This is a genomic window from Ancylomarina sp. YFZ004 (assembly GCF_054254355.1).
The window spans coordinates 115,343-173,013 of sequence record NZ_JBTCHQ010000010.1 but is presented as its reverse complement, the minus strand read 5'-3'; the positions used below and the strand labels follow the sequence as shown (position 1 = coordinate 173,013).

General features: G+C 35.4%; 57 protein-coding genes and 2 riboswitches (2 of these 59 running past the window's edge). Of the genes, 34 read left to right on the top strand and 23 right to left on the bottom strand.

What is annotated here, in order from left to right:
* The 3 genes in view from ACXR6G_RS15710 to ACXR6G_RS15700 are tightly spaced (at most 45 nt apart) and all read right to left on the bottom strand, a layout consistent with a single transcriptional unit that may run on beyond the window.
* Positions 1–191 carry the beginning of a hypothetical protein gene (locus ACXR6G_RS15710; protein ID WP_458362393.1) on the bottom strand. 1,084 nt of this gene lie to the left of the window's left edge, so 191 of the gene's 1,275 nt are visible here — the first part of the coding sequence; its start codon is at positions 189–191; its stop codon lies beyond the left edge, outside the window.
* Between the two features lie 45 nt (positions 192–236).
* Positions 237–686 (bottom strand): zf-HC2 domain-containing protein, encoded by a 450-nt coding sequence (locus tag ACXR6G_RS15705; RefSeq protein WP_458362392.1) that lies wholly within the window; start codon positions 684–686, stop codon positions 237–239.
* On the bottom strand, positions 670–1,158 hold the full coding sequence (locus tag ACXR6G_RS15700) for an RNA polymerase sigma factor (protein WP_458362391.1): 489 nt from the start codon (positions 1,156–1,158) through the stop codon (positions 670–672). Before ACXR6G_RS15700 ends, ACXR6G_RS15705 begins: the two co-directional genes overlap by 17 nt.
* Before the next feature lie 219 nt (positions 1,159–1,377).
* On the opposite strand from ACXR6G_RS15700, the gene ACXR6G_RS15695 reads away from it, so the two are divergent.
* Positions 1,378–2,100, top strand: coding sequence for a head GIN domain-containing protein (locus tag ACXR6G_RS15695; protein ID WP_458362390.1), 723 nt, complete (start codon positions 1,378–1,380; stop codon positions 2,098–2,100).
* A 91-nt stretch (positions 2,101–2,191) separates the two neighbouring features.
* On the opposite strand, the gene ACXR6G_RS15690 is transcribed toward ACXR6G_RS15695, so the two are convergent.
* The 8 genes from ACXR6G_RS15690 to ACXR6G_RS15655 form a co-directional block, all read right to left on the bottom strand.
* Positions 2,192–2,425, bottom strand: coding sequence for a hypothetical protein (locus ACXR6G_RS15690; RefSeq protein WP_458362389.1), 234 nt, complete (start codon positions 2,423–2,425; stop codon positions 2,192–2,194).
* Positions 2,426–2,469: 44 nt separating this feature from the next.
* Positions 2,470–4,596: a Tex family protein gene (locus ACXR6G_RS15685; protein WP_458362388.1), complete on the bottom strand. Its 2,127-nt coding sequence runs from the start codon at positions 4,594–4,596 to the stop codon at positions 2,470–2,472.
* A gap of 74 nt (positions 4,597–4,670) precedes the next feature.
* Positions 4,671–5,864, bottom strand: coding sequence for a protoporphyrinogen/coproporphyrinogen oxidase (locus ACXR6G_RS15680; RefSeq protein ID WP_458362387.1), 1,194 nt, complete (start codon positions 5,862–5,864; stop codon positions 4,671–4,673).
* A gap of 222 nt (positions 5,865–6,086) precedes the next feature.
* Positions 6,087–7,364 carry a DEAD/DEAH box helicase gene (locus tag ACXR6G_RS15675; protein ID WP_458362386.1) on the bottom strand — a complete coding sequence of 426 codons (1,278 nt, stop codon included), beginning with the start codon at positions 7,362–7,364 and terminating at the stop codon, positions 6,087–6,089.
* A 204-nt stretch (positions 7,365–7,568) separates the two neighbouring features.
* Complete coding sequence (locus ACXR6G_RS15670) at positions 7,569–8,756, bottom strand: class I SAM-dependent rRNA methyltransferase (RefSeq protein WP_458362385.1); 1,188 nt, start codon at positions 8,754–8,756, stop codon at positions 7,569–7,571.
* Positions 8,757–8,837: 81 nt separating this feature from the next.
* The gene (locus ACXR6G_RS15665) at positions 8,838–9,425 is read right to left on the bottom strand and encodes a 3'-5' exonuclease (protein ID WP_458362384.1); all 588 of its coding nucleotides are present in this window, start codon (positions 9,423–9,425) and stop codon (positions 8,838–8,840) included.
* Positions 9,426–9,489: 64 nt separating this feature from the next.
* On the bottom strand, positions 9,490–10,119 hold the full coding sequence (locus ACXR6G_RS15660; protein WP_458362383.1) for a DUF5063 domain-containing protein: 630 nt from the start codon (positions 10,117–10,119) through the stop codon (positions 9,490–9,492).
* Between the two features lie 79 nt (positions 10,120–10,198).
* The gene (locus ACXR6G_RS15655) at positions 10,199–12,097 is read right to left on the bottom strand and encodes a RecQ family ATP-dependent DNA helicase (RefSeq protein ID WP_458362382.1); all 1,899 of its coding nucleotides are present in this window, start codon (positions 12,095–12,097) and stop codon (positions 10,199–10,201) included.
* 358 nt (positions 12,098–12,455) lie between these two features.
* On the opposite strand from ACXR6G_RS15655, the gene ACXR6G_RS15650 reads away from it, so the two are divergent.
* From ACXR6G_RS15650 to ACXR6G_RS15635, 4 genes are all read left to right on the top strand, one after another.
* Positions 12,456–13,298 (top strand): hypothetical protein, encoded by an 843-nt coding sequence (locus ACXR6G_RS15650; protein ID WP_458362381.1) that lies wholly within the window; start codon positions 12,456–12,458, stop codon positions 13,296–13,298.
* A 10-nt stretch (positions 13,299–13,308) separates the two neighbouring features.
* Complete coding sequence (locus tag ACXR6G_RS15645) at positions 13,309–14,661, top strand: foldase protein PrsA (RefSeq protein ID WP_458362380.1); 1,353 nt, start codon at positions 13,309–13,311, stop codon at positions 14,659–14,661.
* Between the two features lie 84 nt (positions 14,662–14,745).
* Positions 14,746–15,711: an AAA family ATPase gene (locus ACXR6G_RS15640; protein WP_458362379.1), complete on the top strand. Its 966-nt coding sequence runs from the start codon at positions 14,746–14,748 to the stop codon at positions 15,709–15,711.
* 55 nt (positions 15,712–15,766) lie between these two features.
* Positions 15,767–17,356, top strand: a complete 1,590-nt coding sequence (locus tag ACXR6G_RS15635; protein ID WP_458362378.1) for an OstA-like protein — start codon at positions 15,767–15,769, stop codon at positions 17,354–17,356.
* A gap of 61 nt (positions 17,357–17,417) precedes the next feature.
* Here the strand turns inward: ACXR6G_RS15635 and ACXR6G_RS15630 are convergent, their stop codons facing one another.
* From ACXR6G_RS15630 to ACXR6G_RS15620, 3 genes are all read right to left on the bottom strand, one after another.
* Positions 17,418–17,639 carry a DUF2795 domain-containing protein gene (locus tag ACXR6G_RS15630; protein ID WP_154200557.1) on the bottom strand — a complete coding sequence of 74 codons (222 nt, stop codon included), beginning with the start codon at positions 17,637–17,639 and terminating at the stop codon, positions 17,418–17,420.
* A 53-nt stretch (positions 17,640–17,692) separates the two neighbouring features.
* Entirely contained in the window at positions 17,693–18,253 is a 561-nt protein-coding gene (locus ACXR6G_RS15625; RefSeq protein WP_458362377.1) for a cob(I)yrinic acid a,c-diamide adenosyltransferase, read from the bottom strand.
* A gap of 133 nt (positions 18,254–18,386) precedes the next feature.
* Positions 18,387–19,043, bottom strand: coding sequence for a hypothetical protein (locus ACXR6G_RS15620; RefSeq protein WP_458362376.1), 657 nt, complete (start codon positions 19,041–19,043; stop codon positions 18,387–18,389).
* A 326-nt stretch (positions 19,044–19,369) separates the two neighbouring features.
* Here ACXR6G_RS15620 and recG point away from each other — a divergent pair, with 326 nt between their 5' ends.
* The 21 genes from recG (at position 19,370) to ACXR6G_RS15515 (ending at position 41,623) form a co-directional block, all read left to right on the top strand.
* Positions 19,370–21,475: an ATP-dependent DNA helicase RecG gene (gene recG / locus ACXR6G_RS15615; protein WP_458362375.1), complete on the top strand. Its 2,106-nt coding sequence runs from the start codon at positions 19,370–19,372 to the stop codon at positions 21,473–21,475.
* 98 nt (positions 21,476–21,573) lie between these two features.
* Complete coding sequence (locus tag ACXR6G_RS15610; protein WP_458362374.1) at positions 21,574–22,959, top strand: hypothetical protein; 1,386 nt, start codon at positions 21,574–21,576, stop codon at positions 22,957–22,959.
* Between the two features lie 525 nt (positions 22,960–23,484).
* The gene (locus ACXR6G_RS15605) at positions 23,485–23,910 is read left to right on the top strand and encodes a SoxR reducing system RseC family protein (RefSeq protein ID WP_458362373.1); all 426 of its coding nucleotides are present in this window, start codon (positions 23,485–23,487) and stop codon (positions 23,908–23,910) included.
* 4 nt (positions 23,911–23,914) lie between these two features.
* Positions 23,915–24,862, top strand: a complete 948-nt coding sequence (locus ACXR6G_RS15600; protein WP_458362372.1) for a Fe-S cluster domain-containing protein — start codon at positions 23,915–23,917, stop codon at positions 24,860–24,862.
* A 15-nt stretch (positions 24,863–24,877) separates the two neighbouring features.
* On the top strand, positions 24,878–26,206 hold the full coding sequence (rsxC, locus tag ACXR6G_RS15595) for an electron transport complex subunit RsxC (RefSeq protein WP_458362371.1): 1,329 nt from the start codon (positions 24,878–24,880) through the stop codon (positions 26,204–26,206).
* Between the two features lie 77 nt (positions 26,207–26,283).
* Positions 26,284–27,279 (top strand): RnfABCDGE type electron transport complex subunit D, encoded by a 996-nt coding sequence (locus tag ACXR6G_RS15590; protein ID WP_458362370.1) that lies wholly within the window; start codon positions 26,284–26,286, stop codon positions 27,277–27,279.
* Between the two features lie 2 nt (positions 27,280–27,281).
* Positions 27,282–27,896 carry an RnfABCDGE type electron transport complex subunit G gene (locus tag ACXR6G_RS15585; RefSeq protein WP_458362369.1) on the top strand — a complete coding sequence of 205 codons (615 nt, stop codon included), beginning with the start codon at positions 27,282–27,284 and terminating at the stop codon, positions 27,894–27,896.
* Positions 27,889–28,473, top strand: coding sequence for an RnfABCDGE type electron transport complex subunit E (locus ACXR6G_RS15580; RefSeq protein ID WP_458362368.1), 585 nt, complete (start codon positions 27,889–27,891; stop codon positions 28,471–28,473). Before ACXR6G_RS15585 ends, ACXR6G_RS15580 begins: the two co-directional genes overlap by 8 nt.
* 12 nt (positions 28,474–28,485) lie before the next feature.
* Positions 28,486–29,058, top strand: coding sequence for an electron transport complex subunit RsxA (gene rsxA, locus ACXR6G_RS15575; RefSeq protein WP_458362367.1), 573 nt, complete (start codon positions 28,486–28,488; stop codon positions 29,056–29,058).
* A gap of 343 nt (positions 29,059–29,401) precedes the next feature.
* Complete coding sequence (locus tag ACXR6G_RS15570; protein WP_458362366.1) at positions 29,402–32,284, top strand: hybrid sensor histidine kinase/response regulator transcription factor; 2,883 nt, start codon at positions 29,402–29,404, stop codon at positions 32,282–32,284.
* 70 nt (positions 32,285–32,354) lie between these two features.
* Complete coding sequence (locus ACXR6G_RS15565) at positions 32,355–32,720, top strand: helix-turn-helix domain-containing protein (protein ID WP_458362365.1); 366 nt, start codon at positions 32,355–32,357, stop codon at positions 32,718–32,720.
* A gap of 235 nt (positions 32,721–32,955) precedes the next feature.
* Positions 32,956–34,641, top strand: a complete 1,686-nt coding sequence (locus tag ACXR6G_RS15560; protein ID WP_458362364.1) for an OmpA family protein — start codon at positions 32,956–32,958, stop codon at positions 34,639–34,641.
* 94 nt (positions 34,642–34,735) lie between these two features.
* Positions 34,736–35,413, top strand: coding sequence for a hypothetical protein (locus ACXR6G_RS15555; RefSeq protein ID WP_458362363.1), 678 nt, complete (start codon positions 34,736–34,738; stop codon positions 35,411–35,413).
* A gap of 33 nt (positions 35,414–35,446) precedes the next feature.
* Positions 35,447–35,977: a hypothetical protein gene (locus tag ACXR6G_RS15550; RefSeq protein ID WP_458362362.1), complete on the top strand. Its 531-nt coding sequence runs from the start codon at positions 35,447–35,449 to the stop codon at positions 35,975–35,977.
* A 61-nt stretch (positions 35,978–36,038) separates the two neighbouring features.
* Positions 36,039–36,542 (top strand): outer membrane beta-barrel protein, encoded by a 504-nt coding sequence (locus tag ACXR6G_RS15545; protein ID WP_458362361.1) that lies wholly within the window; start codon positions 36,039–36,041, stop codon positions 36,540–36,542.
* A gap of 96 nt (positions 36,543–36,638) precedes the next feature.
* Positions 36,639–37,256 carry a hypothetical protein gene (locus ACXR6G_RS15540; RefSeq protein ID WP_458362360.1) on the top strand — a complete coding sequence of 206 codons (618 nt, stop codon included), beginning with the start codon at positions 36,639–36,641 and terminating at the stop codon, positions 37,254–37,256.
* 11 nt (positions 37,257–37,267) lie between these two features.
* Entirely contained in the window at positions 37,268–38,479 is a 1,212-nt protein-coding gene (locus ACXR6G_RS15535) for a hypothetical protein (protein WP_458362359.1), read from the top strand.
* A 35-nt stretch (positions 38,480–38,514) separates the two neighbouring features.
* Positions 38,515–39,615, top strand: coding sequence for a hypothetical protein (locus tag ACXR6G_RS15530; RefSeq protein ID WP_458362358.1), 1,101 nt, complete (start codon positions 38,515–38,517; stop codon positions 39,613–39,615).
* Between the two features lie 61 nt (positions 39,616–39,676).
* Positions 39,677–40,201, top strand: coding sequence for a DUF3592 domain-containing protein (locus ACXR6G_RS15525; RefSeq protein ID WP_458362357.1), 525 nt, complete (start codon positions 39,677–39,679; stop codon positions 40,199–40,201).
* Between the two features lie 39 nt (positions 40,202–40,240).
* Positions 40,241–41,011: a TIGR00266 family protein gene (locus tag ACXR6G_RS15520; RefSeq protein ID WP_458362356.1), complete on the top strand. Its 771-nt coding sequence runs from the start codon at positions 40,241–40,243 to the stop codon at positions 41,009–41,011.
* A 21-nt stretch (positions 41,012–41,032) separates the two neighbouring features.
* On the top strand, positions 41,033–41,623 hold the full coding sequence (locus ACXR6G_RS15515; protein WP_458362355.1) for a Yip1 family protein: 591 nt from the start codon (positions 41,033–41,035) through the stop codon (positions 41,621–41,623).
* 423 nt (positions 41,624–42,046) lie between these two features.
* On the opposite strand, the gene ACXR6G_RS15510 is transcribed toward ACXR6G_RS15515, so the two are convergent.
* A complete protein-coding gene (locus tag ACXR6G_RS15510; protein WP_458362354.1) occupies positions 42,047–42,592 on the bottom strand; it encodes a PepSY-associated TM helix domain-containing protein in 546 nt (181 codons plus the stop codon).
* Positions 42,576–43,112 (bottom strand): hypothetical protein, encoded by a 537-nt coding sequence (locus tag ACXR6G_RS15505; RefSeq protein ID WP_458362353.1) that lies wholly within the window; start codon positions 43,110–43,112, stop codon positions 42,576–42,578. Before ACXR6G_RS15505 ends, ACXR6G_RS15510 begins: the two co-directional genes overlap by 17 nt.
* A gap of 274 nt (positions 43,113–43,386) precedes the next feature.
* On the opposite strand from ACXR6G_RS15505, the gene ACXR6G_RS15500 reads away from it, so the two are divergent.
* The 7 genes from ACXR6G_RS15500 to thiC all read left to right on the top strand — a co-directional run bounded on the left by ACXR6G_RS15500 (position 43,387) and on the right by thiC (position 50,222).
* Entirely contained in the window at positions 43,387–43,602 is a 216-nt protein-coding gene (locus ACXR6G_RS15500; protein WP_458362352.1) for a hypothetical protein, read from the top strand.
* Positions 43,603–43,660: 58 nt separating this feature from the next.
* Positions 43,661–43,757, top strand: a riboswitch (TPP riboswitch).
* A gap of 47 nt (positions 43,758–43,804) precedes the next feature.
* A riboswitch (TPP riboswitch) is annotated at positions 43,805–43,895 on the top strand.
* Positions 43,896–43,928: 33 nt separating this feature from the next.
* Positions 43,929–44,129 (top strand): sulfur carrier protein ThiS, encoded by a 201-nt coding sequence (thiS, locus tag ACXR6G_RS15495; protein WP_458362351.1) that lies wholly within the window; start codon positions 43,929–43,931, stop codon positions 44,127–44,129.
* A 34-nt stretch (positions 44,130–44,163) separates the two neighbouring features.
* On the top strand, positions 44,164–45,426 hold the full coding sequence (locus tag ACXR6G_RS15490; protein WP_458362350.1) for a thiamine phosphate synthase: 1,263 nt from the start codon (positions 44,164–44,166) through the stop codon (positions 45,424–45,426).
* Positions 45,414–46,184, top strand: a complete 771-nt coding sequence (locus tag ACXR6G_RS15485) for a HisA/HisF-related TIM barrel protein (protein ID WP_458362349.1) — start codon at positions 45,414–45,416, stop codon at positions 46,182–46,184. The genes ACXR6G_RS15490 and ACXR6G_RS15485 overlap by 13 nt, the downstream gene beginning before the upstream one ends.
* A 2-nt stretch (positions 46,185–46,186) precedes the next feature.
* On the top strand, positions 46,187–47,293 hold the full coding sequence (thiH, locus tag ACXR6G_RS15480) for a 2-iminoacetate synthase ThiH (protein WP_458362348.1): 1,107 nt from the start codon (positions 46,187–46,189) through the stop codon (positions 47,291–47,293).
* Positions 47,294–47,612: 319 nt separating this feature from the next.
* Positions 47,613–48,344: a HesA/MoeB/ThiF family protein gene (locus ACXR6G_RS15475; protein WP_458362347.1), complete on the top strand. Its 732-nt coding sequence runs from the start codon at positions 47,613–47,615 to the stop codon at positions 48,342–48,344.
* A gap of 213 nt (positions 48,345–48,557) precedes the next feature.
* Complete coding sequence (gene thiC, locus ACXR6G_RS15470) at positions 48,558–50,222, top strand: phosphomethylpyrimidine synthase ThiC (RefSeq protein WP_458362346.1); 1,665 nt, start codon at positions 48,558–48,560, stop codon at positions 50,220–50,222.
* Between the two features lie 73 nt (positions 50,223–50,295).
* Here the strand turns inward: thiC and ACXR6G_RS15465 are convergent, their stop codons facing one another.
* The 7 genes from ACXR6G_RS15465 to ACXR6G_RS15435 all read right to left on the bottom strand — a co-directional run bounded on the left by ACXR6G_RS15465 (position 50,296) and on the right by ACXR6G_RS15435 (position 55,836).
* Positions 50,296–51,639, bottom strand: coding sequence for a S41 family peptidase (locus ACXR6G_RS15465; protein WP_458362345.1), 1,344 nt, complete (start codon positions 51,637–51,639; stop codon positions 50,296–50,298).
* 128 nt (positions 51,640–51,767) lie between these two features.
* The gene (locus tag ACXR6G_RS15460; protein WP_458362344.1) at positions 51,768–52,793 is read right to left on the bottom strand and encodes a hypothetical protein; all 1,026 of its coding nucleotides are present in this window, start codon (positions 52,791–52,793) and stop codon (positions 51,768–51,770) included.
* Positions 52,794–52,824: 31 nt separating this feature from the next.
* The gene (locus tag ACXR6G_RS15455) at positions 52,825–53,547 is read right to left on the bottom strand and encodes a hypothetical protein (RefSeq protein ID WP_458362343.1); all 723 of its coding nucleotides are present in this window, start codon (positions 53,545–53,547) and stop codon (positions 52,825–52,827) included.
* Positions 53,531–54,073 (bottom strand): RNA polymerase sigma factor, encoded by a 543-nt coding sequence (locus ACXR6G_RS15450; RefSeq protein WP_458362342.1) that lies wholly within the window; start codon positions 54,071–54,073, stop codon positions 53,531–53,533. Before ACXR6G_RS15450 ends, ACXR6G_RS15455 begins: the two co-directional genes overlap by 17 nt.
* 140 nt (positions 54,074–54,213) lie before the next feature.
* The gene (locus tag ACXR6G_RS15445) at positions 54,214–54,459 is read right to left on the bottom strand and encodes a hypothetical protein (protein WP_458362341.1); all 246 of its coding nucleotides are present in this window, start codon (positions 54,457–54,459) and stop codon (positions 54,214–54,216) included.
* 46 nt (positions 54,460–54,505) lie between these two features.
* A complete protein-coding gene (locus ACXR6G_RS15440) occupies positions 54,506–55,318 on the bottom strand; it encodes an FKBP-type peptidyl-prolyl cis-trans isomerase (RefSeq protein WP_458362340.1) in 813 nt (270 codons plus the stop codon).
* 71 nt (positions 55,319–55,389) lie between these two features.
* Positions 55,390–55,836, bottom strand: coding sequence for a hypothetical protein (locus ACXR6G_RS15435; RefSeq protein WP_458362339.1), 447 nt, complete (start codon positions 55,834–55,836; stop codon positions 55,390–55,392).
* Positions 55,837–56,170: 334 nt separating this feature from the next.
* Between ACXR6G_RS15435 and ACXR6G_RS15430 the strand changes: the two genes are divergently transcribed.
* A protein-coding gene (locus ACXR6G_RS15430) for a cache domain-containing protein (RefSeq protein ID WP_458362338.1) crosses the window boundary here: on the top strand, positions 56,171–57,671 show its 5' portion. The gene runs 869 nt beyond the window's last position; 1,501 of the gene's 2,370 nt are visible here — the first part of the coding sequence; it begins with the start codon at positions 56,171–56,173; its stop codon lies off the right edge, out of view.

The following is a 57,671-nucleotide window of genomic DNA, read 5'->3' as shown; positions in this document are numbered from 1 at the left end:
CTATTGCCCATTGGGGTATTATAGATGGTATCGTAAAAGGTCTCAAAAACCTGATTCCAATTGTTCTTCTGAGCGTATTCCGTATCTGGGATTAATTTAACAGTTCCTTTTTTATAAATATCAATAAGGTTCTGTGCTGACACAGACATTATAATTCCAGAAAGTAGTATTGTAAATACAAATCTTCTCATTTTGTTATTTTTAAATTGAACAAATGCTTAGTTTTCTCTTGAATTTCACTCTACATGAAATTCAGTCACTTTACCCGTAGGGTCAACCACATTGATAATCATCTTTTGTTGGCTAAAAGGTAAATTGGCATCGTAATCCTCATCAGAACTCTGCAACATGCTTATTTCATTTTGTTTCAAATCCCTGTTAATCGGGAAAATCATGACAAAAAATAAAAGAATACAAGCAGCTGACATAGCATAAATCAATCTCCTTTTCAAAACAAGACGTCTCTTGTTTACCTGAAGAGGTAGAATCATTGGAGGAATATTGATGGTATTTTCAGTTAATAAATTCAATGTGCTTTTTATGTCAATGGCCAAATTTTGTTGTGCGATCAGCTTACTTTCGCAAAACTCACAATTAGCCAGATGATGCTTTACAAAAATAGATTCCTCTAGATTTGTTTCATCATCAATATACTTTTGAATTAACTCATTAGTTATACAGCTCATCACATTGACATTTTAATTCGATCTCTATTTTCTTTAATATTCTAGATAGTGTTTTACCAACTGATGAAAATTTCATATCTGTAACTTCAGCCATTTCCTTGTAAGTTAAACCCTCGCTATACAAAACGACTAAGAATCTTTCCTGAGGTTTCAACTTATCCAAAACTTGATTAAGAGCTGCTTTAACATCCAAATTATCATCACTTTCATCTTCTAGATTACAAGCTTCAACCAATTCAATATTTTCAAATCGCTTCTTCTCTCTCCAATAGTCAATACACTTATTGTATGTTGCTCTATAAAGCCAACTTTTGGGGTAGCGCACTTTTTCGCCTCGATTTACCTTATCGAAAAAGTAAATAAATACCTCCTGTACAATATCAGATACAACATCGCCATCGTAAACCATTTTTCGTGCGACACGAAACATAGCCTCATAATTATCCGTATATATTTTCTCGAAGGTCTCCAACAATCTGCTTTTAATACTTAGTCGCAATTAGATATTATTTGTGACAATTTTATTTAACTTTTTTGAATTTTATTTTCAGATTCACATTCCAATAATCTCACTTAAAGTTAACATAGTTTTTAAAATTAAGTTTTAAAAGCAACAAATCTGTAACTTTTTGGACCTACTTAGCGTCATATAGACAGATTAACATTTTCACACTACTAACACTTAAATGAAATGAAACAATTTAATAGAATTAGTTTATTCCTAATGGTACTAGTATTAGGAACAACATCATGTATAAATGCGCAATTCTCAGGCGAAAAAGGTAATGGGAATCTGGTAAAGCAAGATAGAGAGGTTGGCCATTTCACAGCGATTTCAGCTGGTACTGGCCTAAATGTTTTCGTTGTACAAGGTGATAAAGAAGCTATTACAGTTGAAACAGACGAGAACCTTCAAGATAATATTATTACCGAAGTTCGTGGAGGTAAATTGGTCGTAAAAGTTGAAGATCGTATTCGCAGAGCTAAGGCCATGTCGGTATATATCACTCTAGTTGATGTGAATGAGATTCATATCTCAAGTGGTTGCGACTTTGAGACAAAATCAACACTTAAAGTTAAAGAGTTAGACGTTGAAGTTAGTTCGGGTGCTGATGCAAAACTAGACATACATGCTGATAAACTTTCATGTTCTGTAAGTTCTGGTGCTAATGCTGACCTATGGGGGACAGCAAATTACTTTTACGCAAAAGCAAGTAGTGGTAGCGATTTAGATGCCCATGAATTAACTGCTAAAGTTTGTAAAGCAAAAGCATCTAGTGGTGCTGATATAACAGTTAATGCTACTGAAGAAATTGACGCCTCAGCAAGTTCTGGAGGCGATATAAGTTATTATGGCAACCCAGCTAAGGTTGACGTAAATACCTCTAGCGGTGGAGATGTTAATCGACGCTAATTCTCAATCGCTAAAAAGAGCCTGTTCCAGTGGAACAGGCTCTTTGTTTATAGTTCTTATTGATGATCAATAAAACAATGATCATCTCTTATTATTTCTTTCTTTTACTCTCAACTTTTTCAATATAATCACCTAAACCTTCAAAAGGTAAATGGGTTTTAGGAATACCTAACTTTGCTGAAGAATCATTAGCCGACAAATCATTTTTTGCGCCACACTCAGGGCAAGCAACAGTATGATGATTTGTAACTTCTAAAATCTTAACTACAATTTCTCCTTGGCATTTTGGACATTCAATAATAACATCCTGATCGTTAAAATCCATAATAAATGTATTTATAAGTTTACACGTCTTTTTAAATCTAGACTCTACTGCTCAACGTCTTTCATTGATAGTTGAATTCTTTTTCGAGCCACATCAACCTCAGTAATTTTCACATTAACGTGCTGATGCAATTGAACCACATCCGCGGGGTTAGATACAAAGCGATTGGCCAATTGGGAAATATGAACCAAACCATCTTGCTTGACTCCCACATCTACGAATGCTCCAAAGTTAGTGATATTGGTCACAATACCTGGCAACTCCATACCCAATTCCAATTGTTCAATTTTATATATTCCATCTTTAAATTGAAAAACTTTAATCACCTGACGTGGATCACGACCGGGTTTTTCAAGCTCCTCCATAATATCCTTCAAAGTAGGTAAGCCAACTTCTGAAGTCGCATAATCATTCAAGTTTATCTTAGAACGAATTTCTTTATCATTAATCAAATCCTCTACAGAGCATTTGTGATCTTTCGCCATGCTTTTAACTATGCCATAAGCTTCGGGATGTACTGCGGAGTTATCTAATGGATTTTTAGCATTCTGAATACGAAGGAAACCAGCACACTGCTCAAAGGCCTTAGCTCCCATTCTTTTAACCTTCATCAACTCTTTACGAGAAGTAAAAGCACCTAAGTCAGAACGATAATCTACAATATTTTGAGCCAACTGAGGTCCTAAGCCTGACACATAAGTCAGTAAATGCTTACTTGCTGTATTCAGATTAACACCAACCTTATTGACACAAGACTCCACAACCTGATCGAGACTTTGTTGCAATAAATTCTGATCTACATCGTGTTGATATTGCCCTACGCCTATCGATTTCGGTTCAATTTTCACCAATTCTGCTAAAGGATCCATCAATCTACGACCAATGGAAACCGCACCACGAACCGTTACATCGTATTCTGGAAATTCTTCTCGTGCAACCTTTGAGGCTGAGTAAATTGAAGCTCCAGCTTCGCTCACCACAAAAACCTGGACTTTTCTATCGTAATGTAAATTGGTTACAAATCGCTCAGTTTCACGACCGGCTGTTCCGTTCCCTACTGCAATGGCTTGAATATTATAAGTTTCAACCATATTGATCAACTTCCTAGCAGCCATTTTGTCTTGGTTTTGTGGCGCATGTGGGTAAATAGTCTCGTTATGCAACAGATTACCTTGAGCATCTAAACAAACAACCTTACACCCCGATCTAAAGCCAGGATCAATAGCCAAAACACGCTTCTGACCTAAAGGAGAGGATAACAACAATTGTCGCAAATTTTCTGCAAATACGCGAATCGCTTCTATATCGGCAGCTTCTTTTGAACTCTTGGCAAACTCTGTTTCAATTGATGGGTTAAGCAGACGTTTGTAAGCATCTTTTCCTGCTAACTCAACTTGCTTTGAAGATGAAGTCTGACCTTTCACAAAAATTCGTGACAGTCTATCCAAAACTTCCTCTTCTTCGGGTGCAATGGCAACTCGAAGAATACCTTCTGCCTCACCACGACGCATAGCTAACAATCGGTGGGATGCTGATTTTTTAAGAGGCTCTTCAGAATCAAAGTAATCTTTAAACTTGACGCCTTCCTCTTCTTTACCTTTTATCAGCTTACAACGAATAGTTGCTTGTCGCTGAAAAATATTTCGAACTGAGCTTCGAGCTGTTTCATTCTCATTAATCCATTCTGCAATAATATCTCTAGCTCCTTGCAAAGCTTCATCCTCATCAGCAACTTCATCGTTTAAAAACTGAGAAGCTCTAGATTCAGGATCATTTTCGTTCTGAGACATTAAAATCTTTGCCAAAGGCTCTAAACCTTTATCTCTAGCTTTTACAGCTCTAGTTTTACGCTTTAGCTTATATGGCAGGTATATATCTTCTAACTGATTAAGTTGCATGCAAGCATTTATCTTAGCTCGTAATTCATCGGTAAGCTTATCTTGTTTTTCAATCGCTTCGATAATGCTTCCTCGGCGCTTATCTAACTCTTTTAATCGAGCAAGTTCATCTTTTATATCCCCAATTTGCACCTCATCTAAACTACCGGTTCGTTCCTTTCTATAACGAGCGATAAAGGGCATGGTTGCTCCTTCATCAAGTAATTCTACGGTGTTTTGAACTTGAGAGGCCTGGATCCCCAGGCTCTTTGCTATACTATTGATATAATTCATTTTGTGACTTAATTTAGTAGGACCATACTGCAACTAAAAAGAATCTAGACGATATTCTTAATAGGCAGATTCAATTATTGATTCCCTAGATATCTTTCAGCCTCTTCATTAGAACGCTCAACACAATCTTCCAATGAGAGTCCATTAAAGAAGTTTCCAGTGATATAAATACCTGTTTTTTGTGCTTGAGAAATTATGGCAGCCATACGTTCCTTATGTCCCACTTTTATCAGCGGCAAAGTGTGATTGGCTTTATGGGGTTGTGGTATTTCATCTACCGACAATAGCTTAGCCATTGTTTCTTTCTGCTCCCCATTGGAGGCATCATCCTGTTGGAAATGACAAGCGAATCCTCTGTATTTCTCATCAGCCAACACATCACGAGTAACCATTGAATAGCAGGCTCCTTGTAGAGGAATTACAAAAGTTACAGGCTCGATACCTGGCTTATCTTTTTCTAATATTAAGGCAGTAGATTCTAGATTCTGAATAGGGAATTCACTCAATAAACCAGCTAATTCAGGATTCAAACCCTTTAGTAGATTTGAAACCTGTTTAGGCGAAGATGCAAATGCAAGATCTTTAGCTTGATATGAATTCCCATCGTCAGTTTTGATTGAGAATCCCTCTGTCTTTTCAAGTGAACTTACTCTTTTATTGTATGCAATATCAATATTATCATGTGCTAAAACAGCTTCAGCTATAGACGACATTCCTTTTTTAAGGATAAAGCTTTTAGGGTGATTTTTACTCTTTGTTTTTCTACGTTTCAAGAAATATTCAGCTGAAAAATCATCTGCGTTCTGAACGATGACTGCTGAAAACATACGAGTAAAAACTTTAGCGTAATTTTTCTTACCAAGTACATTTGAAAAATACTCCTTTACCGTTTTCCCATCACGTTTTGATACAAATAACTTGGGTATATTTCCTAATAACTCAAGTTTTGATAGAGGAGCAAATATTTTCTCATGCTTATCGGTAAAGAGCTTCATGCTTAGTTTCTCACGAGCTACAATATCAGCCTCTAAGCCAACGCTTTTAATTAAACCAATCACATTGGTGTAACTCGAATAAAATGTATGAGCCCCCATCTCTACCCAAAAATCATCATGACCATAGAGAGTATTTAAACACCCTCCAGCCTTCTCTTTAGCTTCTAGCAACAGGACTTTCTTACCCATTTGAGCAATTCGAAATGCCATTGTAAGTCCACTTATACCGGCACCAACAATAGCAATGTCGTAGTTTTCAGAGAGAATCTTCATATGATTAGATTTTGAATTTGGGTTTAAGATTTGAGTCCATCACACACTATTACTCATTTTAACTATTGTCCACAAATTTCTCAAATTAACACAAATTATTTTAGTCTATTTATCTCTTAAAGTAGACTCTTATTTGGTCTCTTTAATTCGAGAAATTCAGTGAAATTTGTGGCATTCATTTTTTGTATCAGTAATACGACATATATAATAACGCACAATTACTTATTTTTTCTTAAACGGACGTTTTTTAAAGATTTTCTTAGGTCCTTTTCGTCTCGATTTCGGGTTATAAACAGGAGCTTCACCCAATTCTGCCGGTACCGGAATTTTATAGACTTCCTTCTCAATCAAATCTTCAATACTCTTAAAGTCCATCTGATCTTTTTCGGTAATAAAGGTCAAAGCAACCCCTTCAGAAGCAGCACGAGCAGTACGTCCAACTCTATGCACGTAATCTTCAGCATCTCTAGGTACATCGAAATTAATTACCAAATCGATTGAATCAATATCAATACCACGTGCAATAATATCAGTAGCTACTAGAATTTGATATTTTTTGTTTCTGAAGCCTCTTAGAACTTCTTCACGTTCGTTTTGTTCTAAATCAGAATGAATACCTTCAACTGCAAATTTCTGACGTTTTAACTCCTTAGTCATCGCCTTAACATTCAACTTAGTTGAAGAAAAGATAATAACAGATTTGACGTCTTTATCTTTAAGTAAGGTTCCAATCAAAGGAATCTTTTGAGTATCGTAAACCATATAAGCCGCCTGCAAAACACCTTCAGCTGGTTTCGATATGGCGATATTAATACTCTCAGGGTTCACCATGATGCTGCTTGCCATTTTTCGCATTTGATCTGGCATGGTAGCTGAGAACATCAAATTTTGGCGCTCCTTTGGTAGGTGATTTACAATTTGCATCAAATCTTCGTAGAATCCCATATCCAACATTCTATCTGCCTCATCAAGAATCAAGTGCTTTACTTGTTTGGTATTCACATAACCCAAATTCAAGTGAGAGATCAAACGACCTGGAGTTGCGATAATCACATCTGCACCAGTCATCAATCCCGTTTTCTGCTGATCCCAAACCGATGAATCGCCACCTCCATAAACTGAAAGTGATGAAATTGAAAGGAAATAAGCGAAACCTTGCATTTGTTGGTCAATTTGCAAAGCTAATTCACGAGTAGGAACCAATATCAAGGTACTGAATCCGTCAATTTTATGTCTTTGGATTTTATCCATGATTGGCAACAAATAGGCCGCAGTTTTACCCGTACCCGTTTGTGCACAAACGATTAAATCCTTATTATCGATAATTTGTGGTATAGCCAACTCCTGAACAGGAGAAGGTGTTTCGAAGCCCATAGCATCAAGGCCATCCATGATGTCGGGACAAAAGTCAAATTCTGAAAATTTCAAGCTTTCTGAAAAATTATAATATGAATACTCTGAAATATGAGACTGAGTTTTCTTCAATTTTCTAGCTTCCATGACTTACAGAACCCATCTCACAATATAAAACCTAATCGATGTCTTAATAGTCGTCTGTCAATTTGCTTTGACCACTTTTTAAGATCTATCCGAAGATACAAAAAAGAATTGAAACGCATCATAAGACAGCTTCATCCAACTCTTCTCCTCATTCTTTGATTGAAGTTTGGCTTAATAAAAAAGCCAAACTCAAATCCCTATTTCTTACTCCACGTACAATACTAATCCTTTCAGGTAATCTCCTTCAGGATGGAAAATATTTACGGGATGATCGGCTGGCTGATTCAATTGATGAAGGATTCGAACACGACGTCCAGCATTAGCTGCTGCAACAAAAACAGCTTTTTTGAATTCTTCTTTACTCACTGCTTGCGAACAAGAAAAAGTAAACATGATTCCCCCTTTTTTAATGGCTTGGAAACCTTTCAAGTTTAATCGCTTGTAACCTTTAAGCGCATTTGACAAAACTTTCTTATGCTTTGCAAATGCAGGAGGATCTAAAACGATTAAGTCATATTTCTGATCAGAATCATCCAAATATTTAAAAGCATCAGTAGCAAATGCCTCATGTCTCTTATCATCTGGAAAATTCAATTCAACATTTTCATTGGTTATCTCAATAGCTCTTGCTGAGCTATCAACCGAGTGAACCAAATTAGCTCCACCTCGCATGGCATAAAATGAGAAACCGCCTGTGTAACAGAACATATTCAATACAGAACGCCCTTTTGAATAACGCTCCAATAAAGATCTGTTTTCACGTTGATCGATAAAGAAACCTGTCTTCTGTCCTTCTAACCAATCAACTTTAAATTTCAAGCCATTTTCCAGAGCTGTAAAATCCTTAGTTTCTCCCAATAAGTATTCATTAGTTGGTTCTATTCCTGATTTGAAAGGAATAGTACCTTCTGATTTATCGTAAACGGCAATCAACTCATCTCCTAAAACTTCTTTTAAGGCTTCAGCTATTTCAGCACGATGCAAATACATACCCACCGAGTGAGCTTGAATGACAGCAGTACCTGCATAAAAGTCAACAATTAAACCTGGTAAATTGTCACCTTCACCATGTACCAAACGACACACATTATTATTCTCAATACCTAACAAACCAATTTCACGACGAACACGACAAGCAGAAGCTAATCTTTCAACCCAAAAGTCTTTATTTATCTCAACAGGCTCGAAACTTAAAATACGAACAACAATAGAACCAATAGCAATATGTCCTAGTGCTAAAAATTCATCATCATCACTGTAAACCGATACCAAATCCCCTTCTTCTAAACCTTCGTCAACACGAGCAACAGCCCCTGAAAAAATCCACGGATGAAAACGTTTAATCGCGTTTTCTTTATCTTTCTTTAATACAACTTTGGGATAACTAATCATGAAAATTCTTATTTGTAATTGACTGAAGCAAAAGCTTAAGTCCGTTTTATTTTAATTCTTAATGTGGAAAGCCAAATTAAATTATCTAGCAATACTCTCTTTTAGAGCATTGTAGATCTCTAATGAAACCCATGCGTCGGTTGCAGCATATCGCAATTGTCCTACGCTCAATTCGACAGCTTCCCAATTTGAAACCTGCTGCCGTTTCGAAATTCTAATTTTTAAAACGATAGCAGCTAGCTTTTTAAGCGAAAAATTCTCTATTCCAAAACTAGATACGTATTGCTGAAGTTCTAAAAATGAGTTGCCATCAAAATCGTTAATATCTTGTAAACCTCTGATATCATCCTTAATGGCTGCACCTACTTTTATAATTTCAGGATCGCTTAACAAATCGATGATCGGAAAAGGCAGACCAATTCGGTTCAATCGAAATAAGAAACTCTTTTCAAAACTTGATAGTTGTAATAGAGCTACAGGATTTACATTCCCTTTCGTAAAAGAGGGTTTAGTCTCTGTATCGAATCCCAGAACAGGAAATTGCTTTAAATAGTCAACTGCTTCTTCCAAGCCTTCATTACTATCTATTATTACAATTTCACCTTCGAAAGCTTCTAAAGGGAGTTCATTAATTTCTTCTTTTGTTATACTCTTCTGAAAACTGATCATTCTATATATTTTTCATCGTCCGCTGATCATCTGCAGGCTGGTCATGTTATATGCTAACTGATAGCTAATCTTCTTGTTCTCCCCACTGCTGTTGGCGCTGTGAGAAAATTGACTGACTCATATCCAATCTATCACTCGATGATGATCCTTGATCATTCAAATCATCTTCCATTTTTTCTGGATGAGCTATTAGATAATGTATTGCTCTCAATGAGTTGACAATTGCTTGTCCCCAATGTTGGTAGAAATTATTATTCAAATCCCAAAGTGCATCATTCATTATCTCAACACTTGCAATACGATATGAGGTTAAAAAATCCTTAAGATCTTGATAGATATCAGCAAAGTTCTCGGAAATAGAGGCAACAATTGGCTCATCGCTATCACGCATACCGTCATCAAAGACTTCAAGGTATTCGTCATTTGCGCCCATCTTTTCAATCACTGCAGTTCTAATATATTCCCAATCACCTTCGCCTATAAACTTCTCTATCTCTCCTTCAAACTCATTCTCAACTTTTGGTAATAAACTTGCCTTTAAATATAGCAAAGGCAATAGTTTTTGCGAACGATCAATAAAATCCATTTTTGAAATTTTACCACTAGATTCCAAGAGTATACAAAACTCGTTGGCAACTGTCACAAATTCTATGGTATTCTTATCGTAAACCTGATGTTCAAAATTATCTTCCATCTCTCAAATTATAGTGTAATCATGCAAAATTAATAAGATTTTGACAATAATGATTGATCTGGATACAATTCTCACAGATTCAAGCCAATCGAATCTTATCATCTTGGGAAGTTTTAAGCTCATCATTGTCCATCATGATGCGAATAACTTCCAAAAGTTTCTTTTCAGGATATTGGCTAGCCTCTACTAATTCATAGACTGAACTTTCTTCTTTAGCCAAAACATTCTTCACCTCTGACTGAATTAGCTGATACATTTTGTTTTCAATCTCGTCATCCTTTTCCTTACAGACGTCGCATTCTCCGCAGACTGGAGCATTCAATTGTCCAAAATATTCCAACAATATTTTAGATCGACAAGTCTCTGTTGATTCTGCGTAAGATATCACAGAATTAATCTTCTCTTCAAACTTTTCTTTTCTATTCTGATACACCTCCTTAGTAAATTTCAAATACTGCTGGGGTAATCGCTCTTGGGTATATATAATGAATGGCGTTTTTTTCCTTGGAATATATTTTATAATACCATGCTGAGACAAATCTTTCAAATTGTCAATCAAAATCTTCACATTAATTTTCTTTCTGTAAGCCAGAGAATCTAAATTCACAGGCACAAAATCGGTAAACAAGCCTGTATAAGTTCTAAGAAGCAGTTTTATAAATTCATCTTGTTGCTTATTTTCCAATTGATATCGATATAAATCGTCTCGATTAATCGCAAAATATAATTTTGTTGAATGCTCTAAATCATCCGTGATTTCCAGATAGCCGGCTCGCTGCAATATTTTAAGACTATTAAAGGCATGCAGAACATTAAATTTAAATTTCTGACAGAAAAGTGCCAAGTTAAAATCAAAGACGGCATCTTTACCTGCACCTTCGGCAATTTGCAAGAAATTACCAACTGCCTGATAAACTCTCTTTACAGTATCAATCTCTGGATACGATGTTTTTATTCTTTTAAGCAGTTGAACTTTATCGGGATTCGAATAAAGCATGACCGCGTAGGCTCTTTTCCCATCACGACCTGCACGCCCAGCTTCCTGAAAGTAAGCTTCCAATGTATCGGGTAAGTCGAGATGAACAACTGTTCGAACATCAGATTTATCGATCCCCATTCCAAAAGCATTAGTTGCAACCATGACTTGAACTTTCCCTTCTCTCCATCTCTCCTGTCTCATATCCTTAACGGCATTATCGAGACCCGCATGATAAAACTCAGCCTTAACCTGGTTTTGTTTCAAGAATTCAGCAATATCCTTACATTTCTTCCTACTCCTTGCATAAACAACAGAACTTCCTGTCAGTTTTCTAAGGATTTTTAACAGATAACGATTTTTATCTTCGACATGCCTTACTAAATAGGATAAATTAGAACGCTCGAAACTTTTTCTGAAAACATTTTTCTTGGCAAATCCTAATCGATCCTGAATATCGTCTACAACCTCTGGTGTTGCCGTAGCAGTAAGTGCCAAAACAGGCACATCTGGCAATAATTCTCGTAATTGAATGATTTTAAGATATGATGGGCGAAAATCATAGCCCCATTGAGAAATACAATGTGATTCATCTATAGCGATCAAACACACTTTCATGCTCAAAAGCTTTTCTTGAAAAACTGCAGTCCTAATTCTCTCAGGCGATATATATAGAAACTTATTATTACCATAAAGGCACTTGTTCAAAATCACTTCAATCTCGTCTCGAGTTAGCCCAGAATAAATCAATTCAGCCTTAATCCCTTTTTCTTTAAGGTTAAAAACCTGATCCTTCATTAAAGCAACCAAAGGAGATACCACAAGACAAAGTCCATCCATAGTAAGAGTGGGAACCTGAAAAGTCAAAGACTTCCCTCCCCCTGTTGGCATTAAGCCCAAAGTATCACGACCTTCAGCTACAGATTGAATGATATCCTCTTGTAAAGGACGAAATTCATCGTAACCCCAATATTTTTTTAATACTTTGTGGTATACACTCATTTAACTCGGAATTTCAATACATTGCTTTTCTGTAAAGCAAATCACCCCTAATAACAAAGGGGTTTAGAATTATTTTAAAGATTTAATATACAGATAAAACATCAATACAAATACCCTAAACAGACAATATATTCGTACAAATCTAAACATCTAGAATCAATTAACACTTTTTTAGATTATTGAACAAGACTTATCACACTATTTTTTCGTATTTTCGCATGCAATTTAAATCTAAAATTATTGCATAATGTCATTCGTATCTGATAAGATTGTTTCCGATGTATAAACATTAAAATTGGCAATTAATCTTAAGACTGATTGCGATAATATTTGAGCCAAAACATATTAAAGCCTAACTATGACAAGAAATATCATCTTACTTATTATTCTTCTAGGATTTATATCATGTAACTCAAAAAACACCCTCGATAATCCTACTGTAGCAAAAGTTGATGATTCTTACTTGTATCTAAATAAAATAAGAGAGCTTATCCCTAATAATAGCTCAAAAGAGGATAGCATTAGAATCTCTCAGAATTATATCCATCAATGGATAAAAAAACAGCTTCTTGTGTCAAGAGCTGAACTCAACCTTACAAACGAAGATCAAGATGTAGAAGAAATGGTCGAAGATTTCCGCTCATCACTCATCATACATAAGTACCAACAGCATTTAATCGAGCAAAAACTAGATACGATCGTTTCACACGCCGAAATTGATAAATATTACCGTGATTATCCTGGCAATTTTCTATTAAACCGTAATATTGTCAAGGCGGTTTATATTAAGATTCCTAAACCTCTTCCTCAAGCTAAAAAGATCAAACAGATCTATAAATTAAAGAAAGATACAGATTGGGATAAATTAGAGGACTACTGCTTTCAAAATGCCACAAAATTTGATAATTTTAGCGAGCAATGGATTTATTCTCAAAACTTACTTAGTCAGACACCCATTAAGGTTGGAAACGAAGAACGTTTTCTAAGAAGAAATAAATACTTCGAAGCTGAGGATAGTACATTTCATTATTTAATAAATATTCAAGATTATAAACTAAAAAAGGAGATCGCTCCTCTTTCATTTGTAAACAAGGATATAAGAAAAATCATTATCAACAAGAGAAAAATACAGTTTATTAAAAACATGGAGGAAAGTATCTTTAGGGATGCCGAATCGAAAAACAAATTCAAAATTTACTAAACTATCACATATGCGCAACATTATTTTTAAAGTCTGCATGTCAATAGCCTTATTGGCTATCGTTTGTACAACGAGTCAAGCACAGGATAATTCGATTGATAAGATTATTGCTGTCGTGGGCGATCAAGTTGTCTTAAAATCAGACGTAGAAGACCGTTTCCTAGGCTTAAAAGCTCAGGGGTACCAAGCTGGAAGTGTAGATTTAAAGTCTGAAATTTTTGAAGATCTTTTGATTGAAAAATTGATGATTGCACAGGCACAAGTAGATAGTATCGAAGTTACAGAGCAAGAAGTTGAAAACGATTTACAGCGTAAAATCGAGATGTATATTCGACAAATGGGTTCAAAAGAAAGACTCGAGCAATATTTTAAGAAAAGCATTTCTGATATGAAGAATCAGTTACGTGATATAACTCGTAACGACAAAATCAAACAGAAAATGCAAGCAGAGATTACAAAGAATATTTCAGCAACCCCAGCTGAAGTTCGTGATCTTTATAGCAAAATCTCTCAAGATAGTTTACCTATTATTCCTGGTGAATTACAAATCCAGCAAATCAGCAAAAGCCCTGAAGTTACCGATGCTGAAAAAGATAGAATCCGTGAAAAACTAAGAAATTTCCGTGATAGAGTTATGAAGGGTGAGAGTTTTGCAACTCTAGCCGTTCTTTACTCCGAAGATCCAGGTAGTGCACAGCGTGGAGGTGAATTAGGTTTTACTCCAAGAGCCAACCTTGTTCCTGAATTTGCCAATGAAGCTTTCAACTTGAAAGCAGGAAAAATATCTAAGATTGTAGAATCTGAGTATGGATTTCACATCATTCAGCTTATCGACCGTAAAGGAGAACGTATTAATGTTCGTCATATTCTTCTAAAACCTCGAATTAAACAAGAAGATAGAACTAAAGCAACTGAAATACTGGATAGTATAGCTGATATGGTTCGTAACGACAAAATTAAGTTTGAAGAAGCTGCGTTCTATTATTCAGATGATAAGGATACAAAAAACAATGGTGGTTTAATTGTAAACCCAAATAACGCCAGCTCAAAATTCACAAAAGAAGGTTTACCTCCATCAATTGCTAAAGCCGTAAACAAGCTTAAAGTTGGTGAAATCTCAGAAGCTTTCCTTGATGATCAAAGAGGACAAGAGACTTACAAAGTCATTAAAATTAAGTCACAGACAAAACCTCATAAAGCAAATTTAGCTGATGACTGGAGCCAGTTTGAAAACATGCTTAGGCAGCAGAAACAACAAAGCCTATTGAACAAATGGATCAGCGAAAAACAATCATCAACATATATCAGTATTGATGATTCATATAAGAATTCTAAATTCAGATTCAAGAACTGGATTAAGTAATATTTAGACATCCAAAAATCAGACACAGCTGTAGTTGTGTCTGATTCTTTGTTTTGTTATTTATGAAAATTTAAATTTTCTGTGATGAATTTTAAAACTGAAGTTGAGGCTGCGAATGCCTTAAAAAGCAAATATGAAGCCTTGCTTTCCGAGATCAAAAAAAAGATATACGGTCAGGATGATATCATCAAACAAGTCTTAATTTCTGTTTTCAGTAATGGACACTGCCTTTTGGTAGGCGTACCAGGGCTAGCAAAAACATTACTGGTTAATACCATTTCTCAAGCTCTGGATTTAAAGTACCAACGTATTCAGTTTACGCCTGATTTAATGCCTTCAGACATTATTGGAACTGAGATTCTAAACAGCGACAGACAATTCAAATTTATTCAAGGTCCATTGTTTGCCAATATTATTCTGGCGGACGAAATTAACCGTACACCTCCTAAAACTCAATCAGCTCTGCTTGAAGCAATGCAAGAGAAGGAAGTAACAGTTAATGGTAAAAATTACCAGCTCGACAAACCATTCTTTGTCCTTGCTACTCAGAATCCAATTGAGCAAGAAGGCACTTATCCTTTACCTGAAGCTCAGCTTGACCGTTTCATGTTTAGTATCTATCTTGACTATCCAAGCTTTGAAGATGAAATCAGTATTGTTGAAAATACAACCTCGGGAAAGACCTTTGAAATTGACAAGATCATGTCTGCTCAGGAAATTAGCTATTATCAAGCTTTGATTCAAAAAGTACCTATTAACAAAAATGTATTGGAATATGCAGTTAAGTTAGCTGCAAAATCACGTCCCAATACGGAACATGCAAGTGCAATAACAAATAAATACATCAATTGGGGAGCTGGACCTAGAGCTTCACAGTATTTGGTTATTGGTGCCAAAGCTCACGCTATAATATCTGGCAAATATTCTCCAGATATCGAAGATGTGAAGGCGGTAGCCGTTTCAATTCTTCGTCATAGAATCATGAAAAACTACAAAGCCGAAGCAGAAGGAGTCAGCATTGAAAATATCATTGAAGAGCTTCTTAATTAAAGCTCGATTAATAATATTCTATTAAAAAACACTTTTCATTCCTAAGTTATCATCAATGGCCAACATTGTAAAAAAATACTTGCCCCTTATATTATTAATACTGATTTTAGTTCCTAGCAGCTCATGGGGACAAAAGAAATCAAAAATTGATATCAAAAATTCAAATTTTTTAAAAATTGACAATAATATCAATCCTGATATAACCAAATTGATTGGCGATGTTTTTCTGACGCATCAAAACGTAAAAATGTATTGCGATAGTGCTTATAACAACGAGACGAGAAATGAGTTCGAAGCATTTGGTCATGTACATATCATCAATGCAGATACTGTTCACATCTATAGTGATTATTTGAAATACAATGGCAATAATCGTTTAGCTGAATTGCATCATAATGTAATCCTAAAAAATCAGAGCGTAGAGTTAAAAACGGATAAACTTGATTACGATATGGATCTAAATATTGGATACTACGATCAGGGTGGAACCATTGTTGATTCTACAAATGTTTTAACGAGTATAATTGGACGCTATTACACCGAGCAAGATCTTTTCTTCTTTAAGGATAGTGTTGTGCTTGAAAATACCGATTACACCTTATACTCTGACACAATGCAATATATAACAGTTAATAAAACTGTAAATATTCTTGGACCAACCCGTATTGTTAGTGAGAAAGAAACACTTTATAGTGAATCTGGTTGGTATAACACACAAACGGGCATTTCGCACTTACTGAAAAATAACATAGTAAACAGAGATACATACCAAATAAAAGGTGATAGCATTTATCTTGACAAGCACACTGAACTTGCTAAAATATTTAGAAATATTGAGCTTCAAGATACCATTAACAAACTCATTTTAAGAGGCCATTACTTGGAGATGCATCAGGATACCGAAGAAGCCTTTTTAACGGATTCGGCACTCTTCATTCATGTAGGCGAACCAGATAGTCTCTTCTTACATTCAGATACCATTCGAATTAAAAAAGACACAAATGGCTTCAATAGAATATTTGCCTATAATAAGGTTAAATTTTTCCAAAAAAATTTACAAGGGAAATGCGATTCTTTGAGTATTTCGCTTCAGGATTCAACCATGAGAATGTTTAATGATCCTATTATTTGGGCACAAGGCAATCAAGTTACAGCAGATTCTATCAGCATTGAAAGTCAAAACAATGCCATTAAATACCTTCACTTCAGAACCAATGCCTTTCTATGCTCAAGAGAGGATAGTACGCTTTACAACCAGATAAAGGGTCGTAATATGCTTGGGTATGTCGACAATAATAATCTTGACAAACTAGACATTATTGGTAATGGTGAAACTCTATACTTCCCACGAGATGAGCATAATATTATCATTGGGATGAATGTAGCAAAGAGTAGTAAAATAAGTATTAATATTAAGGGGAAGAAGATAGAACAGATCCTATTTACAAAAAAACCAGATGGTAATATGTACCCACTGTTTGATATTATAAATCAAAAACGTTTCCTAAAAGATTTTGAATGGAGAGACCAGCTTCGCGCAAAAACAAAAGATGATATCTTCATTTGGGAGTCTGCCATCGTAAAACTCCAAAAGAAACTCGAAAAACGATTAAAAAAAGTAATTGAAGAAGAAATGAAGGAGTAGTTCCTAAATCGAAAATAAGGGTATAAAAAAAACGTGAGATTTAGAATCTCACGTTTTTTTTTTAATATTCGTCTTCGTTGAATAGAAAATCTCCTTTGCTTGGATAATCGGGCCAAATATCTTCAATGCTCTCATACACATCCCCTTCGTCCTCTATCTCTTGCAAATTCTCGATCACTTCTAATGGCGCTCCCGAACGAATTGAAAAATCAATTAATTCATCTTTAGATGCTGGCCATGGCGCATCTTCTAGCTTTGTAGCTAATTCAAGGGTCCAATACATAGTCTTATTTTTGCTTTTTTTACAGTTTGCGAATATAATTTTTTTTTTTGAATTTACAAGTTTGTCTCCCACTTAATTTCTTCCTTACCCATATCGATCAAAACCTTTCGGGAAAGAATAAATAAATAATCTGATAATCTATTTATATATTTCAATAATAATGGATTAACATCAACTTCGGCAGAAAGCTGGTTAGCACGACGTTCAGCTCTACGACATACTGTACGAGCTATATGACAATAAGCATTAAGAGGATGACCACCAGGTAAAACGAAATTGTTTAACTCAGGCAAGCTCTCATCCATTCTATCCATCTCATTTTCCAACAATTTGATATCATCTTCAACAATAATTAATTTTTCTTTTAGATCAGACTTAGTATCATCAGTTGCTAAGCGAGAACCTATTAAAAATAATTTATTTTGAATCAAAAGTAAAATCTCACTCGACTTTGTTTCAATTTCGTGAGATCGAATCAGTCCAATATATGAATTTAACTCATCCACAGTACCATAAGCTTCGAGACGTAAATGATGCTTAGGCACTCGAGTTCCACCAATTAAGCCAGTGGTTCCAGAATCACCTGTTTTAGTATATACTTTAAACTTAGTCATGATTGTATTTTAAGTCGCTATTAGAAGATAAGATCAATTTCAATTATCATTTTTTCTATCAGCTACACAAAGATAAAATTTAGACTCACATTTCATAACAAATTATCAAAGATTTTATATTAATAATTCACAGCTATTTATATGAGCTAGAACTTAGATTATGGTCTTGCTTTTTCAATCCCTCTCTAGCAATTAATATCCCGACATCAAATAAATCCAAACTCACATTAAACCGTTCCAGTTTTATCAAACGCTTCCATAACAAATTCCTTTCTTCTTCTTTATTTATGTTTTCGATGATAAGAAAAGATTCCTTATTCAAATATTTATCTATATTTTTTTCGAATTCTAACAATACTTCAGATGCTACTGTTCTTGATATTTGAATCAAATCAAAAGTTTGATTTTTACTTAATTCTAATTCAGAAAAACTAAGATTAAAAACGCCTTGTTCTTTTAAAATTGATTGTGCAAAATTACAAGCATACGTACGTGCTCCCAAACAAAACAAGTTCCGACGCGTATCAACTTTCACTAAAGTTGTCAAATTTAATCCTGAATCATCGCCTATAAAGGCTAAAGTTTTTGGGTTTGCAAAATTCACAATCCGAAATATAAAACGATTCAATTTTGTACAATCCTTCAAATGCTCAGATTCCGATTTCAACCATAATGCTTGTTCTCCATCCAAGGCTTCATCTAAAATCTTTTCTTTTAAAACCAAAAGCATATTCTGACGCTGTCTGTCTAGCTTTTTAAACGGATAGTAATGCATTTTAGCTTCTATCACATTTCTTACTAAATGATAGATATATGGAGAATCAATCCCAAAACCTCTATAATGCTTGGAAATTAGTCGTGTAAATCGTTTTTGCACTTGATACTTAAAGTGTGGCATCTAGCTATAATTTAAGATTCTAAGGTGAAGATAAAAAAAAGTATTAAAATCAATAAATAAGCAATTCAATAGTATTACTATTTTATTGTATTTTTGATTTTGTCAATCAAGATTCGTAAATCAAATTGGACTTAAATAATTAATCTGAGATTTGTTTTCACGGATTAGTTATATGAGATTTGCGACTTTGGATTCCACAACTAGAAATCAATAATTAAATGTCAGAGTTAGCAGGACAGGATATAAAATTTTTACCCGGAGTTGGCCCTAAAAAAGCTTTACTCTTAAAGCAGGAGCTCTCAGTACACAGCTATGAGGATTTGCTTTACCATTTCCCCTACAAATATATTGACAGAACCAAATTTTACAAAACCACTGAGATTCATTCAAAACTCCCTTACATACAAGTAAAGGGCAAAATTACCGATATGCAAACTATTGGTGAAAAACGCCAGCAACGTTTGGTTGCTAATTTTACTGATGGTCATGGAATAATAGAACTGGTGTGGTTTAAAGGAATAAAATTTGTTAAGTCAAGCATTAAAACCAATACAGAATACATCGTTTTTGGGAAACCTGCAGAATTTAATCACCATATAAATGTGGTGCATCCCGAATTAGAGGAATGCAAACCCAGCAAAGATAAAATCCAATCCTCATTACAGGCCTTCTACCCCACTTCTGAGAAAATGAAAGCTGGCTTTGTGAATTCGAAAGCCATTCACAAGTTTCAGGAAGCCATTTTAAATTCAGTGAATGGTAAAATCCCCGAAACACTTCCAGCCTATCTGGTAAAACATTTGAATTTAATTAATCTTCACGATGCGCTTTTACAGATTCATTTTCCTGAGGATGCTGAAATTCTTAAAAAAGCACAATACCGTTTAAAATTCGAAGAACTCTTCTATATTCAGTTGAATATTCTGAAAAAGAAGATGAAGAGAAAGATTCTCTATCAAGGGCATCAATTCATCAAGATTGGCGAATATTTTAATTCATTTTTCAAAAACAATCTTCCTTTTGAACTTACTAATGCTCAAAAAAGAGTTGTAAAAGAGATACGTAAAGAAGTAGGCCTTGGCAAACAAATGAACCGCCTTTTACAAGGTGATGTAGGAAGTGGTAAAACCTTAGTTGGATTAATGAGCATGCTTATGGCACTTGACAATGGTTGTCAGGCCTGCCTAATGGCACCCACTGAGATTTTAGCAAATCAGCACTTAGAAACCATAGCCGAATTTCTTGATGGTATTAATGTGAACTATGCCCTACTGACTGGCTCAACAAAAGCCAAAGACAGAAAGGTAATACATGAACATTTGCTTAGTGGTGAGCTTCAGATCATTATTGGGACACATGCTCTTCTCGAAGATATTGTACAATTCAAAAACCTGGGATTCGTAATCATTGATGAACAGCATCGCTTTGGAGTAGCACAACGCGCTAAATTATGGGCTAAGAATCCTATTCCGCCTCATATTTTGGTCATGACGGCAACCCCGATACCAAGAACTTTAGCCATGACGCTTTATGGTGATTTGGAAGTATCTGTTATTGATGAACTTCCTCCAGGTCGTAAACCGATTCAAACCGTTCATTATTTTGAGAACAAAAGACAAGAGGTTTACAAGTTCATGAAAAAGCAGATTGATTTGGGACGTCAGATCTATTTGGTTTACCCTATGATTAAGGAATCAGAGAAAATGGACTACAAAAACCTTGAGGAAGGTTATGAATCTGTTGCTAGCTTTTTCCCTCCTGAGAAGTATAGTATCAGTATGGTACATGGCAAAATGAAACCTGCTGAGAAAGATGCAGAGATGCAACGCTTTGCCAAGGGAGAAACTCAAATTATGGTAGCCACGACGGTAATTGAAGTTGGTGTAAATATACCCAATGCCTCGGTCATGATTATTGAAAGTACCGAACGATTCGGGCTATCTCAACTTCACCAACTTCGAGGACGTGTAGGTCGTGGAGGCGATCAATCCTACTGTATTCTCATGTCGGGCTACAAACTTTCGAATGAATCGAAAAAACGTATTGAAACCATGGTGAGAACCAATGATGGTTTCGAAATTGCCGAGGTAGACCTAAAACTTAGAGGACCTGGTGATATTGAAGGAACCCAGCAAAGTGGAATTGCCTACGATCTTAAAATAGCTAATCTGGCAAAGGATGGACAGATATTGCAGTATGCTCGAGACATTGCACAAAGCATACTCGACAAAGATCCTTTACTTGATAAAGAAATTAACTTTACTCTAGCTAAACAAGTTAAACGACTCAGTAAAGCACAATTCAACTGGAGTGTCATCAGCTAAAATCAAATTATATATCAAAATTAATAATATTCAATCCATTCTTCTATTTTGACTTTTGGATCATATCCTTTTAAAAAAAATAAACAAACCTATACACTATGAGAAAAATTACCCCATTTGTTTTAGTCTTCTTTTTTTGTGCTTTTTTAATGCCTCAGAAAGCGAAGTCTCAAGTCAATTTTGAGTTTGAAAATTCATTTGACAATATCAACTCACTCGATTCTGTAAGCGTATTTTCATCTGCCTTCGGTTTCGCTCGTATTGGAGGAGAAAACTACGCAGGAGTACGCCTTAATCCTGAGCTTCGTCTTGGAAAAGTAGGTGTCGGATTCGACATTCCTCTTTATTTCAATTTGGAAGATGGTAAAATGAACACCGACGAATTTAAAGGTGGAACTGGTTTGCTTCGAATGATTTCATACCTAAGCTATGGCCGTAAGAAAAAAGACCCTGTATATATTAAAGTTGGCCAGTTAAGAGGTGAACATGTGGGATACGGAAGCTTAGTAAATAACTACAGCAACTCGATGAGTTTCGAGAAGCGTAAAACGGGGATCAGCTACGATATCTGTATCAAAAAAATGTTTGGTGTAGAAGGTATGTATAGTGATTTCAACACAGGTTCTTTCAACCTTTTCGCTATTCGTCCATATGTAAGACCTTTTGGTGCCAGCGAAATACCTGTCATTAAAACCCTTGATATGGGTTTTACTTACGTGAAGGATAAGGATAAAAGTAAGCGTTACGATGAGAGCAACGACATCAACCACTTTCTTGAAGATGGCATGAGTGCTTGGAGTATTGACATGGGTATCACTTTAATTAATTCATCGGTTTTAAACCTGCAATGGTATGCTCACTATAGCCAATTGAGAAAAGTAGAGTCAGATAGTTTAAAAACTTATTTTACTGCACCAGAAACATTGGCTAGTTACGATAATGGTACGGGAATGGGTATTGGTTTAAATGCTAATTTGAAAGTCATTGGTAACTTGTTTAAATTAAATGCTCGTATTGAGCGCCTATGGTATAGCGATAATTATATGCCTCAATTTTTCGATGCCATGTATGAGTTAAACAAGGATGCTAAAATTGCTCAATTGGGAAGAGCTGAAAAGCAAGAAGGTATTTACGGCTCATTAAATGCAAGTATCTTGGATAAGATTATTATAGGGGGTAACCTTTTACTTCCTGATGATATCAGCGAAACATCACCTGCATTCTTACAGCTTCATTTAAGAACCAAAGATCTATTTGATAGAATCTTAATTGAAGGTAGTTATAGCAAAGGAAACTTAACCAGACTGAAGGATGCTTTGAAGTTTGATGAAAATTCACTTGCTCTTATGCGTTTTGCATATAAAGTTAGTCCTATCCTTTATACTGGTATTGATTACCGTTGGACTTGGATAGAAAAAGATAATGGCGAATACAAAATTGACAATTCGGTGATGCCTTATGTGGCTCTGAAATTCAATTTCTAAGATCATCAGAATAACACATAAAAGCGGAACTTGCATAATGCAGGTTCCGCTTTTTTCTTTTAAAACAAACCAACTATTTAATTTGAAGGGAAATACATTCACATGTCTTTTAATAAATATGAGATCAAACAATCAAAAACAATTCCACATTCTTGTAATTGAAAAGTCAAAACGAGCTTTTTAGCTTAAAATCATTCTAAATTGAAAAGCTTTTCAGGAATACTTAAAATAATGATTTTTTTCTCTAATTCCGCAAACCGACTGTGTCAAACACAGATAGATGAAAAATTGCTATCTCTAGTTTACAAAACAGGCGAAGTCCCTCTATTTAAACAAATAATAAATAAACTTACCTCTTAATGCTATCTGACCTAAAGTGTTATTTTTGCTGATGTGTGATGAAAATAATGGGAAATAAAGAGGCTTAAAAATCTGACTAATTACATGAAATACAGACGAATGACTCAAAAACCATTAAGATTTAACTTGAAATAAAATCACACAATTAATCATCGAGACTAATAAATGCAGAACAACAAGCAAATAGATCACGTCGGAACCATTACAAAAATAGAGAACGAGAAGATAACGGTCAGCATTTTAAATGTTTCGGCTTGTAGTGGCTGTCATGCCAAATCGGCTTGCTCTATGTCTGATATGAAAGAAAAAGACATCGACATTATTGACTATTCTACGGCTTTCAAACTTGACGAGAAAGTAAAAGTGGTTTATAGTGAATCCTTAGGATGGCTAGCTTTAGTTTTAGCCTATGTTCTTCCTTTTGTATTGGTCCTTATCACTCTATTTATTGCATCAGCATTTACTGACGAGCTTACAAGTGGTTTGTTGGCATTGGGCATATTATTACCTTATTATAGCCTGTTATATTTTTTTAAAGATCGACTTAAGAAAACGTTTTCGTTCACAATACACAAAATTGTAAATATTTAAAACAATGAATACTATAGTTATCACTATTCTTGCTTTGTGTGCTATTGGAGTTGCTGCGGCAATCATCCTTTACTTTGTAGCACAAAAATTCAAAGTGTATGAAGATCCTCGTATCGACGAGGTAGAAGAATCATTGCCTGCAGCAAACTGTGGAGGATGTGGTTATCCAGGATGTAGAGCTTTTGCCGAAGCATTGGTTAAGGCCGACGACATATCAAACCTTAACTGCCCTGTTGGTGGAGTCGCAGTCATGTCACATGTTGGTGCCCTTTTAGGACACGAAGTAAAAGCTGCTGATCCTACGGTTGCAGTTGTACGTTGTAACGGAACTTGTGACAACCGTCCTAAAACTAATGTTTACGATGGTGCCGCTTCTTGTACTATTGCCGCTTCTTTATATTCTGGAGATACAGGTTGTCAATATGGTTGCCTAGGCTTAGGCGAATGTGTTGATGCATGTAATTTCGATGCCATGTATATGGATAAAAAAACAGGATTACCTGTTATTATCGAAGACAAATGTGTGTCTTGTGGAGCATGTGTTAAAGCCTGTCCTAACAGCATTATTGAACTTAGAAAGAAAGGGCCTAAAAGCCGTCGTATTTTTGTTTCATGTGTGAACAAGGATAAAGGTGGTATCGCTAAGAAAGCTTGTTCTGTAGCTTGTATTGGTTGTGGAAAATGTGTGAAGGAATGTCCATTCGACGCCATTACACTTGAAAACAATTTGGCTTATATCGATTACGACAAATGTAAATTGTGTCGCAAGTGTGTGATCGTTTGCCCAACTCACGCTATTCACGAGTTGAACTTTCCACCTCGTAAAGAAAAGCCTGCGCTTAAACCTACAGCTGCAACTGTAAAACCAGTTGCGAAACCTGTAGCAAAGCCTGAAGCAGACACAGCTGTAAAAAGCGAAAATAAAGAAAACGGAACATCTGATAACAAATAAATAGGAGGACAATCAGTGTTAAAAACATTTTCAATAGGGGGTATTCATCCGGAAGAAAATAAACTTTCTGCCAAAAGTGCAATCCAAGAATTGCCAATCCCTAAAATTGCAACTATTCCAATTGCTCAACATATTGGAGCACCTGCTAAAGCTATCGTCAAAAAAGGCGATGAAGTTAAAGTAGGCCAAGTTATTGCTCAATCATCAGGTTTTGTATCTGCCAATATCCACTCTTCAGTATCGGGAACGGTATTTAAGGTTGACGATGTGATGGATGCAACGGGATTCCGTCGTACATCAATCATTATTAAAGTTGATGGCGATGAGTGGTTGGAGCATATCGACAGAAGTGAAGATCTTGCAACTGAAATAACTCACACCAAGGAAGAAATCATCAAACGCGTTGGCGATGCTGGTATCGTAGGTCTTGGTGGTGCAACTTTCCCTGCTCATGTTAAACTTTCGGTTCCTCCTGGTAAAACTGCTGAGGTGCTTATTATCAACGCTGTTGAGTGTGAGCCTTATTTGACTTCGGACCATAGAGTGATGCTTGAAAAAGCTGATCAAGTTATGGTTGGAATCCAAATTCTAATGAAAGCACTTGAGGTTAATAGAGCCATCATCGGTATTGAGAATAACAAGCCAGATGCTATCGCTCACATGACTCAGGTTGCAACAAAATACACAGGTATTGAAGTTTGTCCTTTAAAAACTCAATACCCTCAAGGTGGTGAAAAGCAATTGATTTCTGCAACTCTGAACCGTGAAGTTCCTTCGGGAGCTCTTCCTATTGAAGTAGGAGCTGTGGTTCAGAACGTAGGAACTGCATTTGCTGTTTACGAAGCGATTCAAAAGAACAAACCATTGTTCGAGCGTGTCGCTACAGTCACAGGTAAATCTTTAAAGAACCCGTCTAACTGGAAATTCAGAGTCGGTACACCTGTTAGCGATATTATCGAAGCTGCTGGTGGTTTACCAGAAGATACAGCTAAAATAGTAGGTGGTGGTCCAATGATGGGTAAAGCCTTAGTAAGCATTGATGTGCCTTTAACTAAAGGTAGCTCTGGTTTACTATTATTAGCTCAAGAAGAAACAGCTCGTAAGGCAACTAAAGCATGTATCCGTTGTGGTAAGTGTGTTTCGGTTTGTCCTATGGGATTAGAGCCATACTTACTTATGGTTTTAGCTGATAAAAAGGAATACGAGAGACTTGAGAACGATGCTGTAATGGATTGTATGGAATGTGGTTCTTGTAGTTTCACCTGCCCTGCAACTCGACCTCTTTTGGATTATATCCGATTGGGTAAAGGTAAGGTTGGTCAGATTATGAGAAGCCGTAAATAACAGAATTACGAATTGAGATCAACTCTTATTCTATTTCCCACATTCACTCATTTACAAATTAACTAATTACTATAAATATGAACACCAAAGTACTTATCGCACCATCTCCACATATACACAGTGGAGATTCCATACAAAAAAACATGTATGGTGTGGTTTTCGCGATGCTTCCGGCTCTTCTATTATCATTCTATTACTTTGGTTTGGGTTCCCTTATCGTTACCCTTACTGCCGTTGCATCATGTTACCTTTTCGAATTCTTAATTCAAAAATACTTACTTAATGTAGAGCCTTCTATTAAGGATGGTTCAGCTTTAATCACAGGTCTTCTTTTGGCATTTAATATGCCTGCAAACCTACCAATCTGGATCATCATTATTGGTGCTTTGGTTGCAATTGGTATTGGTAAAATGACCTTTGGAGGATTAGGAAACAACGTTTTTAATCCTGCTCTTGTGGGTCGTGTTTTCCTATTAATATCCTTCCCTGTTCAGATGACATCCTGGCCTAAAGCATTAGGTTTTAACACATCTTACTTAGATGCAGAAACTGGTGCTACACCTCTAGCTGTAATTAAAGAAGGATTGAACAAAGGTGATTCCTTAACGGATCTACTTGCTCAGCTTCCATCAAATATGGATATGTTCCTTGGGAATATGGGTGGTTCAATAGGTGAAGTTGCTGGAGCAGCTCTTGTTCTTGGATTGCTTTATATGTTGGTTAAAAAGATTATCACTTGGCATATTCCTGTATCAATTATTGGAACAGTCGTGATATTCTCTGGCATTCTAAATCTGGCTAATCCTGAAGCTTATGCAGGTCCTGCATTTCATATTCTAACAGGTGGTTTATTATTGGGTGCTATTTTTATGGCTACCGACTATGTGACTTCGCCTATGTCGAATAAGGGTATGTTGATTTACGGTATAGGAATTGGTATTCTAACCGTTGTGATCCGTGTATTCGGAGCTTATCCTGAAGGGGTATCATTTGCTATTCTAATCATGAATGGATTTGTGCCACTAATTAATGTATCTGTTAAACCTAAGCGTTTCGGCGAAAAAAGGAAATAATCATGGCTGGTAAAAAAGAATCTACATTTACAAATATGGTTCTGGTGTTGTTTATAATAACACTAGTAGCATCAGCTGCTTTGGGTGGGCTTTACGAACTAACCAAAGAACCAATTGCCGCAGCTAAGCTGGCAAAAAAATTAAAAGCTATTAAAGAGGTTGTTCCTGCTTTTGACAACAACCCTAGTGATGATGTATACAAAGTTGGAATCAACGAAAAAGATTCATTGGAATTTTATCCTGCAAAAATGGATGGGAAATTAGTTGGGACTGCAGTAAAAACATTCACCACACAAGGTTTCTCTGGCTATGTTTGGGTAATGGTGGGTTTTAAACCCGATGGTACCATCCAAAACTATTCGGTACTTGAGCACAAGGAAACACCTGGCTTGGGAACAAAAATGGCTGGTTGGTTTAAACAGACTGATCCTACTAAAGCAAAAGCTAGTATTATTGATAAGAATCCTAAAACATCTAAATTCATTGTGAGTAAAGATGGTGGTGATATCGATGCCATTACAGCAGCAACTATTAGTTCAAGAGCTTTCTTAGATGCTGTACAAACGGCATATAACGAGTATATGAAAAATCAAAAAGGAGGAAAGATAAATGACTAACTGGGAGAATTTTTCAAAAGGATTTTTTAAGGAGAATGCCGTTTTCGTATTACTTCTGGGTATGTGTCCAACATTGGGTGTCACCTCATCGGCCATCAATGGTTTGGGTATGGGATTGGCAACAACCTTCGTACTGATCATGTCGAATCTATTTATTTCAATGTTCAGTTCGTTCATTCCTGATAAAGTTAAGATTCCATCGTTTATTGTAATTATTGCAGCATTCGTAACCATGGTCGACTTGATAATGGCAGGATATGTGCCAGCGCTACACGAGCAATTGGGTGTGTTTATTCCACTTATTGTTGTAAACTGTGTGGTACTTGGACGTGCCGAAGCTTTTGCTTCTAAAAACAAGATGCTTCCTTCAATTATAGATGGTGCAGGTATGGGACTTGGTTTCTCTATGGCATTAACTCTATTGGGTTCAGTTCGTGAGTTGCTAGGTAGCGGAAAAGTTTTCGGCATCACCATATTCAACGAAACTTATGGCATGTTGATATTCGTGTTAGCTCCTGGAGCATTTATCGCATTGGGTTATCTGATTGCAATTATTAACCGATTAAGAAAAGCTTAAGGAGAAATAATCATGGAATTTATTTTAATTATTATATCAGCCATATTCGTTAATAACGTTGTATTGGCACAATTCCTTGGAATTTGTCCATTCCTTGGTGTATCGAAAAAAGTATCAACTGCTGTGGGTATGACAGGAGCCGTAACCTTTGTTATGATTCTGGCGACCATCGTCACCTATTTGATTCAAAAATATATATTGGATGCTTTTGGTATTGGTTTTATGCAAACCATCTCCTTTATTTTGGTGATTGCTGCCTTAGTACAATTGGTTGAGATTATCCTTAAAAAAGTAAGTCCTCCTTTGTATCAGGCATTAGGTGTGTTTCTACCATTGATCACAACTAACTGTGCGATTCTTGGTGTGGCTATTATGACCATTCAGAAAGACTACAACCTTTTAGAGGCAGTTGTGTTCTCTGGTGCTTCGGCTATCGGGTTTGGCCTTGCACTTGTATTGTTCGCAGGTATACGCGAACACCTAGACCTAATCGATTTGCCTAAAGGCATGAAAGGGACACCAGCTGCACTTGTTGTTGCAGGTTTACTAGCAATGGCCTTTATGGGATTCTCTGGAATCGTTTAACAAAAATTAAGGTTTTTCAAATTAATGTACTATATTCGTACATCATTTCAGCATTAACCTAAATCCCCATATAATCGTGCCCCGAGCACACTAAAAAATCAGCCAGTTCGAACTATCGAGCTGGCTGATTTTTTTTATACCCTATCACTCACAACATAAGATTTAGAGCTATTAGTGTTTAAAAATTAAACACTTATCAATAAAAAAATACAGCTTGATAAATAATTAGATACATTTATGGTTGTATTATGCTTATTTAAGCGCCTGTTTTTCAGGAAATAAAAATTGATATACCAGTTTAAAAACCAATCAAATACTATTAGATTATCAAACAATTCTCTTCATGAAATATTTTCTACTTGTAATTAGTCTTTTATTTCTTGTTAGTATCTCAAACGCAGAATATAGCGCCCCGAGAGATTCAAAAACGAACGTCGATAGTTTAAAAAGCTCTATTAAACATATAATAACAACAGACAATTCGTTAGGGCATGATAGTTTAATTACGCTAGTAGTTAAGAATAGAAGAGCTCTTAAAAATGATTTTAAGACCTACCTCCATATTCTTCGTAAAAAAATTGAACAAGCAAAGGACACAACAAACTTAACTGAGATATATTATAGAATTGGGGTTAACTATAGATACAAACATGCATACGATTCTGCTAAGTACTATTACTTAAAAGCTCTTCCTAACGCTAGATACATAAAAGACTATTATAAACTTGGAAGGCTGTATAACGAGTTAGGTGTAGTATGCAGAAAGACAGATCGTAATCAAGAAGCGATTATCTACTTTCTATCATCAATAAAAACGACTGAAAAAAGTGATAATAAATATGGTAAAGCTATTGCCGAAAATGGTATTGGTAATATTTACCTTGTACAAAAAGAATATCAAAAAGCCCTTTCCTATTTCAAAGAGTCCGAAAAATATGGACATAATAGTGATAACAATTACCATCTTGAAATTAGCTACGGCAATATAGGGGAAACATTTCTATATCTACAACAATACGACTCAGCAAAATACTATGTAGACAAATCACTTGCATTAGCAAAATTCAGAAATAACCCAATAGGTGTTGGGATATGCAATCAACTACTGGGGCAAATTAATATGTCGCAAAAGCAATATAAATTAGCATACATCTATTATGAAAAGGCTTTAAATTTACAACAAGAAAGAAACGATAAACGCTATTTAAGCACAATACTGGTTCATCATGGTAATGTTTGTGCTAAACTCGAACGCTACGAAGAAGCTGAGAAAAATTTACTAGAAGGAAGGACAATGTCCAGGAAGATTCATTCTATTAATAATATGATATTCTCCAATCAGATTCTTTACGAAGTATATTATAAAACAAGGCGTTTCAAAGAAGCTAGTGATGCCCTAAAGCTAAGCCAATCATACACCGATTCTTTATATAGTATGGAGAAAACTCGTGTTTTGAATGATTTAGAATTTCAATATCAATCAGAAAAAAAATCACAAGAGATTGAACTATTAAACACGAGGAATCAACTAACTGAGAAATCGGTAAAAATGCAGCGAAATCGATTCGGAGTTTTGCTCATATTTATTGCTGGTTTAGCTGCATTCTTTTATTATCGCTATCATAATAAACAAAAAATAACTCGTGAATTGCAAAGGCTTAATGAAATGAAATCTAAATTCTTCAGCAATATATCACACGAATTTAGAACCCCTCTAACTTTAATAAAAGGTCCTGTAGAGAAACTACTTGTAATTTCTCAATCAGAAGAACAAAAAGCCGATTTCCAGCTTATCTTGCGAAATTCTGACAGATTACTCTCCTTGGTCGATCAGTTATTAAATCTATCAAAAATTGATGCTGGTTATTTCTCTATATCATCTCAGAAAGGAAACTTGACTTCATTGTTAAAAGGCATATCAAATTCATTTAAATACCAAGCTTCTCAAAAAGAGATTAATTATGAGATCAAAATTGATGAGATTAAACTAGCTTGGTTCGACACAAATATTGTTGAGATAATTATTACAAATTTACTATCGAATGCTTTTAAGTTTGTTCCTAATAATGGAAGCATCCAAGTAAAAGTTGTAAATCAAAATGATCATTTAAAAATACATGTCGCAAATTCAGGCTGTACTTTAACAAGTAAAGAATTAACATGCATATTCGATCGTTTTTACCGTGCTGAAGGAACGGAACAGCAAGGTACTGGTGTAGGACTTTCACTAGTAAAGGAGTTATGCTCTCTTTACCGTGCACCAATCAGTGTTAATTGCTCAAGTGATCAAGTCATACATTTTGAATTAAACTTACCTATTTCTAAAGAACATTTCAATACTACAGAACTTGTTTTAACACCTCAAGAAAACCCCTCAATTTCAAATTATAATATATCTAATTCATATGATGAATCTCAAACAAATAGCGTTAGTAGTAATATAGAGACTCCTGTTTTACTAGTTGTTGAAGATAATTTTGATATGCGTCAATATATCAAATCAAACTTTAAAACTAAGTATAAAATTTTAGAAGCTGAAAATGGTGAGATAGGTATAAAACTGGCGTTAGAGCATATTCCTGACTTAATTATATCTGATGTAATGATGCCTAACATTGGAGGTGTAGAGCTCTGTAGGACTCTTAAATCGGACATAAAAACCAGTCATATTCCAATAATTCTATTAACCGCGAAAGTTGGTGACGAAAATGTGCTTGGTGGTTTAAAATCTGGTGCAGATGATTATATTACGAAACCCTTCAATGCTCAGACTCTAACAGTAAAAGTTGAAAATTTAATAAATTTAAGAAAAGGCTTACAAGAAAAGTATCAAAAAGAACTTATAATAAACCCTTTAAACCTTGTTTTCAAATCTGAAGATGAGAAGTTTGCGAATACTCTACAAGAAATTTTAGATAAGTTTTTACCAGATCCGGAATTCTCTGTCGACCAGTTTTGTTCGGAAACGTGTATGAGTAGAACACAGCTACACAGAAAATTAAAAGCATTAACAGGATTATCGGCAACTGCGTTTATTCGTTCCCAGCGAATTAAACTAGCCGTTAATATGATGCTTAAACCTGATATTTCTATTAGCGATGTTTGTTTTGCCACAGGCTTTAATGATACATCGTATTTTTCAAAATGTTTTAAAGAAATACAAGGACAAACTCCAACCGAGTACATTAAAATGAATACTGAGACAAACTGTCAACATTCATCATAGCTTTTGAAACATTTGTAATAGTAAGATCTATTTTATCAGCCCATCTTTGTACTAAGCAAAGACAAAAAGTATGGCAGATAAAATATACATGCTAAAATTGTGTTTAAACACTCCAGAAAAAGGATTCGCTGATAGACTAACTAGAATTATCGAAGAACACATTTGTGATTCAGATTTTAGTGTTAATCTCTTCTCTAATATGATGCATATGAGCCGCACTCAGCTGCATCGTAAATTAAAAAAAACCACTGGCCTTTCTACAACAGAATTTATACGTCAACAACGAATTCAATTGGCACAGTTAATTCTAAGCTCAACCTCACTCCCAATATCACAAGTAAGCATTTTAGTAGGATTTAACGATCCATCCTATTTCAGCCAGTGTTTTAAGAACATTACAGGTATACTCCCATCTAAATACATCAAGAACACCTAAAAATGGGCAATTGTAACATACAATATAACTTTAGGAACATTTGTTATAGTCGTTTTCATCACCCTATTTCTTTCTCGCTTAAGCTTATCTTAATACAGACTCATTTAAAACAACCTGTTTTTAATGCAAATATAAGATTGGAACATATATCCGGTTGATTGCAACATTTGTCCTAAAGCAGAGTGTCTATTGCCCTTAAATTTGTTCTATCGGATTATAACTAAAAACCAATCTCATGAAAAAATTAGTAGCCATAGTATTCCTACTTGTATTTAGTTTCAGTTTGACTCAAGCTCAAATCGTAGATCCTGAAAAAGTTGTTAAAAAGCAAGGCACTAAACGAACTAATAAAAAGATAGAAAAAGGTGTTGATAAAGGTTTTGATAAAATAGAAGAAGGTATTGGACGTCTTTTTGGTAAAAAAAAGAAGAAGAAGAAAAAAGAAAAACAATCCACTCAAGATGCCAATGAAATCAATATACAAAAACAAACTGCAGAACGTCAAACAGCTAATAAACCAAATGTAGTTTGGAACAAGTTTGATTTTGTTCCTGGTGATGTTGTGATTTTTGAAGATGGACCCAGTGCCGATGAAGAAAATGGTGAATTCCCTAGTCGTTGGGATTTAATAGGAGGAGTTACTGAAATTGCACAGGTTGATGGTGATAATGTTATCCTATTTTCTGCAAATGGTCACACGCAAGGGATTATCCCATATTTGAAAAACTCAAAAGAAGATTATTTGCCCGAAATATTTACTATTGAGTTTGATGCTCATTTTAATCCTAACATATATAATGAGCGATACTATGTAAATTTCTATGACAAGAAAAATCAAAAATACGGGAATAATAAAAGCTTAACAGTATATGTAAATGGCTTACGTATTGATCAAAGTGAAAAAAATTATCCTGGAAAGAATAGAGGTAATCGGGATGAGATTGGTGGTTGGCGTCATATTTCTATTGCTTTTACCAAAGGCAAACTAAAAATTTATATGGATGATACACGATTAATAAATATACCTCATTATGAGGCGAATCCAACAGGTTTATCATTAGTTGGAACATATGACAATTTATATATTAAAAACATTCGAATAGCAAAAGGAGGTGTTAAGTATTACGATCGCGTTCTACAAGATGGTAAAATTATTTGCAATGGCATTCGTTTCGATGTTAACAAAGCCAGCTTAAAGCCTGAGTCAATGGGGCCGATTAATAAAATTCATCAATTACTTCAAAAAAAACCGGACTTAAACTTTAGTGTGGAAGGTCATACAGATAGCGATGGCGACGATTCTTCAAACAAAAGTTTATCTGAAGCAAGAGCTAAAGTTGTTATGGAGAAATTGATTCAGATGGGTATCACATCAAATAGGTTAAAATACACCGGATTCGGTGAAGGCAAACCATTAGATAATAACAGTACTCCCGAAGGCAAAGCGAATAACCGAAGAGTAGAGTTTGTGAAATTTACAGGCAATACCTCATCATCTTTAAACATTGACAATAGCAATTCAGCTTTTGATAAATTAAATAGAAAAAGTATTGGAGACAAGTTGGAAACTTTACCTAATGATCGCATTCAAGTTTCTATTCCTTCGGGAGTTCTACTGGATATTGGGACCATTATTGGGTATGCTACAAAAGACGGTAGAGTAGGAAAAATGGAATTTTTAAATATAGATAAAAACGACAATTACAAACTCACTGTAAAATATGTAACCTACAATTTTAACGGATCAGTTTACAGCCAATCAGATCATTTAGAAATTCAGGGAACTCAAAATTGTGATTTGGATGATGGAACTACCGAAGGTGTCACCTCAAAAAACAAAGATTTTAGACTTGGCAGAACCAACAAAACAAACACTGTTATATGGTCGGGTGAAGAGTCAATTCTTAGAGTCTTAAAATAAATTGCAGAATAACCTAAACTAGATAAACACCTATTTACTGAATCTACAGCACGCATTCTAAATAGGAATTAATAATTATTTAAAATATACAAATATGAAAAATCTAATCTTAACAGCATTCATTTTAGTAACGACATGTTTCGTATTCACATCTTGCGATAAGGATGACAGTCCTGATGATAAAAGTATTAAACGTTACAATGTAGAGTCTGGTATAATCAAATATTCAACAACAATATCGGGGACAAGCTCATACACAACTTTTACAGGTACAGGAACGGATCAATTATATTTTAAGAATTGGGGAGCTCTTGAACTAGCTAATGAGGAACGCACAGAAACATCTGTATCAACTATGCCATATACTGGTGAAGTAATTACAGAAACTAACATTATTCATAACACAGTTAAAATTGACAATGAGATGATTTACATAGTAGACTATGAAACTATGAAAATTTACTCTCAGGAAAACCCACATATTGAGTTCATGAGATTATATGATTATGATGCCCTTGAAGCTGGAAAAAAAATGCTTGAGTCGTTGGGTGGAGTACAATTAGACAACGAAGATTTCATGGGATATGATTGCGAAGTATGGACTGCCATGGGATCAAAGCAATGGGTTTATAAGGGTATCACCCTTAAAATAATAACAACATTAGCTGGTATAACAATTACTAAAGAGGCTACAGATATAAAATTCGATGTGTCTGTTAATACTAGTTATTTTGAACTTCCTGATTACGAAATATCTCCCATAAACGGTTAAACAAATCATCACTCATTATTAAATCCCATAACTATGAAAAATTTAGCAAGTGTATTAGTACTTCTTATCCTAGGTTTTAGTTCCTGTGAGAAGATAAACGATTTAAATACAAAAGAAATCTCTAATGTTGAAATCTCGGAGACAGTTATAATTGAAGCAGATGTTATTAAATCAGCACAGGTTAAGGTTAGTGATACTGAAGTTCCTTTTACAAAAACATTAACACTCGATTTGACCAGTATAAGTGAAATACGAGACTATTTGAGCCATTTAGAGGACATGGATATCAATTCGTTTACATGTAGAATAACCGATTTGGGTGACGGACTCATAAGTTCGTTGCAGGTTAGTATTCCTGCATTACAGTACACTGTTGCTCTCACCTCTTTAGAAACTTACGAAGATCTCGAAATAGCTTTTACGAGCGAACAATTAAAGGAAATAGCAAATTCTATATTGGAAGATCAAAACTTAACAATCATTCTCTCTGGAACAGTTGAACAAGCAGAAACTTTTAATATAAAAACTACCGTATTAGCTGATATTGAGGTAGAAGTATTGTAAAAACATACCCATACAATCAGGTATCTATTAGAAATCTATAACCAAATTAAACTTAAAAATCATGAAAAATTTATTTGTAGTCATTATCGCAGTTCTATTAGTAGGATCAATTCAAGAGACAAAAGCTCAATTTTCTGTCGGTGCAGGATTAGGCTATGCAAGTGACATTAGCTCCTTAGGCATTAGTGCAAACGTCGGCTACGAAATAGATGAAACATGGGCTGCTTCAGGATCCTACACTCACTTTTTGGAGAAAGACTACGTTAAATGGTCAGCAATAGATTTTAATGCCAACTACAACATTAGTGAAATCGAAAACCTAGGAAAACTTTATGCTATTGGAGGTATAAATATAACCACAGTTAAGTTAGATTTTCCAGATGTTGATTTCGATGGTTTTTCGATGGGTGGAGGTTCTGTTTCAGACTCTAACTTTGGTGTTAACATTGGTGCAGGACTTAAAGTTGATCTTTCAGAAAAGATGTTTCTTGCTCCTGAAATAACTTATAGTATTAGTAGTGGTAGCTACCTAAGAATAGGTGCTAAGCTTATGTTTAAAATCTAATTTTAAAGCTCATCGAATATCTTCTGATATCACAAGATATTCGATGAGTACTAACTTCTTAAACAAAATACAACTACCAATTTTAAACGGATAATTATGAAACAGGTACAAATAATCACGCTTGTCTTTTTGATGATTAGCTCAAACATATTATTCGCACAAGAACAAAAAAAAGCAACTAAAAAGAGTGCTGAGACTTCAATAGAAGCTGCCTATATGAAGATTAATAAGAAGTCTATAGATAATGCAAAACCAATGATAGAGTTCTTATTAATATACGATGAAAAGGATAATACAAAAGCTCCAAAACAAGCCGATTTTGATTTACTCATTAAACAAATGGGATTAAGCGAAGAAATTAAAAAGGATGATAGCGGTTTGACAAAAGAAGATGCATTTCAATTCATCAATACTTATATCAATGCAGATAAAAATATTGGAAAAAAGGAGACTATTCAGCCGAATACAAATACGGAAAATGAGTTGCAAAAGGAACTTCAAAAGGCCAAAGAGCTATTTGAAAATGCAATGCCAGAGATGGATAAATTGAAGAAAAAAGCTGAAAAGGAAGTCGAAAAAATAAAGATGAATCCAAATCTTATTCCGTACAATGATTTTAGAAAAAAAGCCAAACAAATGAAGCCTGAATTAAGTGAGAGTGAAATTAGGGATGCATATAATGATATGATGAAGTCTTTTGGGATCGCAAACTAAAATTTAAGAAAATGAAAAAGTTAACGTTTTTATTAATAGCAATATTAGGATTGCTTGTTACAGCGAATGCTCAGGAAATAGAAGGTAGCTGGTTAGTCAATAAAATAGTGGTAGGAGATAAAGTAGAAGAGCCATTATTTGTGTTAGAGTACAATACAGAAGGAATTATAGCTCAAGGAATAAATATGGGAACATGGTCTCATAATCAAAAAGAAGAGAAATTGATTATGAAGTCGACTATGGATAAAGATTTTGGTGGTGATTGTAAGATCACAAAACTTAACCAGAAGAATTTAAACTTTGAAATGAATGGTGAGAAATGGTTTTTATCTAGATTAAATATGGATGAAATAGCCAAGAATAATTCTGAGTCAGGTCTTATAGGATCTTGGGAATTCGCCGATAATACTAATGATGACGTTACAAGAGTCTTAAATTTTGAAACTCCTGATAGTTTTACGCTAATAGAGAAACAACCAGGAATGCAATCGCGAAATGGAGGAATGTGGATTTTTAATGCTCAGGAAAAAAGTTTGTTAATTCTTTCGAGTGACATAAAGATTAATGGTAAAAACAAAATACTTAAAATCAATAAAAAAGAATTGGTTTTAGAAAATTCAGGAGTAGAAATAGCCATTCGTAAATTGGATGAGAAACAGAGTGAGATCGAAAGATTAAGTTTTACCCAAGCCGATTTCTTCGACGAAAATGACGAGTACAAGTATTATAAAGACGAGAATAAATTGCCTTGGTCTGATCCATTTGAAATGTTAATGACTTTAGTAAATACAAAGCAGTTGGAATACCGTTTTTCATCCCTTATTGAAGGGACAAAAGTGTTCGAAACCAAAAAACTTATTGCAGATGTGAACACCAATGTAGATGAACAAATGCTAAGTATTGATTTTATTTTCGGTGGATACGACAGATATAATCTTCCAGACGATACTCAATTACCTCCAAATGTTCTTGATTTTAATTATGGAAGCAAATTATATCCATTAGGCGAGAATTCGTTTCGAGTTATTGGAAATGAAGAAATAACTACAGCTTCTGGAACTTACGAATGCACTGTTCTTGAGACATTAGGATCGCGTGAAACGTGTTATAAGTTGTGGATGATTAATAGTAGGCCAGGCGTATATGCCAAAATAATTGAAGACAAAGGCGGAAGATTTGGACATTACCATATATATGAACTAACACAAATGATACAAAAATAAGATTAAAACATTAAACCCATAAAACACAAATAGCTATGAAAAAAATCATTTTAATTGTAGCGGGCTTTCTGATTATGCACATAGCAAGCGCTCAGCAAAAAGTACAACAATATGCCATTAAATCGGGCTATGTAGAATACACTTTGAGCGGAAATACAACAGGTGTTAAGAAAATATGGTGGGACAATTATGGTGAAAAATCAAGAACTGAAACCCAATCGGAAACCGTAACAAAAATATTTGGCATAAAGAATGTTGACAAAACACATTCCCTTGAGATTCTTGTAAAAGACAAATACTGGACAGCTAATCTTGCAGATCAGTCGGGTCATAAAGGCACGCTTCCATACTATAAGGAAAGCAGACAATATGTGGAGAGTATGACAGAAAAAGAGCAAGAAGAGTTTGCCAATCAAACAATAAGCTCTTTAGGTGGAGAAAGATTGAAAAGTGAAAATTTCATGGGCAAAACCTGTGATGTTATTAAAGTGATGGGAGCCAAAATTTGGATTCACAAAGGTATTCCCCTTAAATCTGAAGCCCAAATACTTGGAATGGTAATCAATGAAACAGCGGTTAAATTTCAAGCCAATCAAGCCGTTTCAGCTTCTAAATTTAAGCCTTTATCGAATATCTCATACGAAGACATTGACCAACAGCAACAAAGTATGTTTGGAGATATGAGTGCGATGGAAACTATGGAAGCCATGCAAAACAGGGATATGGACGATAGTGATAATGACAACATACAAATGATACCCGTAAAATACCCTTACGACAAATTTCTAAAAAAGGTTAATGCCTTTTCATATGAAGGTTATAAAAAAATGATGGTTCAATCGGCAGATGGTATGCACAATGCTGCATTTATGAAAGGTTTTGGAACTGTATTAGGAATTGCAGCTATTTCTCGAAAAAATGGAGATATAAGTAAGGAAGGTTCTTTTGAGAACTTTACACACAAAGGAAAAAAATGTATGTATGGTAATGTTGATGAAAATAATGGAGATGACGAAGATGAAAGCATGCTGCTTATTTTAGAGATACCTCAATACGACACCTATATTACAATTGGCTCTACCCCACCTCAAACAAAATATGAAATGTTAGAAATACTTGATCTTTTAGATTTTTAATAAACAAATCACAAGATTATAAGTAAATAAATTTAATCCCTTAGATTCTAATTTAAGAGCTATGAGTAACAAAACAAATTCTCCGATAACAACATTTATTGTAGGTGTCATATTTATAATAAGTAGTTGGATGATATATACAACCTTTAGTGTGCCAATGGTAAAAGAGGCTAAAGATTCTGAATCGTGGCCAACTACAAGCGGAATAATAACTCATTCAGAAATCAATCAATTTGAAAGCGATGGCACCACAATGTATTCTTCTGAAATCAAATACGATTTCACAATTGACGAAAAACCTTACTCGGGAGATAGAATAACTTTATCTAGTGGGAGTTCTTCTACAAGCAGTATCAGAGAAGTTAAAAAAGAATTACAAACCTACCCGATTGGGGCTAATGTTAAGGTTTACTACGATCCTGAATTGCCGAATAATGCGGTGTTGGAACCTGGTGCCGACTTTTTAACCATGCTCATAAAATATACGCCATTTCTTCTCGGATTTTTCGGAATTCTAATGTTGTGGCAGTTAGTTAAAAAAATTGGTTTGTTAATACTTGCTCTTCTTATAAGTAGTAGAAAATAGGCTATTATATCAGTATTAATCACAAAATAAATCGAAAAGATGGTATCACACGAAGTAGATTACACGATTAAAGGACATGACATTCAATTCGTAGAAATTGAACTTGATCCTAACGAAACAGTAATAGCCGAAGCAGGCGCAATGATGTATATGAAAGAAGGCATCACCTTTGAAGCTAAAATGGGCGATGGGTCCGAACCTGGAAAAGGATTATTTGGTAAGCTTCTTTCGGCTGCATCACGAAAAATTACTGGCGAATCAATCTTCATAACACATTTTACTCATAGAGGAATGGGGAAAAGTCATGTGGCTTTTGCAGCGCCTTACCCTGGTACAATTGTTCCTCTCGAACTAGATAAATTGGGAGGTTCAGTAATTGTTCAGCGCGATGCTTTTTTATGTGCAGCCCTTGGAACAAAAATTAGTATGCATCTTAATCGAAAACTGGGTGCAGGCTTTTTTGGTGGCGAAGGTTTTATTCTTCAAAAATTACAAGGTGATGGAAGAGCATTTATCCATGCTGGAGGAACTTTGGTTGAACATGACCTAAATGGAGAAACACTGCGAGTAGATACAGGTTGTGTTGTTGGTTTTCAGGAAGGAATAGATTTTAGTGTTGAACGTGCTGGGAACCTAAAATCAATGGTATTTGGCGGCGAAGGGTTATTTCTTGCAACTCTTCAAGGTACGGGGAAAGTTTGGTTACAATCTATGCCAATTAGTAAACTAATTAACCAACTAAGTACAGGAGGGACTAACAGTAAAAAAGAGGATAGCGGTGGTATTTTAAATAGTTTATTAGAATCGTAAAACTAAAAAACGCATAAAAACATGGTAAATATAAACCACTTATTAAACCGAATAAAACTCGTTGTGGTAAATCCCAAAGAAGCATGGGCCAAGATTAAAGACGAACCTACATCGAGTAAAGAACTAATTGTGAGCTATATGCTTCCTCTTGTTTTAATCCCTACAATAGCATCGTTTATTGGTTATGGACTTACAGGCTCAAACACTTATTTTAGAGCAAGTTCTATCAGTTGGGGACTTAATCAAGCTATTCTTGCTTTTGCAGGTGCTTTCTTAGGTGTTTTTGTTAGTGCGTGGTGCATTCACAAACTTGCTCCATCATTCGGCACGCAAACAAGTATAAATAAAGCTCTAAAACTAGTTGTTTATGCTTATACACCCTCGTGGTTAGCAGGTGTATTCTATTTAGTTCCTACACTGGCAATACTTGGACTTGTTGCAAGTATTTACAGCTTATACATCCTTTACATTGGCTTTGTACCTATAACCCAAGTTAGCGAAGAAAAAAAGATAAATTACTTTATCGTTAGCCTAATCATTATTATTGCAGTAAGTATAATATTGTCATTGATATTGGGTGCTATTTTAGTCTCAATAGGACTTGTGTACTAAAAAAAATTCCGGAGGCGGCAACCTCCGGAAATAATCAAAAGGAATCAAATTTAATATCTTGAGATTGCCATTCAAAATCAGTATCGATTTTCCTGGCATTTTTAATTAAAATATCATCATGCTAAATATCCACAAGTGTACACGAATAACCTCTTGTATATGTAGTATCATCTAAATTACGGATATCGTTCTGAATAGAATTAACAATTAAACCATTTGAAAGCTTTAATAAGTTACAAAATCGTACAGAAAACTGAAAGTATTGGAAAGATATTCATACGAGTTAGTATGGAAAGTTTCTTGTTAATTCACGTCTAACAAAAATAAATTTATCCTCTTCATTCTCGTGTTTAATAATTCAACTCAATAAAAAAGCTCATCGAAAGAATCAACTTTCAATGAGCTTTATTTTTACTTTAATCTTTATAGAAAAAAGAGAAATGGTAGAATAATACCAATGGCAATTAACCATTTACCTATGCCCATAATGCCTTTTTTCCCAGGAACCATAAACATCCCCGAAAGAGCAAAAGCAAGCAAGGCTATGGCAAAAATATCAGCCATTAAGATCCATCCTGTTTTGCTGTTGTAATGCAGTTTATTCATAAAATAAACCCATAGCTTTTTTTCATATACTTCAAAACTAAGCTCTCCACTTATCGGATCGTAAGTTCCCAAACCACCTTTTAGGTAGACATTGTACTTGTCGCCTCCAGGTATGATTCTGTTTAAAGGATAATCAGATATAGTCTCCTTCCAATAAGCCGTTAATTGATCCGGACTAAGACTGGAAGCTAATTGATAATTGACATACTCGGTCTTATAAGCCGGATCTTCACCTTTCTTTTTATGATTCAATATAATGCCCGATATGGCATAGATAAGGGTTATTCCAACAAAGAAGTAACCCAAATATCGGTGAGTTAATCTAAGCCACTTGCGTATATTTTTCTTACTCCACAATTTCATAACTTGTTCCGTCTATATAATAAATAGCATAATAATCTTTGTTGTTGTCTTTCATCCAAGCTCGCATTTCTTTAATGTTTGCCATTTCAGAGCTACAGTGTTTCCCACCTTCTTCACCCTTATGCTTCTCCATCACTTCTGATGCCAACTCATCAATCTCAGAAGTTGCTAATCGTTTTTCCCTTATAATACCTGTTACCAATAAATCATTACCTGCAATTTCCTTATTGAAACCTTCAAGTGTACCCGTTGCTTCAACACGAAGAGATAAATTCCCATCAGCACTTTTTAGGATACATCTCTTTCCTGAGTGAGCACAAACATGATTCACCACGCCTTTAAAACTGATCTCCTGGCCTACTTTATCAGCGGCCACTTCCATAACTTGCTCAATATTCAATGTAAGCGATTTTGCTTCTGTTAATACAGCTGGCTCAGTTTTTTGTTTCTTAGAATCAGACTGTGTAAAATTACAGGACAGAAATACGAGGCATAGAGCCAATAAACTTAAATACTTCATCGATTTTGGGATTTAGGATTAAACACTTATTTCCTTTATTGTTTTGTTTTTGAATAACAAACCTAAGATTTACTGAACATATTTCCTAGTAATATAACAATTCGTTAACAACATAAAACAAGACAAAAAACTCCGATTTGATTTATCATTAACGAAAGAACTAACTCCATAAATATTCAAAGCCTCAAACTAAATACTTCTGGCTATCTTTACAATCTGAAACTATTTATTAACTCATACAAGACATAGCATGGACCAGGACGACTTTGATAAAATGAAAGAAATCAAAAAAGAAAATAAAGATGCTTATAAACCTTGGAATAGAAAGGATGATGATGAGATGATCAATCTTTTTTTTGATGGTGTAAGCGTTGGCGATATGGCTATCAAATTGAAAAGAACAAAAGGTGCCATTCGTGCTAGAATTAGAAAAATGGAGCTAACACAGATTAAGAAAAAACCTTCAAGCTCATCAGATAACACAAAATAATAATTTGAAACTAAACCTTCTTAGTCTTTAATTATTAAAATATTTCCATACATTTGACAACGTTTTACGGGGGTGCCTTAAATAACAGGCTGAGATTATACCCTTAATAACCTGATGTGGATAATGCCGCCGAAGGGAGTTAATACCAATACGATTTCTGTTTACCAGCCTTCTGTAAAACACACATTTTTTTTTGAACATAGTAATTGATAAGGGGTGCCCTATGGGCTGAGATCACACCCTCATAACCTGATGCGGATTATACCGACGTAGGAATATCAACCATTGGCCAAGGCCTCTTCTCATTTACTACAAAACAAATTCGTATGAAGGTTTATGTAAATGATGAAAGCATTGATTTTGCTGATGCTACAAATATTTCTCAGCTGCTTAAGCAGCTAGACACTGCTCCCAAAGGCCTTGCCGTTGCAATAGGCCCCAATATTATCCCCTCAAACCTGTGGGATGAATACCAACTAAAGGAAGATGATCAAGTTTTATTGATACGCGCCACTCAAGGCGGTTAATCAATTATTCAAAAAAAACTTATTTCTCTATCCTATGTTACCAATAGTTATTACACCTCCTGAAATTATTCAGAATGAAGTGCACTTATGGGAAGCTCTCTTTTTAGCTGGGCTTCAGCGTCTGCATGTTCGGAAACCACATGCCTCGGTCTCACAGTTGAATGAAATGCTAATTAGTTTACCTAAAAAATACCATTCTCGCGTGATTCTTCATCAGCACCACAAACTGTCTGAGAACTTCAAGTTGGGAGGCATTCATTTCAAAAGCATCAATCAGCCTGAAGAATATTCAATAAAAGATGAAAATTTAAGCCAAAGTAGATCATGTCATACACCACGGCAAGTCTTAAACAATTACAAAAAATACGATTATATCTTCCTGAGTCCGATTTTCGATTCAATCTCAAAAAAAGGCTACCCATCTGCTTTTTATACAGATGAGATCCAAACTTTCTTCCAAGATAACCCACAAGTGAACAATTGCATTGCTCTTGGAGGTATCAGTTCGAAAAACACTCAAGAATGTTTGGATTTAGGATTTGCGGGATGTGCTGTATTAGGAACTATTTGGGGAGGAGAAAACCTAAGTTCTGAACTTGTTTCGAAGCGCTATCAAAACATCCAAGCCAACTATAAGCCTATGAAAGACAAACCTTCTATCTCTAACTTTCAATTTATCACAAATGATTTCTCTGAGCTCAATGAAATAGAGCAAATCAAAACGGTATGCGAAGCTGGCGCCAATTGGATTCAGCTACGATTAAAAAATAAAACCGACGAAGAGATTCTTAAACTGGGCAAGCAGGCTGTTAAAATATGCCGTCAATACAAGGCCACTTTTATCTTAAACGATCACGTTCATCTGGCAACAGAAATTAGGGCACATGGCGTACATCTTGGCAAGGTTGATATGTCACCTATTAAAGCTAGAAAACTTCTCGGGTCAAACTTCATCATTGGAGGCACTGCCAACAATATGGATGATGTTAGCCAACTTCACAAAGCTGGTGTTGATTATATCGGCTTAGGGCCCTTTCGCTTTACACATACTAAGAAGAATCTAGCACCTGTTTTAGGACTGGGAGCTTACGAACAGATCTTACAAGAATGCCAAAACCAAAAGATCAGTATTCCCATCCTTGCTATTGGTGGAATTGAGATAGAAGATACTGCAAACCTTATGAAAATTGGCCTACATGGGATTGCCCTTTCCTCATCCGTAACATCTGCTAAAAATATAATAGAAACAACACAAGACTACCTTAAACAAATAACACCCCCATCATGCAAAAACTAACTATTGCAGGGCAGGAATTCAATTCCCGTCTCTTTCTTGGAACTGGAAAATTCAGCTCCAATCAGCTTATGGAACAGGCTCTGATTGCCTCTGGCAGTGATATGGTCACTACTGCACTCCGTAGAGTCGACATTAAGAACCCTAAGGATGATATCCTAAAACACATCGATCCGAATCGTTTTAGATTACTACCCAACACATCTGGTGTACGAACAGCAAAGGAGGCCGTGTTTGCAGCAGAATTGGCAAGAGAAGCTCTTCAAACCAACTGGCTAAAACTTGAGATTCATCCCGACCCCAAATATTTACTTGCCGATACGGTGGAAACGCTAAAAGCCTGTGAGCAACTGGCAAAAAAAGGCTTTATCGTACTCCCCTATATGCAAGCTGATCCTATTCTTGCCAAACAACTGGAAGAAGTTGGCGCGGCCGCTGTTATGCCTTTGGGTTCGCCAATTGGGAGTAATAAAGGCCTCATCACTCGTGAGTTTATTAAGATCATTATCGAACAGGCAAATATTCCTGTGATAGTGGATGCTGGTATTGGCGCACCAAGTCATGCCGCCGAAGCTATGGAGATGGGGGCCGATGCGGTCTTGGTCAATACTGCCATTGCCGTTGCAAATGATCCCGTCATGATGGCCGAAGCTTTCAAACTAGCTGTAAAAGCTGGACGTATGGCTTTTGAAGCTAAACTTGGCGCACAACTTAATACGGCAAAAGCTAGTAGTCCTTTAACTTCATTCCTAAATCTGTAAGCATGAGCTTTTTTGATACCCTTAATCAAACCAACTGGGACAGCGTAAAGGAAAGCATCTATGCAAAAGATGAGCAGGATGTTCTAAAAGCCCTTTCCCACACACCTTGCAATATCGAAGATTTTAAAGCTTTAATCTCTCCAGCTGCAGCTCCTTTTCTGGAAGAGATGGCACAAAAGAGTATGGTCGAAACTCAAAAACGTTTTGGTAAAACTATACAACTTTATGCACCCCTCTATCTTTCTAATTATTGTTCGAATTCATGCGTATACTGTGGATTTAGTCAAAAGAATAAGATTACGCGGGTGACTTTGAGTGAGGAACAGATCCTGGAAGAAGCAAAAGCTATAAAAAAAATGGGATATGAGCATCTGCTCTTGGTCACAGGCGAACATCAGAAAGAAGCTGGATTATCCTATTTAAAACGAGCCATTGAATTGCTTCGACCTCATTTTGCTCAAATATCAGTTGAGGTTCAACCCATGGATACTAAAGACTACGAACAGCTTATTCAAGTGGGCTTGCATGCCGTATTCGTTTATCAGGAAACTTACCATCAGGAAAATTACAAAAAATATCATCCTGCTGGAAAAAAGGCAGATTACCTCTACCGCCTCGAAACACCAGACAGACTGGGAAAAGCTGGCATTCATAAAATAGGTCTAGGCTGCCTGATAGGCTTGGAAGATTGGCGTGTAGACATCTGGAATGTTGCCCTACACTTGACTTATTTGGAGAAACATTATTGGAAAAGTCGCTACTCGATTTCCTTTCCCCGCTTGCGACCCAATGCAGGAGGCTTTCAGCCAAATATGGAAATTTTGGATAAGGAACTTCTGCAAGTCATTTGTGCCTTTCGCCTCCTTAACCAGAAAGTGGAACTCTCACTTTCTACCAGAGAAACGCCCACTTTTCGTGATAACGTATTCAAACTAGGCGTAACGGCCATGAGTGCCGGATCTAAAACAGAACCGGGAGGCTATGCCGTACACACCAAAGCCCTGGAACAATTCGAAGTCTCCGATCAACGCAGCCCAAAAGAGGTTGTAGATATGCTGCACGCCAATCAATACGAAGCCGTTTGGAAGGACTGGGACAGGTTTATGTAACAAGGAATGAAAGGTTAAAGGATAAAGTGAAAAAAGGATAATCCCGATTCTCGGGACCAGCAGTCCCGAAGCTTTGGGAGGAGCAAGGGTAAAGGTTAAAGGCTAAAGGCTAAAGGCTAAAGGTTAAAGGTTAAAGTGAAATAAAAAGGGAATCCACAGATTTCACATCCCGATAGCTATCGAGGATTTCACAAATTGAAAACCAATAACTGACAATTGACCTTCGACTACTGGACCTTTAGACTGTTAGACTGTTAGACTGTTAGACTGTTAGACTGTTAGACTGTTAGACTGTTAGACTGTTAATAAAAACGAAGCTATGGATATAACAAAACTAAACGACAATGAACTGAATCGTTACCAACGCCAGATCATTATACCAGGTTTTGGTGAAGAGGCGCAAACCAAATTGAAGCATGCTCGTGTCTTAGTTATTGGAGCTGGTGGTCTCGCATCTCCTATACTAAAATACCTCTGTTCGACAGGAGTTGGGTGTTTGGGTTTGATGGATGGTGATGTGGTTGAAATTAGTAACCTGCAAAGGCAAATTATGTACGACGACTCCGACAAAGGACAATACAAGGTTGAAGTCAGCGCACGAAAGTTGGAGGAACAAAACCCAGATATAAACATCGACTGTTTCAATTTCAGATTGACTGCTAACAATGCTATTCATCTGTTTGATAAGTACGACTTGATTATAGATGCTTGTGACAATTTTGAAACCCGTTACATCATTTGCGATGCGGCACAAAGAGCTAATAAGCCCTGGATTTACGCCTCTGTATTTGAATGGGGCGGACAAGTTTCGGTATTTAATTACAAGACCAAAACCCAATACGTTGACTTATATCCCGAAGCTCCAGTACAAGTCCCTCTTTCTGATGGACAAAAAATTGGTGTACTTCCTGTTGTTCCAGGGCTTATAGGGATGATGCAAGCAACTGAAGTCATTAAAATAATCACTGGTATTGGCAAAGTACTCGACGGAGAGCTCCTACTCTATAATGCTTTGGATTTAAGCAGCATGAAACTGAAGATTGGAAAATAAGGATAGACAAGGTTAAAGGATAAAGGGAAATCAAGGATAAAGTAAAAAAAGGATAAAGCTTAAAGTGAAGACAAGCTTAAGGTAAAGAAGAGAACCACAGATTTCACAGATTTAAAACTGAGAACTGATAACAAACTTAGACCGTTCGACTATTGGACCTTTAGACCTTTAGACCTTTAGACCTTTAGACTATAAAACAAATAAAAATATAAGATGAATAAAACAGACATTAACGAATTGATATCAAGGGATGAATTCCCAAATTCGGAGAAGATTTACATTAATGGTGAAATGAAGGGTGTTAAGGTGGCCATGCGTCAAATTAAACTGAGTCCTACACGAAATTCTGATGATACGCTTGAAGAGAATGCTCCCCTTACCGTTTATGATACTTCGGGTCCATATACCGATCCAAAGATTGAAATTGATCTGAATAAGGGGCTTGAAAAAATCAGACAAGCTTGGATTGAAGAGAGAAAAAATGAAGTCAATCAAAGTCAAATGTACTTTGCACGAAAAGGCATCATCACACCTGAGATGGAGTATATCGCTATTCGCGAGAATCAAGCTTTGAGTGTAGACCAGCTACAAAAAGGTGAAAAACATGTTACCCCTGAGTTTGTGCGTGAAGAAGTTGCAAGTGGTCGTGCTATTATTCCAGCCAATATCAATCACCCTGAAAGTGAACCCATGATTATTGGTCGTAACTTCCTAACCAAAATTAATGCGAACATAGGTAATTCACCTATTGACTCTAGCATAGAAAAAGAAGTTGATAAAGCTGTATGGGCATACCGTTGGGGAGCCGATACCATTATGGATTTAAGTACAGGTGAGAATATTCATCAAACACGCGAATGGATTCTTCGTAATTCTCCAGTACCTGTGGGAACAGTGCCTTTGTATCAAGCTTTAGAGAAAGTAAAAGGTAAATCGGAAGACCTAAGTTGGGAAGCTTTCCGTGAGACATTGATTGAGCAAGCTGAACAAGGTGTCGATTATTTCACAATTCACGCAGGTTTATTATGGGGTCATATTCGTCATACAATTAAGCGTACAACAGGTATTGTTTCTCGTGGGGGTGCGATTATGGCTAAATGGTGTATGTTCCATCATCAGGAAAGCTTTTTGTACACGCACTTCGATGAAATTTGTGATATTATGGCCAAATACGATATTGCTATTTCTTTAGGAGATGCCTTGCGTCCGGGATCCATTGCCGATGCTAATGATCGTGCTCAATTTGCCGAACTGGAAACACTAGGGGAACTTTGCCAACGTGCCTGGGATAAAAATGTCCAGGTGATGATCGAAGGTCCTGGTCATGTACCGATGCATAAGATTAAGGAGAATATGGAGCTGCAAGAAAAGTATTGTCATAACGCACCATTTTACACCTTAGGCCCTATCACAACAGATATTGCTCCTGGTTACGATCACATCACATCTGCTATAGGTGGTGCTATGATTGGTTGGTTAGGAACGGCTATGCTTTGCTACGTCACGCCTAAAGAGCACTTAGGCTTACCTAACAAGGATGATGTAAAAGTGGGTGTCATTACTTACAAAATTGCAGCTCATGTTTCTGATTTAGCAAAAGGTTTTGTTGGTGCTCAAGTTCGTGACAACGCCATGAGTAAGGCTCGTTTCGAGTTCCGTTGGAAAGATCAGTTCTGCATTGCTTTAGATCCTGAGACAGCTATGAAGTATCATGACGAAACCCTTCCTGATGAAGGTTCTAAGCAATCACACTTTTGCTCCATGTGTGGCGAACACTTCTGCTCAATGAAAGCCAGTAGAGATGTTCGTGATATGGCTGCTAAACTAGAAAAGAAACAAGCAGAATTCAAAGAAGCTGGTGGTGAGGTTTACAACTAATATCTCCTCTTAATACAAATAAAATCGCCCTGTTTGAGAAAACGGGGCGATTAGTTTTTTTTAGACAAATGATTTAATTCTCTTGAATTTTCTTCAAACAGTTTTCTAGTATAGGGTCTCCGCCATTCATATATTCCGATGCTTTGTATGGTATTAAGATATCTGGGTGAATATTACCATTCACTTGATTACTATATTCATCCATTTCCATAACGGAAGTGACTACTATTGAATTCTTAAATTTTGAAATAATGATTTCTCCATATTTCAAGGCATTATGAGCTAAAGGTTCACCGACTAGAGTACCAAACTTATTGTATTGCATGATATTGGCAAAAGTTGAAGCCATTGATGCGGTGTGCTTACTTACTAATATGTAATAATTCATTTCACCAGCATAACGACTATCGTCTAAGGGGCAATTTCGTACTATATAATCTTCTGGTGTATTACAAACCTGACCAATTTGATCTTCTGAAAAACCATAATCTAAAGTTTGTTTAGAAACCATTATACGTGATCCTTTTAGATACTTTACACTATCTTGATTGCTAAATAAAGAGATTAATTCATCAAAACGATCTCCCCGACCTCCAGGATTTCTTCTGACATCAATTACGATATTCTTAAAACCTTTGCTTTGTACTTTCCTGATAAACTTCGATAAACGTTTGATCATATACTTATTGTTATCGAAATTATGAATTCCAAAATAGCCCGTTTGATACTCGTCGAAAATTCTTTCAGGATAATATTCACCTTTAAAATAATACTTGTTTAGAGGAGTTCCTTGCACAGTAATTTCATGCTTCTTATTCTTTCTTTCGAACTCCACCTTATACTTAGGTGAAAAACAAAAATGATTTTGAGCTTGTGTAAACCGAGAATCTAAAAAACGATGGTGATAGGTATATTTGACAATCTCCTCAGTAGGCCTTCCATTAATGGAAATAATTCGATCCCCCTTATGCAATTCTGAATTCAGAGTTTTATCGACAATCAAAGTATCCCCAATACACAATAAAGAGAATGGCCAAACCCGAATATCCTTATTTTTCAGTTTAACACCTTCTTTTAAGCTAATCTGAGGATAAATCAGGAAATGTGGATCACCATAAGTTATGGTATCATAAGCCTTACGATATTGGTAGAGGAATTCCGTTTCACAAATAGAATCTTTTGGGAATGTTTTTGCAACTTCTAAAACCAACGAATCAAAAGATGCTTCTGTTATTGAATTAAACAGATTAGGATGAAGGTCTTTAATACTCTCCTTCGATTTCATCAAATTATCTTTCGAGATCAGATATTTATCATTCTTCAAATAGTCAGAATAGTTCGTATTATCCGTTATTTTTAAACTTTGGCAACTGGATACAAGAATAGCTGCCATTATAATATAATAGACGTTTTTCATTCGAGAAATTTAAGATTGGAGATTGTCCCTACACTTCATGTTTAAAGGGATTAAGGCACAAAATTAAAGTATGCCTTATCAGGTTAATAAGGCACACTATAATTGTGGGAGAGGTTAGATAGGTTTCATTATAAATTAATTCGAATCTTTATACCAGGTGTAACATTTTTAAAGCAATCGTTGAAATACATTTGAGGAACCAAAGTCACATTCTTATGAATTCTATGGCTCAATCCTAAACGAAAAGAATCTTTTTTAAACAAATCACCATTTCCTTTAGCCAAATAGCCTAAGCTTAAGCCATACCAATCGGGCTTAGATGGATTTAATGAGAAATTACGTGAATAACCAAAGCTTACCCAATGGTTAATATTTTTCTTACCTGTTGAGAAATCGTACATCCACTCGTATCCTACCTTAAAGGCTTGCTTATACAACAATTTCGCTCCAAACTGAAAAGACATATCGGCATAAAAACTACCATTCCAATTCCCCTTAATATTTTCAAGAGACATCCCTCCAATAATTACAATCATATCTCTAGGGTGAGGGTGAACACCTCTTTTATATATCAAATCTACCGAATCATCTTCCTTCACTTTCATCCAAGCTACTAGTGGTGTATTTTTTAGCACCCACTTACCGTTTATGTGCATTTGAGCATCGATACTTTGCGAAACTTTTGAAAAATCATAAGATTGGAGCTCTTTTAACTGCTCAAGGCTATCGAAATAAATTGCCAATTCTGGATTCAAATCGAGCTTGTGTTTTCCTTTTATCAGTAAAGCAACCGACTCCTCCGTTGGGAATATAACTTTAGTTGGAATAGGCATTTCCTCTACGCTTATTATATTCTCAACAACATCCATATAAGATTTTGTTGTGCTGCAAATGATATGCATCGCTTTAGTCTGATCCAAATTTTTTATATTCAAAACAGCCCAACGTTTCATGAATGTATCCAAGGCTTTGTTGATATTCAAATTATCGACCAAACTATTATCACCATTGTAATTACATCTATACTCTATAGTTGTTCCATTGTACATTTGCATACGAATTGTATCCGGATAAAAGCTTGTTTCCTCGCTTGAAAAGGCCTGAAACGAAAGCAAAAAGAGAAGTGTACTGAGTATTCCTATTTTAAAATTCATAAGTCTGGTTTTTATCGTTTTTTATTCCTGTTTATTTGCTGTCGATATCTCGAAACAATGGCGCCGATGTTTCAGAATTTGAACTGCTATTTCTAAATTTCAAAGTCAATCTTTTAGTAGGCTCCTGATTTTTATTTTCTTGTTTAGGCATCTCATTTGCAAGTGCCAATAAGGCCTCCTCATCAATATCAATTGATAAACCATTTGATTGAGAAGATGCTTTCAACTGTTGCAATTCCATCGCATAGCCCTTTTCAATTCTGGCCCAATTACCTTCAAGGCTTTTTAGGCTATCGCTCAAATAGGCAAATTGAGAATCAAACTGATTAAGATCCTTCTTTAATAAAACATTCTCTTTCTTCAAGTTTTCATATTGGAAGGCTAAATCCGCGAAAGCTTTTCTTGCAGAAGCAGATTCAACCTCTTTTATTTGGGTTTGATAAACGATCTTTTCTTCAATTTGTTTCTCTATAACGGGTTTATTAGTCTGTTTGGTTTGATTCAAACTCAAAACTAATTGTTGATTTTGGCATTGTAAATCGCATTGAGCCTGGAACGAAAAGGCTAATGCTCCCGAAAGCAATAAGATAATAGCTACAGAGGCAACCTTATACCATGAAAAGAAAATTATAGGTTTCAGCTTATTTTCATTCATCGATGTCCAAAGAGCAGCTTTATCAAAACCGACCTCAGTCTTCTCCTCATCCCAAGCCTCAAAGGCTTCCTTTATCTGATTTTCAACGGACTGCTTCATAACTCAATTCGGTTTTATTTATCATTTCTTTCAAGATACGGCGGGCCTTACTCAATTGCGATTTAGATGTGCCTATTGTAACACCCAATTTCTCAGCTATCTCCTCATGCTTGTAACCTTCTATGGCGTATAAGGAAAATACGGTTCTGTAGCCTTGCGGTAGAGCAAACACCATATTCATCAAATCCTTTTCCAACAAAAGCTCATCGCTGGTAATTTCCGACTCTTCTCTTTCATCCATCAACTCTAGTGTAGGTGGGAAACGAAGATTTTTTCTGATAGCCATTAATGATTGGTTAATAACAATTTTCTTCATCCAGGCTTTAAGCTGATGTTCTTCGCTAATATCTGTTTTGCTTATATTATCGAAAATATTCAAAAAGCTTTGAGAAAGTGCCTCCTCACATTCCTCCCTATTTTTTAGATAGCGAAAACTAATACGAAACAAATAATCAGCATAAGTGCTAAATAGTTGCTCCTGTGCTTTGGGTTTCTTTCTCTTTAATGCCTGAATTAATTTCCTCACTTAACAAGTGTCTTTTTAAATGTCTGATACTCTTATAATGCAGATTACGGATAAAGGGTTGCCTGGGATATAAAATATTTTACAAAAAAAAAGCTGCAACCTCACGATCACAGCTTTCCTTTTTCCTTTATCCTTGGTATCTATTCTTCAGGGATACTCTTATTAAATGCTTCGATTAAAGCAAGAGCCTTTTCCCTATCCCTAGCAAAAATTTCAACGCCAACAGGATCAACACCACCAGCTGCCACATAAAAAGGTGCAATGTTTCCCATTATTTGGTTGGTCATGCTTGCAATAATATCATTATCGTTTAAAATATCCTTTATAATTTCAGAATTAATAGGGTTTCCTCTGTAAATTTCAATTAGATCTGTATCCTTTTCCATAATCGATGTTCTTTTATTTTAAAAAATTCTCATTTCTATTCAACAACTACTTTACCGAAGGTCTCGCATTCAGTTCAAATAACTTATCTGTAAATTCCTTATTTGTTGGCTCTTTACCAATAAGCACCTCCAAATTATCTTTGGCTTCTTTCAATTCTCCTAACTTTTCCAAGGAAAGCACCATTTTGTACCAAAGCTTATTATCATTTGTGACATCAGCAAAACAAGCTGCCACTTCAGCTGCTTTCATGTGCTGATCGGTTTTACTCAACATATCCCACAAGCGATAAAGATGATCTTGCCCAATATGGTACTTATTAGAATCTGCCGTTGTTGCTATTTCTTTAAATTTTTCCATTACAGCTTTCTCCCCACCTATTCCAATTGCTTTAAGCAGCGTATCAGCCATTATGCCTTTAGGTTCATCAACTCTTACGACTTTAAACTTATCGTAAACCAAAGTAGCATGTGGTGGAATAATATCGCCAGCGCCTTCGGCCCCATAAGCCAAAGAGTCAGGAAGAATCGCAATCACCTCATCACCTTCTCTAAGCAACATACTTATTTCAGTAAAACCTTTAATCAATCTAGTATACCCTGCCACATAAGTAAATAATGAATCTGGCTGATCAGCACTGGTCCAAACGACAGAATCGCCAACCTTTAAACTTAAATAGGTTGCCATTTCACAGCCAGCCTCAACTTTTCTGCCCTTACCTATTTTCTCATAATAGTATTGCAAGCCACTAGCTGTTCGAATGGTATCACCCACAACAATTTTACGCTCATTAGACTTAGGCCCATTACAAGAACTCAAAGCAATAGTGACTAATAGTGTAAATAGATAAATCAGTCTCATTCTGATATTGTTTTATTTTAGAAATAATGATGAGGAAAGATACATGCATTCTCTCTTATCTCTCTTACAATTTAGCCTAAGTTTTCTTTTAACTCGTTCAAAACGGCATATAAAGCTTTCTTTTGATCTAGTTTAAAGATTGAAAAATCGTAAATACTGTATTTTTGATCTTTAGTGATAAACTCAACCTTATCTTTTTCAAGAATGAGGTCGTATAGGTTATTAACCTCGATATTTTTTGCTCGTTGTGAAACGTTTTTAAAGACTATATTCTGTGGATTAATACAAATTGAATTAGATTCTTTAATAATATTCTTACCATAAGTAGCTATAAGAAAACTCAAAATACCACCAGCAAACAAAATCATATAGAATCGAGACATAGGATATTCCACTAGAAAGACCCCAACTGAGCCCACAAGCATTTCAATGATTCCCAACGAAAAATAAGCTTTCCTTTTTGTTGAAGAAAAAGGTCTGCAGGCATTAAAATTCAATTCAAAATTTGTAGCATTCATAATTAGAAATTTAATTCGATTTTAAAAAAAAATCACTCGATCATCACTAATTAATTCTTATCCTCAGTATAATCCCTTTATAATAAGTTGTTCTAAATAACAGAAATTATTTTCAAATTTATGAAAAACAAAACAGTCCACAAGTTTTACATTAACATTTTACAAAACTCAACAATCAACTTGAACACCACCCATGAAAACTTAACAATAACAAATTAAAAGTAAAAGATTATCACTCCTATGTATATCATTCAGTTTATTTGTAATTAAAAAAGCTCCTCAACACCAATATAATTTCGTATTTTCAGACTGATTTTTTCAACCCCCTACTACTATGCAAAAAAAAAGAATTTTATCCATACCCCAAACATTTCTCTTATACATTGTCGTCTTCTTTGCTTTTTCGGCAATTGTCATAAGTAGTCTTTTCCTTTTATTCGAATATAGAAGCTTTAAAAAAGAAAGTGAGATTCAAAAGTCATCATTTATACAAACTCAAAAAGAACTGATAAAGCATGAAGTCGAACAAGTCATTGAACATATCGAAGTTAGTCGAGACATTCGAATTAATCAGGTTAACGACATACTAATATATCGCGTGAATCAGGCTTTTCTACTGGTTGAAAACCTTTACCAAAAAAATAAAGGTAAATACAACAAAGAAGTTATTTTGCAGATGGCAAGAGAAGCACTTCGCCCATTACGATCAAAAGAAATTCGAGGTGATTATTTTATTATTAGAACCAATGGAGAAGAAATTCTATACCCATCACATCCCGAAGCTGAGGGAGTAAACTTTTTAGAACAACCTGATTCACCTGAAAAAGAAATCGTAAAAGAAGAAATTCGAATTGCTCTTGAAGAAGGGAAAGGATTTGTGAATGACCATATTCAATCTTTTCAAACAAAGCAGTCATTCAGTTCGCCTTCTGTAATATATGTCAGATATTTTAAACCACTTGATATCGTAATTGGCACAGGAGAATATATTCCTGACATTGAAGGAGATATAAAGAAAGAAGCTAAGCAATACATCAAGAATATTCATTATGGGATCAATCAAAAGATCTTTATAAACAATACCGATGGTACTGCCATTGTTTCAAGCTCGAAACAATACAAGGAAGGAGAAAATATTCTTGATCTAAAAGATGAAAGTGGTTTTGGATTAATTAGAGCAGAAATCAACGCTTCTAAAAATCCTGAGGGAGGCTTTACAACATTTGATTGGATTAATGATGACACTAATGAAGTAGGAAAGTGTATTTCATTCGTTAAATCTTATCCGGAGTGGAATTGGGTCGTTGGAGCTTGGTTCGACCTTAGCCTTATAGAAACCAACATTAGTGAAAGTATAGAACAAATGAAGAATGTTCAAATGAAAAAAGCGGCTGGTATTCTTATGCTTATTCTGCTTATTCACATCATTATACTACTCATATTCCAATATGTAACCAATAAAACAAAAAAGAACACAACAACTTTTATTGGTCTCCTTAAAAAAGCTATTAATTCAAATTCGGTAATCGACATTAAAAAACTGAATTACTCTGAATTCCAGACCATAGCCAATGCCACAAATGAGATTATTGAAAATAAAAAAATTTCGGACGAAGAATTAATAAAAAGTGAAATGCAATTTAAATCTCTTTTTGAAATTGCTCCAATACTCCTACTTGGTATCGATCAAAACAATAAAATAACACTTTGGAATAATGAGTGTGTAAGGCTTACTGGTTATTCTCTTTCTGAAATACAATCAGTAGAAAAACCAATGAAAATGATGATGAAATATGATGAAGAATACCAAACTTTACGTTCTCATCTTTCAGAAC

What these genes read in the sequence shown, in the direction of transcription:
- ACXR6G_RS15475 (WP_458362347.1), top strand. Translation starts at nt 47,613, where the DNA reads ATGGATATAACAAAACTAAACGACAATGAACTGAATCGTTACCAACGC.
- ACXR6G_RS15440 (WP_458362340.1), bottom strand. Translation starts at nt 55,318, where the DNA reads ATGAGACTGATTTATCTATTTACACTATTAGTCACTATTGCTTTGAGT.
- ACXR6G_RS15705 (WP_458362392.1), bottom strand. Translation starts at nt 686, where the DNA reads ATGAGCTGTATAACTAATGAGTTAATTCAAAAGTATATTGATGATGAA.
- ACXR6G_RS15530 (WP_458362358.1), top strand. Translation starts at nt 38,515, where the DNA reads ATGAAAAAAATCATTTTAATTGTAGCGGGCTTTCTGATTATGCACATA.
- ACXR6G_RS15625 (WP_458362377.1), bottom strand. Translation starts at nt 18,253, where the DNA reads ATGACTAAGTTTAAAGTATATACTAAAACAGGTGATTCTGGAACCACT.
- ACXR6G_RS15435 (WP_458362339.1), bottom strand. Translation starts at nt 55,836, where the DNA reads ATGAATGCTACAAATTTTGAATTGAATTTTAATGCCTGCAGACCTTTT.
- ACXR6G_RS15645 (WP_458362380.1), top strand. Translation starts at nt 13,309, where the DNA reads ATGCGCAACATTATTTTTAAAGTCTGCATGTCAATAGCCTTATTGGCT.
- ACXR6G_RS15670 (WP_458362385.1), bottom strand. Translation starts at nt 8,756, where the DNA reads ATGATTAGTTATCCCAAAGTTGTATTAAAGAAAGATAAAGAAAACGCG.
- ACXR6G_RS15580 (WP_458362368.1), top strand. Translation starts at nt 27,889, where the DNA reads ATGACTAACTGGGAGAATTTTTCAAAAGGATTTTTTAAGGAGAATGCC.
- ACXR6G_RS15650 (WP_458362381.1), top strand. Translation starts at nt 12,456, where the DNA reads ATGACAAGAAATATCATCTTACTTATTATTCTTCTAGGATTTATATCA.
- thiS (WP_458362351.1), top strand. Translation starts at nt 43,929, where the DNA reads ATGAAGGTTTATGTAAATGATGAAAGCATTGATTTTGCTGATGCTACA.
- ACXR6G_RS15555 (WP_458362363.1), top strand. Translation starts at nt 34,736, where the DNA reads ATGAAAAATCTAATCTTAACAGCATTCATTTTAGTAACGACATGTTTC.
- ACXR6G_RS15490 (WP_458362350.1), top strand. Translation starts at nt 44,164, where the DNA reads ATGTTACCAATAGTTATTACACCTCCTGAAATTATTCAGAATGAAGTG.
- ACXR6G_RS15565 (WP_458362365.1), top strand. Translation starts at nt 32,355, where the DNA reads ATGGCAGATAAAATATACATGCTAAAATTGTGTTTAAACACTCCAGAA.
- ACXR6G_RS15485 (WP_458362349.1), top strand. Translation starts at nt 45,414, where the DNA reads ATGCAAAAACTAACTATTGCAGGGCAGGAATTCAATTCCCGTCTCTTT.
- ACXR6G_RS15655 (WP_458362382.1), bottom strand. Translation starts at nt 12,097, where the DNA reads ATGAGTGTATACCACAAAGTATTAAAAAAATATTGGGGTTACGATGAA.
- recG (WP_458362375.1), top strand. Translation starts at nt 19,370, where the DNA reads ATGTCAGAGTTAGCAGGACAGGATATAAAATTTTTACCCGGAGTTGGC.
- ACXR6G_RS15600 (WP_458362372.1), top strand. Translation starts at nt 23,915, where the DNA reads ATGAATACTATAGTTATCACTATTCTTGCTTTGTGTGCTATTGGAGTT.
- ACXR6G_RS15590 (WP_458362370.1), top strand. Translation starts at nt 26,284, where the DNA reads ATGAACACCAAAGTACTTATCGCACCATCTCCACATATACACAGTGGA.
- ACXR6G_RS15680 (WP_458362387.1), bottom strand. Translation starts at nt 5,864, where the DNA reads ATGAAGATTCTCTCTGAAAACTACGACATTGCTATTGTTGGTGCCGGT.
- ACXR6G_RS15445 (WP_458362341.1), bottom strand. Translation starts at nt 54,459, where the DNA reads ATGGAAAAGGATACAGATCTAATTGAAATTTACAGAGGAAACCCTATT.
- ACXR6G_RS15560 (WP_458362364.1), top strand. Translation starts at nt 32,956, where the DNA reads ATGAAAAAATTAGTAGCCATAGTATTCCTACTTGTATTTAGTTTCAGT.
- ACXR6G_RS15460 (WP_458362344.1), bottom strand. Translation starts at nt 52,793, where the DNA reads ATGAATTTTAAAATAGGAATACTCAGTACACTTCTCTTTTTGCTTTCG.
- ACXR6G_RS15690 (WP_458362389.1), bottom strand. Translation starts at nt 2,425, where the DNA reads ATGGATTTTAACGATCAGGATGTTATTATTGAATGTCCAAAATGCCAA.
- ACXR6G_RS15525 (WP_458362357.1), top strand. Translation starts at nt 39,677, where the DNA reads ATGAGTAACAAAACAAATTCTCCGATAACAACATTTATTGTAGGTGTC.
- ACXR6G_RS15635 (WP_458362378.1), top strand. Translation starts at nt 15,767, where the DNA reads ATGGCCAACATTGTAAAAAAATACTTGCCCCTTATATTATTAATACTG.
- ACXR6G_RS15640 (WP_458362379.1), top strand. Translation starts at nt 14,746, where the DNA reads ATGAATTTTAAAACTGAAGTTGAGGCTGCGAATGCCTTAAAAAGCAAA.
- ACXR6G_RS15465 (WP_458362345.1), bottom strand. Translation starts at nt 51,639, where the DNA reads ATGAAAAACGTCTATTATATTATAATGGCAGCTATTCTTGTATCCAGT.
- ACXR6G_RS15675 (WP_458362386.1), bottom strand. Translation starts at nt 7,364, where the DNA reads ATGGAAGCTAGAAAATTGAAGAAAACTCAGTCTCATATTTCAGAGTAT.
- ACXR6G_RS15545 (WP_458362361.1), top strand. Translation starts at nt 36,039, where the DNA reads ATGAAAAATTTATTTGTAGTCATTATCGCAGTTCTATTAGTAGGATCA.
- thiH (WP_458362348.1), top strand. Translation starts at nt 46,187, where the DNA reads ATGAGCTTTTTTGATACCCTTAATCAAACCAACTGGGACAGCGTAAAG.
- ACXR6G_RS15500 (WP_458362352.1), top strand. Translation starts at nt 43,387, where the DNA reads ATGAAAGAAATCAAAAAAGAAAATAAAGATGCTTATAAACCTTGGAAT.
- ACXR6G_RS15570 (WP_458362366.1), top strand. Translation starts at nt 29,402, where the DNA reads ATGAAATATTTTCTACTTGTAATTAGTCTTTTATTTCTTGTTAGTATC.
- ACXR6G_RS15455 (WP_458362343.1), bottom strand. Translation starts at nt 53,547, where the DNA reads ATGAAGCAGTCCGTTGAAAATCAGATAAAGGAAGCCTTTGAGGCTTGG.
- ACXR6G_RS15605 (WP_458362373.1), top strand. Translation starts at nt 23,485, where the DNA reads ATGCAGAACAACAAGCAAATAGATCACGTCGGAACCATTACAAAAATA.
- ACXR6G_RS15550 (WP_458362362.1), top strand. Translation starts at nt 35,447, where the DNA reads ATGAAAAATTTAGCAAGTGTATTAGTACTTCTTATCCTAGGTTTTAGT.
- ACXR6G_RS15685 (WP_458362388.1), bottom strand. Translation starts at nt 4,596, where the DNA reads ATGAATTATATCAATAGTATAGCAAAGAGCCTGGGGATCCAGGCCTCT.
- ACXR6G_RS15695 (WP_458362390.1), top strand. Translation starts at nt 1,378, where the DNA reads ATGAAACAATTTAATAGAATTAGTTTATTCCTAATGGTACTAGTATTA.
- ACXR6G_RS15665 (WP_458362384.1), bottom strand. Translation starts at nt 9,425, where the DNA reads ATGATCAGTTTTCAGAAGAGTATAACAAAAGAAGAAATTAATGAACTC.
- ACXR6G_RS15630 (WP_154200557.1), bottom strand. Translation starts at nt 17,639, where the DNA reads ATGTATTGGACCCTTGAATTAGCTACAAAGCTAGAAGATGCGCCATGG.
- ACXR6G_RS15610 (WP_458362374.1), top strand. Translation starts at nt 21,574, where the DNA reads ATGAGAAAAATTACCCCATTTGTTTTAGTCTTCTTTTTTTGTGCTTTT.
- ACXR6G_RS15505 (WP_458362353.1), bottom strand. Translation starts at nt 43,112, where the DNA reads ATGAAGTATTTAAGTTTATTGGCTCTATGCCTCGTATTTCTGTCCTGT.
- ACXR6G_RS15520 (WP_458362356.1), top strand. Translation starts at nt 40,241, where the DNA reads ATGGTATCACACGAAGTAGATTACACGATTAAAGGACATGACATTCAA.
- ACXR6G_RS15660 (WP_458362383.1), bottom strand. Translation starts at nt 10,119, where the DNA reads ATGGAAGATAATTTTGAACATCAGGTTTACGATAAGAATACCATAGAA.
- ACXR6G_RS15515 (WP_458362355.1), top strand. Translation starts at nt 41,033, where the DNA reads ATGGTAAATATAAACCACTTATTAAACCGAATAAAACTCGTTGTGGTA.
- ACXR6G_RS15540 (WP_458362360.1), top strand. Translation starts at nt 36,639, where the DNA reads ATGAAACAGGTACAAATAATCACGCTTGTCTTTTTGATGATTAGCTCA.
- rsxA (WP_458362367.1), top strand. Translation starts at nt 28,486, where the DNA reads ATGGAATTTATTTTAATTATTATATCAGCCATATTCGTTAATAACGTT.
- thiC (WP_458362346.1), top strand. Translation starts at nt 48,558, where the DNA reads ATGAATAAAACAGACATTAACGAATTGATATCAAGGGATGAATTCCCA.
- ACXR6G_RS15535 (WP_458362359.1), top strand. Translation starts at nt 37,268, where the DNA reads ATGAAAAAGTTAACGTTTTTATTAATAGCAATATTAGGATTGCTTGTT.
- ACXR6G_RS15510 (WP_458362354.1), bottom strand. Translation starts at nt 42,592, where the DNA reads ATGAAATTGTGGAGTAAGAAAAATATACGCAAGTGGCTTAGATTAACT.
- ACXR6G_RS15585 (WP_458362369.1), top strand. Translation starts at nt 27,282, where the DNA reads ATGGCTGGTAAAAAAGAATCTACATTTACAAATATGGTTCTGGTGTTG.